The organism is Poseidonocella sp. HB161398 (assembly GCF_005870025.1).
GTDB lineage: Bacteria > Pseudomonadota > Alphaproteobacteria > Rhodobacterales > Rhodobacteraceae > Mangrovicoccus.
The window spans coordinates 1-57,143 of the sequence record NZ_VATA01000018.1; the positions used below are offsets into that span (position 1 = coordinate 1).

Consider the following 57,143-nt stretch of genomic DNA (forward strand, 5'->3'; position numbering starts at 1 on the left):
CGGCAAGATCGACGTGCTGGAGGTCGAGGCGGGCGACATCGTCACCTTCCGCACTCCGGGCGCCGGCGGCTGGGGCAATCCGCTCGACCGCGACGCCGAGGCCGTGCTGGCCGATGTCGAGGCGGGCTTCGTCACCGCCGATCATGCCCGCGCCGCCTATGGCGTCAGCCTGATCGACGGCCGGATCGACGCGGAGGCCACCGCGAAACTGCGCGCCCGCCAGACAGGCGCCGAGGGCACTGTCTTCGGCCCCGAGCGCGAGGCATGGGACGGCATCTTCGCGCCAGCGCTGATGGACCGGCTGAATGCCGCGCTGCTGAGGCTGCCGCTCTCCGGCCGCCAGAGCCGCCGCCGCGAGATCTTCGAGACCGTGCTGGCGGATCTGCCCTCCGCCTTCCCCCGCAGCCCCGCCAGCGAAGCGCAGCGCGAGACCGCCTCCCGGCGGCTCGAGACCTGCCTCGCCGCCCTGACCTGACACACACAGAGCGCGGACCCGCCGTGCCGCAACCAACGGAGAGACCCATGAAACTGAACAGACGGCATTTTCTCGGCGCCAGCGCCGCCACCGGCCTGGCCGGCCTCTCGGGCCTGCCGCTGCGCGCGCAGGAGAACGTCCTGAACGTCACCGCCTATGGCGGCGTCTGGGAACAGGCGATCCGCGACTGCTTCGTCGCGCCCTTCGAGGCGAAGACCGGCGCGACCGGCACCGTGTCGCTGGGCGGCCCGGCGCAGTGGCTGGCGCAGGTCGAGGCCAATCCCGAGAACCCGCCGCTCGACGTGCTGATCATGACGCCCGACCTGGCCGTGATCGCGGCCGAGGGCGACCTGATGGACGACTTCACCGTCGAGAAGCTGCCGAACCTCGCGGACATCCCGCAGGAATTCACCGATGCCTGCCTCGGCAAGGGCACCTATTTCGACTACGGCGTCGGCGGGATCACCTACAACAAGCAGTATGTCTCCGAGCCGCCGAAGAGCTTTGCCGCCTTCGTCGAGGGCGTGGCCGCGGGCGATTTCATCGCCTCGGTGCCGTCGATCTCCTACGGGCCGACCCCGGTCTTCTTCCTCTGGGCGCTGAACAACGCGCTTGGCGGCACGGTCGACAACGTGGACCCGTTCTTCGAGGCGATGGCAAAGATGAAGGACAACCTGGTCTTCTGGGCCGGGCCGAACGACTTCTTCAACCACCTCGCCTCGGGCGAGGCCGATCTGGGCATCTATTTCGACGGCCGCACCTGGAACCATGTCGACGAGGGCGTCGACTGGATCGACTTCATCAACCCCGAAGAGGGCGGCGCCATGACCACGGTCGCTGTGCAGAAGCCGAAACACGCCTCGCCGCTCGCGTGGGACTACATCAACGAGATGCTCGACCCGGTGAACCAGTCGAAATTCGCCGACATCCTGAATTACGGCGTGACCAACAAGAAGGTGCAGTATTCCGAGAAGCTCGCCGCCCGCGTGCCGTCGATGAGCGACGCGATCCTGCCCCCCTACGCCGAGATCGCCCGCGTCAGGAACGAGTGGGTCGATCGCTGGAACCGCGAGATCGGCATGTAAGCCGGTCTTGCGACCCTGCCCTTCCGGCGGCTGCCCCTCCCTACTCCTGAACCCGCCGGAAGGGCCCCTGATACCGCGAGCAAATCATGTCCGACACCGTTTCCTCCTTCGCCGCCAGGCACCGCCGCAGCTTGCTGCTGGCGCCGGCGCTGATCTTCCTCGCGGTGTTCTTCGTGATGCCGCTCTTCGACAATTCGCTGCGCTCCTTCGCCCCGGAGGAGGGCAGCGGGTTCACCCTGGCGCGCTATGCCGCCTTCCTGACCGACCGCTTCTATCTCGGCGTGATCGTCGAGACCGTCGTGCTCTCGGCCGCGGTCGCGGCGATCTCGGTCGTCATCGCCTATCCGGTCGCCTATGTCCTGGTGCGCAAGTCGGGGCGGTTCTCGGGCATGATCGTCTTCATGCTGATCGCGCCGCTCCTGACCTCGATCATCATGCGGACCTTCGGCTGGCAGGTGCTCTTCGCCCGGCGCGGGCTGGTCAACCAGTGGCTGGTGCAGGATCTGGGGATCCTCGACGCGCCGCTGCGCTGGCTGAACACGCCCGGGCTCGCCATCGCCGCGCTCGTGCATGTGCTGGTGCCCTTCGCCGTCCTCTCGATCGCCTCCGTCCTGCAGGGCGTCGACCGGCGGCTGGAGGAAGGCGCGCTGATGCTCGGCGCCTCGCGCTGGCGGGCCTTCCGCGAGGTGACGCTGCCTTTGACCATGGACGGGATCGGCACCGGCGCGATCCTGGTCTTCATGATCGCCAATGGCTCCTTCGTCACGCTCGTGCTGCTCGGCGGCGGCTTCCAGACCCTGCCGCTCTTGATCTACCAGCAGTTCAACACCACCCGCGACTTCGCGCTGGCCTCGACCATGAGCACGATCCTCCTCGTCATCGCGGTCGGCTGCCTCTGGCTGCAGCTGCGCCTCGTGCGCCGGCAGGGGGTGTGAGATGCGCCTGACCGACATCCTGCTCTGGCTCTTCACCGCGGCCTTCTTCGTCTTCATGCTGCTGCCGATCCTCGTCGTGGTGGTGATCTCGTTCACCTCGGCGGGCTATGCGGCCTTCCCGATCCCGGGCTGGTCGATGAAATGGTTCGCGCGGATCTTCGAGTACCAGCCCTTCATCGACTCGCTGATCGTGTCGCTGGAACTGGCCGTGGTCGCCACCGTGGCCAGCTGCCTTCTGGGCATTCCCGCCGCGCTCTACCTGGCGCGCAGCCGCTCGGGCTGGGCGACGGCGATCACGACCTTCCTGCTGTCGCCCCTGTCGATGCCGATGATCGTGATCGGCTTCGCCTCGCTCTTCTTCCTCTCGGCTCTCGGCTTCGGGGTGTCCTTCCTGGCGCTCTGCATCGTCCATACGGTGATCTGCCTGCCCTACGTGATCCGCACCGTGACGGCGGTCTACCGCGGCATCTCCCCGGCCTATGAAGAGGCCGCGATGATCCTCGGCGCCTCGCGCTTCACCACCTTCCGCGAGGTGACGCTGCCGCTCATCCGGCCGGGCATCGCCGCGGGCTGCCTCTTCTCCTTCCTGACCTCCTTCGACAACCTGCCGGTCAGCTACTTCTTCGGTTCGGCCCAGACCAACACCCTCCCCGTGGTGATGCTGGCCTATATGGAGCACCAGTTCGATCCCTCGATCGCCGCGCTCTCCACGCTCCAGCTCCTGCTGGCGGTGGTCGCGCTGATCGTGGCGGACAGGCTCTACGGGATCGAGAAGATGACCGTCGCCACCTGAGCCCCGGAGCTTCTGCGATGACTGCCCTCCTGCGTTTCCGGTCCGCGCTGGACCGCGCCGACATCCTCGACCACCTGCGCGACGGGCTGATCGGGCGCGACATGCCCTTCGAGACGCCCTACGGCACGCAGCGGCTGCTCTATGCCGACTACGTCGCCTCGGGCCGCGCGCTGCGCCAGGTCGAGGAGTTCGTCGCGACCGAGGTCCTGCCCTGGTACGCCAACAGCCATACCGAGGCGAGCCTCTGCGGCGAAACCATGACGCGGATGCGCGAGGAGGCCCGCGCCACCATCGCGCGGCTGGTCAGTGCCGGGACCGATGCGCATGTGATCTTCGCCGGGTCGGGCGCCACCGCCGGGCTGAACCGGATCGCCCGGCTCCTGCAGATCGAGGAGCGCGTCCGCGCGGGCGAGCGCGTCACCGTGATCCACGGCCCCTACGAGCACCATTCCAACATCCTGCCCTGGCGCGAGAGCGGCGCGGCGATCCGCACCGTGCGGCCGGGCCGCGAGGGCGGCATCGACCTCGGCCATCTGCAGCAGATCCTCGACGAAGTGCCGGGCGGGCTGGTCATCGGCAGCTTCTCGGCCGCCTCGAATGTCACCGGCATCCTCACCGATCCCGATCCGGTCACGCGGCTCCTGAAGGCCCGCGGCGCGCTGGCGATCTGGGACTATGCCGGCGGCGCGCCCTACCTGCCGATGGACATGGGCACCGGCGCCACGGCGAAGGACGCGATCGTCTTCTCGGCGCACAAGTTCCCCGGCGGGCCCGGCGCCTCGGGCGTGGCGGTGATCCGCGACAGCGTCGCCGGGCGCCTGACGCCCACCGCCCCGGGCGGCGGCACGGTGACCTTCGTCTCGCCCTGGCGGCACAACTACTCCGCCCGGGTCGAGGCGCGCGAGGAAGGCGGCACGCCGAATGTCGTCGGCGACATCCGCGCGGCACTGGCGATGCTGGTCAAGGACGCGGCCGGGACCGCGCGCATCCAGGAGATCGATGCCGCGCTGACCGCGCGCGCCCGCGCTGCCTGGGCGGATGTGCCCGAGATCGAGATGCTCGACCGTTCCGGCGGCGAGGCGCTGCCGATCCTCTCCTTCCGCATCCGCGGCGCGTCGGGCCATGTGCATCACCAGCTTTTCACCCGCATGCTCTCGGACATCCACGGCATCCAGGCCCGCGGCGGCTGCGCCTGCGCCGGGCCCTATGCGCACCAGCTCCTCGGCATCGACGAGGAAGGTTCGGACCGGCTCTTCGGGCGGCTGAGCGAGGGGCACGAGATGGAGAAGCCGGGCTGGGTCCGACTGAACCTCTCCTGGCTGCATTCCGAAGACGAGGTCGCCCGCATCCTCGGCGGCGTGGCCGCGCTGGCCCGCGAGGCCGAGACGCGCGCCGCCGACTATCTGTGCGATCCGGGCACGGCGCGGTTCCGCCATGGGGCCGAAGCGCGGGCGATCGCATGAGCCTCGCCGCGCTGGAGGCCCGGCTGGCCGAGGATCTGGCCTGTCTCGACCTGCCCGCGAACCCCTGGGTGCCGCCGCGCGAGGGCGTGACCGACGTGCTGGTCGTCGGCGCGGGGATGTGCGGGCTCGCGGCGCTGGCGCAGCTGCGGCTCTGGGGCATTGACCGCAGCCTCGCCGTCGACGCTTCGCCCGAGGGATACGAGGGCCCGTGGGAGACCTTCGCGCGGATGCGCACGCTGCGCTCTCCGAAGAGCCTGACCGGCCCGGCGCTCGACCTGCCCGCCCTCACCTTCCGCGCCTGGTTCACCGCGCAATGGGGCGCCGCGGCCTGGGAGGCGCTTGGCAAGATCCCGAAGGGCCAGTGGATGGACTACCTGCGCTGGTACCGGAAGGTGCTGGCCCTGCCCGTCCGCAACGGCACTCGGCTGACCGGGCTCTGCGGCGAGGGCGATCTGCTGCGGGTGGAGCTGGCGACGCCGGACGGGCCGGAGAGCCTGCTGGCGCGCCGCGTGGTGCTGGCCACCGGGCGCTCGGGGCTCGGCGGCGGCGCGGTGCCCGAAGTGCTGCAAGGGCTCGACCGCCGCTACTGGGCGCATAGCGCCGACGATATCGACTTCGCCGCGCTCGCGGGGCGCGACGTGGCGGTGATCGGCGCGGGCGCCTCGGCCATGGACAATGCCGCCACCGCGCTCGAGGCCGGGGCCGCACGGGTCGACCTGCTGATCCGGCGCGAGAGCATCCCGGCGGTGAACAAGCTGACCGGCATCGGCAGCCCCGGCACGGTCGAAGGGCTGGCCGTCGTCCCCGATGCCTGGAAGCTGAAGATCCACGACTACTGCGCCCGCGAGCAGGTGCCGCCGCCGCGCCATTCGGTGCTGCGGGTCTCGTCGCATCCGAACGCGCAGTTCCACATGGGCTGCGCCGTGACAGGCGCCGCCCCGGCCGGGGCGCGGCTGCGGGTCGACACCAGCCGGGGCAGCTTCGAGACGGATTTCCTCATCGCCGCCACGGGCTTCCGCAACGACTTCGCCGACCGCGCGGAGCTGGCGGATATCGCGCCGCATGTGCTGAGCTGGGCCGACCGGCCGGATTTCCCGGAGGGCCTGGCGAAGGACGGCGCCCTCGGCGCCTCGCCCTATCTGAGAGACGACTTCACCTTCCGCGAGAAGACCCAAGGCGCCTGCCCGGCGCTGGCGCGGATCCACTGCTTCAACGACGCGGCGATGCTGAGCCATGGCAAGGTCTCGGGGGACATCCCGGCGGTCAGCACCGGGGCCAAGCGGCTGGCCCGCGCCATCGCGGCGGCGTTCTTCGCAGAGGACGTGGAGGCGCAGTTCGCGCGGCTCGAGGCCTTCGACACGGCCGAGCTGCAGGGCGACGAATACGCGCCGGCCCCGGACCTGCCCGGGCACTGAGCTCCGGCACCGCTAGCCGGGAACGGAAAAGCCCCGCCTTCCGGATGGAAAGCGGGGCTTGATCCGTCGGGGCCGGAGGCTCACGCCTCGTCGCGGCCGCGGAATTCCTGGCGCAGGAAGAGGCCGTAGCCCCCCGCCACCAGCAGCGCGAGCGCGCCCCAGGTCAGCGCGTAGCTGAGATGGGCGTTGCGGAACTGGACCACCGTCATGCCGGCCCGCGGCCAGGCGTCGGGATCGACCAGATCGGCATCGACGAAGAACGGCGCCGCCGGGTCGTAGTCCAGCGTCCCGGTGATCGAGCCGATGTCGCGGCGGTACCACTTGCGGTTCGCCGGATCGTTGTCCTGCGAGAAGAGCCAGCCCTTGTCCTCGCTGATCCGCAGCAGGCCGGTCACGGTGACCTCGCCCGCGGGCGCCGGCGGCAGATCGGCAAGCTCGGTCTCGGGCGCCATGCCGCGGTTGACCATGACGATGGAGCCGTCGGCCTGCTTCAGCGGCGTCAGGATCCAGTAGGCCGGTCCCCAGTCCGAGGGAACGTAGATCGGGATGTCGGCATCGGGAAGGTATTCGCCCGTCACGGTGACATGGCGGTACTCGTCGCCCTCGCGGGTGATCCCCGGCCAGTCGGCCTGTCCCGGAACCGGGACCGGCGCGGCATGGACGCGGGCATCGACGCGTTCGATCAGGTCGAGCTTCCAGTGGAGCCGCTTGACCTGCCAGACGGCCAGGGCGGAGAACCCGCCCAGGCCGATGGCTGCCGCAAGCGTCACCGCCAGGATCCGGCCCCAGCGGCGGGGCCGGCGGCCGGAGGAGACGCCTGCGCCCATGGCCCTACTCGTGGCCGCCATGGCCGCTGCCTGCCGCCGGCAGGTCGGGCACGCCGCCCATGTTGCCGTCGGTCATCGGCATCATGTTGACGTTCATGTTGTGCATGACCCAGAGCGAGCCCGCCAGCACGATCACCAGGATGACGATCGCGAAGATGGTCGCGGACAGGGTCCAGCCTTCTTCGCTCGAGCTGTTGAGATGCAGGAAGTAGACCAGATGCACCAGCACCTGCAGGCCGCCGAGGCCCATGATCAGCCCGATCATGAGATTGCGCGACCAGCCGGGGTCGAACATCACCAGGCCGAAGGGGATCAGCGTCAGCACGCCGGCGAGCCCGAAGCCAGTCATCAGGCTCCCGAAGGTGCCGTGGCTTCCCGAGGAATGGGAGTGATCGGACATCAGATGAGCCTCACCAGGTAGACGAAGGAGAACACCCCGATCCAGATCAGGTCGAGGAAGTGCCAGAACATGCTGAGCGTGCCCAGGCGGCGGCTATTGGCCTCGTTGAGACCGCCCTTCCACTTCAGCTGGGCCGCGAGCGTGGCCATCCAGACGAGACCGAAGGTCACGTGCAGGCCGTGCGTGCCGACCAGCAGGAAGAAGGACGACAGGAAGGCCGAGCGGTCGGGACCGGCGCCGATATGGATCAGGTGGCGGAATTCGTAGAGTTCCATCCCGATGAAGAGCAGGCCGAACACGGCGGTGATGCCCAGCCATCTCAGCAGCCCGCTCACGTCGCCCTTGTCGGCGCGCAGCATGCCCATCCCGAAGGTGATCGACGAGAAGAGCAGGAAGGCCGTCTCGATGAAGACGAAGCCCGGCTCGAACAGGTCCTTCGGCCCCGGACCGCCGGCGAAGCCGTTGCCCAGGACGGCATAGGTCGCGAAGAGCGTGCCGAAGATGATGCAGTCGCTCATCAGGTAGATCCAGAACCCGATGGGGGTCGGGCTGGCGTGATGGGCGTGGTGTTCGTGGTGATCCGGATGATGCTCGGGGCCTTCCGGACCCTTGATGGGTCCGGTGATTGGCGTGTCGATCATGGTCATGCGAGCGCGTCCTTGGCTTCGTTTGCCTCGACATCCTTGGCAGGAATGTAGAAGTCGCGGTCATAGTTGAAGGTATGGGCGATCCCGTAGGCGACGCAGCCGATGAAGCTGATGATCGCCAGCCACCACATGTACCAGATCATCGCGAAGCCGAAGACCGTGGCCATGGCCGCCAGCACGATGCCGGAGGACGTGCCCTTGGGCATGTGGATGTCGTGGAAATGGCCCGACCACTTGAAGCCCTGCTCTTTCATCTTCCAGAACATGTCGCGGCCGGTGACCTGGACATCCTCGGGGAAGTTGTAGGGCGCCACCGGCGACTGGGTCGCCCAGTCGAGGGTCCGCGCGTTCCACGGATCCGGGCCGCAGGCCAGCTTCTTGCGGTTCACCACCGAGACGAAGCCGCCGATGAAGCCGCAGGCGATGCCGCCGAGGATCAGCACCGCGCCGAAGGCGGCGACGATGAAGTAGATCTGCCAGGCGGTGTCCATGTAGGCGTTCATCCGGCGGGTCACGCCCATCAGGCCGAGCGCGTAGAGCGGCATGAAGGCGAAGTAGAAGCCGACGAACCAGAGCCAGAAGCTGCGGCGCATCCAGGTGTCGTCGAGCTTGAAGCCGAAGGCCTTGGGCCACCAGTAGCTGACCGCGGCATAGACGCCGAAGACCACGCCGCCGATGATCACGTTATGGAAGTGCGCGATCAGGAAGAGCGTGTTGTGCAGCTGGAAGTCGACCGGGGGAACGGCCAGCAGGACGCCGGTCATGCCGCCGATGGTGAAGGTCACGATGAAGCCGATGGTCCAGAGCATCGGGGTCTCCATGCGGACCGAGCCCTTGTACATCGTGAAGATCCAGTTGAAGACCTTCACCCCTGTCGGCACCGCGATGATCATCGTGGTGATGCCGAAGAAGGCATTCACGCTGGCGCCGGAGCCCATGGTGAAGAAGTGGTGCAGCCACACGACGAAGCTGAGCACCATGATGCAGGCGGTCGCCCAGACCATGGTCTTGTAGCCGAAGATCGGCTTGCCCGAGAAGGTCGCGACGATTTCCGAGAACACGCCGAAGATCGGCAGGATCAGGATGTAGACCTCCGGGTGGCCCCAGATCCAGATGAGGTTGACGTACATCATCGCATTCCCGCCCATGTCATTGGTGAAGAAATGCGTGCCGATGTAGCGGTCGAGGGTCAGCATGGTGAGCGTGGCGGTCAGCACCGGGAAGGCGGCCACGATCAGGAAGTTGGTGCAGAGCGTCGTCCAGGCGAAGATCGGCATGTCGAAGAGGCGCATGCCGGGCGCGCGCATCTTCAGGATGGTCGCGACCATGTTGATCCCGGACAATGTCGTCCCGATCCCGGCGATCTGCAGCGACCACAGGTAGTAGTCCATCCCCGGCCCTGTCGAGAAGCTCGCCCCCGACAATGGCGGGAAGGCCAGCCAGCCGACCCGGGCGAATTCGCCGATGAAGAGCGAGAGGTTCACCAGGATCGCGCCTGCAACCGTCATCCAGAAGGAGAAGTTGTTCAGGAACGGGAAGGCCACGTCGCGCGCGCCGATCTGCAGCGGCATGACGTAGTTCATGATCCCGGTGATGAAGGCCATCGCCACGAAGAAGATCATGATGACGCCATGCGCCGTGAAGACCTGGTCGAAGTGGTGCGGCGGCAGGTAGCCCTCCGCGCCGCCGGCCGCCATGGCCTGCTGCGCCCGCATCATGATCGCGTCGGCGAAGCCGCGCACGAACATGATGAAGCCGAGCGCCATGTACATGATGCCGATCTTCTTGTGGTCGATCGTGGTGACCCAGTCATGCCAGAACGGGCCCCAGAGCCGGAACTTGGTCATCAGGATCAGCACGGCGAGGCCGCCGAGCGCGATGGCCGCGAAGGTGCCGACCAGGATCGGCTCGTGATAGGGGATCCAGTCCCAGGTCAGCCGCCCGAAGATCGGAGACCACGTCTCGGGAGGGGAGGTGTGGGCGAGTTCAGTAGCCATTGGTTTGCTCCGGGGTCGTGCGGCACAGCAGGTCCGGATCGGACTTCAGCATGGCCAGGAGGTAGGCATCGTCGATGTCGGAGAAGTTCTGCGCGCTCTCTTCCGAGGAGGGCAGCAGGTTGCCGAAGCCGTCGACGGCGCGCTTCTCGTCGTATTCGAAGAGCGGTTCCAGGGCGATGCCGTCGAGGCCGCCGCCGCCCTGCTCGTCGATCATCATCATCTGGTCCATGCAGATCTGCCCCTCTTCCACGCACATGCCGCGGATGCGGTCGAAGAGACCGTCGGTCACGGAGGCGTAGAAATGCACCGGCTCGGCGATGGTCGGCTTCTCGAGCTCCAGGTAGGAGGCACGGGTCAGCTCGGCGCCATCGGCGCGGGCCTTCTCGACCCAGGCGTCGAAATCGCCCTCTTCCATCGACAGCGTGTCGAAGGTCATCCAGGAGAAGCCCGGACCGGAATAGTGCGCGGAGCGCCCGGCGAAGGTGCCGGTCTCGTCGGCGATCAGGTGGAGCTTGGTCTCCATCCCGGCCATCGAGTAGATCATGCCGCCGAGCGCGGGCACCGAGAAGGTGTTCATCACGGTGGAGGAGGTCAGGCGGAAATTGACCGGACGGCCTTCGGGGATCGCCAGCTCGTTGACAGAGGCGATGCCGTATTGCGGATAGATGAAGAGCCATTTCCAGTCGAGCGAGACCGCTTCGACTTCGATCGGCTCAGCCGCCACGTCGAGCGGGCGGTAGGGGTCGAGTTTGTGGGTATAGACCCAGGTCAGCCAGCCCAGGACGAGGATGATGACGATCGGACCGCCCCAGACAATCGCCTCGAGCTTGTTCGAGTGCGCGAATTCGGGTTCGTAATCCGATTTGTCCTCGCGGTCGGCGCGGTACTTCAGCGGGAAGTAGACGGCCATGAAGAGGACGGGGATGATGACGATCAGCATGAGAAGCGTAGAGATCACAAGCAGATCGCGTTGCTGCGCCCCGACCCAACCGGCGGGATGCAGCACGTCGAACTGACACCCGGAAAGGGCGGCGGCCGCGACGGCCAGCAGGACGGTTTGCAGGAGAGTTTTCACACGTACCTCTCGGTTTTGGACGAGAGGACATCGTGTCGTTGATCCTCTCTCAAGGAAGCACAGGCGCACCCGTTTGGCACGCCAGGAACTGGGCGCGCGATACGCGTGACCCTGAGTTGGGCGTAGGTGTCACGCTGTCGCATTTTCTGCAACTGCAAAACACATTGCAGGCCATTGATACGATTTCACTTTCGCGAAAAGCGATGTCAAAGGCGCAGGATTTGCGCGACACGGGCGCAAACTTTCCAAGCTTAACAATGCCGAAGAAGCGCCAGAGGGAGCTTTGACGCAGGCCCCTTCCGGCAGATCACAATTTCCGTGAGCACAGCTTGAAAAGCCGCTCCGGCCGCTTAGCCTCCCGGCGGGCGCATGGCGGATTTCCGCTCAGTGCAGGGCTTTGCGACTCCCCCCGGTTGAACTCCTCCGCGCGGCTCGCCGCGGCCGCACGCGCCCCGGTTATGTTGTGTCCGACATTTGTTGATTGACAGAACAATCATGCGCGGGAATTGTTGAGGCAACAGGGAGGAGATTCGATGCAAATCGGAGGAGCTGTGGCGCTGGTGACAGGCGCCGGCAGCGGGCTCGGCGCGGCAACCGCGCAGAGGCTCGCCGGAGAGGGCGCGACCGTCGCCGTTCTGGACCGCAGCGAAGAGGCGGCGCGCGACGTTGCCGCCGGGATCGGCGGCATGGCCTATGCCGCGGACGTCACCGACAGCGCCGCGCTGGAGCGGGTCTTCGCCGATCTTGCCGAACGGAATGCCGTGCCGCGCATTGCGGTCTCCTGCGCCGGGATCGGCACGGCCCAGCGGATCCTGCCGCGCGACGGCAGCCTGACCATCGAGCTTTTCGAGCGCACCGTCCGCGTCAACCTGATCGGCACCTATGCCGTCATGAACCTGGCCGCCCGCGCGATGGCCGCGCTGGAGCCGCTCGACGGCGACGGCGCCCGCGGCGTGATCGTCAATACCGCCTCGGTCGCGATCGAGGACGGGCAGATCGGCCAGGCCGCCTATTCCGCCTCCAAGGGCGGGGTCGCCTCGATGACCCTGCCGGCCGCGCGCGAATTCGCCCGCTTCGGCATCCGCGTCATGGCGATCGCCCCGGGCATCTTCGAGACCGCGATGAGCGCGGGCCTGCCGGACGAGGTGCGCGCCGAGATCACGAAGAACGTCCCCTTCCCCTCGCGGATGGGGCAGCCCCGCGAATACGCCCAGCTGGTGCAGGCGATCGTCGAGAACCCGATGCTGAACGGCTCCGTCATCCGGCTGGACGGGGCAGCGAGGATGCCGCCGAAATGAAGAAGGACACCCCCATGGCCGATGACATGCTGAAGGTCGGAATCGACGGCGCGATCGCCACGCTGACCATGAACCGCCCCGCCAAGCGCAACGCGATGTGCGACGAGCTGATGGAGCTGATCGACGGCTTCTTCCGCGCCCCGCCCGAGGGCGTGCGCGTGGTGATCCTGACCGGGACCGAAGGCCATTACTGCTCGGGGCTCGACCTGTCCGAGCATGTCTCGCGCGATGCGGAGGGCACCATGCGCCACAGCCGCAACTGGCACCGGGTGATGGAGACGATCCGCTATTCCGGCCTGCCGGTGATCTCGGCGATGTTCGGCGCGGTGATCGGCGGCGGGCTCGAGATGGCCTGCGCCACGCATGTGCGCATCGCCGAGCCCTCCACCGTCTTCCAGCTGCCCGAGGGGATGCGCGGCATCTTCGTCGGCGGCGGCGCCACGGTCCATGTCGGCCGGATCATCGGCGCCGACCGGATGTGCGAGATGATGCTGACCGGGCGCAAGTTCGGCGCCGAGGAGGGCTTCATGCTGGGGCTAACCCACTACACCGTGGGCGAGGGCGAGGCGATGCCGCTGGCGCGGAAGCTGGCGGCGAAGATCGCGAAGAACGCCACGCTGTCGAATTACATGATGATCCAGGCGATCAGCCGGATCGACGACATGAGCCGGTCGGACGGCCTCTTCGCGGAGAGCCTCTGCGCCGCGGTCAGCCAGACCAGCCCGGATGCAGAGGAGGGGCTGAAGGCCTTCCTCGAGAAGCGCGCCCCGGTGTTCCGCTAGGGCCTGCCAGGCCTTTCCGCCGGAGGGAGAGCGGCGGGAGGGCGAAAGACGGAAATGACGGTCATTTTTCAGGGAGGAAACATGATGACCAGACTGACCCGCCGTGCCGCACTGACCGCGATGGGCGCCGCCCTTGCCACGCCGGCCTTCCTGCGCCGCGCGCAGGCGGCCGAGGTGACGCTCAGGCTGCACCATTTCCTGCCCGGCGTCGCGCCGATGCAGAGCCAGTTCTTCGAGCCCTGGGCCAAGGAGATCGCCGAGGCCTCCGACGGCGCGATCGAGATCCAGATGTTCCCCTCGATGCAGCTCGGCGGCAAGCCGCCCCAGCTGGCCGACCAGGTCCGCCAGGGCATCTGCGACATCGCCTGGACCCTGCCCGTCTACACCCCCGACCGCTTCCCCGTGGCCGAGACCATGTCCCTGCCCTTCATGGTCCGGAATGCCGAGAAGACCTCGATCGCCATGGACCAGCTGATGCGGGAATTCGGCGGGGACGAGTACCGGGGGATGAAGCCCCTGGCCTTCCACGCCCATGACGGCGGCAAGCTGCATACCCGCGGCAAGCCGATCACCAGCCAGGCCGACATGCAGGGCATGCGGCTGCGCGCGCCGAACCAGGCGACCGGCGACCTGCTGGCCGGGCTGGGCGCCGAGACCGTGTTCTTCCCGGTGACCGAGATGGTCGTCGGCCTCTCCAACGGGCTGATCGACGGCTGCTGCCTGCCCTTCGAGGTGGTCCCGGCCTTCAAGCTGCAGGAGCTGACCCAGTTCTCCGCCGTCCCGGCCGAGGGCGCGCGCGGACTATATACCAACACCTTCGCGCTCTTGATGAGCGAGCGGACCTATGACCGGCTGTCGCCCGACCTGCAGAAGGTGATGGACGACGCCTCGGGCCCGCAGCTGAGCCAGCGGATCGGCGCGCAGTTCGACACGTTCGAGGCCTTCGGCAAGTCCAAGGTGATCGAGCAGGGCAACGAGATCGTCGAGATCCCGGCGGAGGAGATCGCCAAGTGGCAGGCGCAGGCGCAGCCGATCTACGATGGCTGGGTCTCGAAGCTCGACGATGACGGACTCGACGGCGCCGCCGTGCTGAAGCGCGCCAACGAGCTTCTGGACGCGGCCTGATCCGATGGCCGAAAGCCTCCACTCCCCGCTGGAACAGGGGGGGCATTCCCCCCTGTTCCGCGGCCTCCACGCCCTGGCCACCGTCTCGGCCGGGCTCGGCGGCGCGGCGATCTTCGGGGCGGCGCTCTTCGTCACCGTCTCGGTGGTGCTGCGCAGCCTGGGGCTGGGCGGGATCCGCGGCGATTTCGAGCTGGTGGAGCTGGTCTGCGCCGCCTGCGCCTCGCTCTTCCTGCCGCTCTGCCAGATCACCCAGGGCCATGTGATGGTCGATCTCTTCACCGCCTGGCTGCCCGGGCGGCTTCAGCGGCGGATGGACGGGCTCTGGATGCTGCTCTTCGCCATCGGCTGGGGGCTGGTCTGCTGGCGCCTGTCCCACGGGCTCTTCGAGATGCTCGACTACGGCGACCGCACCATGCTGCTCAAGGCCCCGCTCTGGTGGGTCTATGTCCCCGGCGTCTTCGGCACGGCGCTGGCCGCGCTGATCGCCGTCCTGATGGCGCTGCCGCGCCTCTCTTCCGCCTTCCGTGTCCTGGAGTCCGGCTGATGGATCCCTTCACCATAGCCCTCGTCATGGTCGCCGTGCTGCTGGGGCTGATCTTCCTGAGGATGCCGATCGCGCTGGCGATGGGCGCGGTCGGCGCCGCGGGCTACATGATCCTGGCCTCGCCCTATGCGCTGATGGCCTACATGAACACCGCCTGGGTCGACAAGTTCATGTCCTACGAGCTGGCCATCGTGCCGCTCTTCATCCTGATGGGGCACCTGGCGACGCGCACCGGCATCTCGGGCGCGATCTTCTCGGCCTCGAATGCCTGGATCGGGCATCTCAAGGGCGGGCTCGCCATGGCCTCGGTCATGGGCTGCGCGATGTTCGGCTCGATCTCGGGCTCCTCGCTCGCGACCGCCTCGACCATGGCCAAGGTCGCGCTGCCCGAGATGAAGAAGCACGGCTATTCCGGCGCGCTCTCCTCCGGGTCGCTGGCCGCGGGCGGCACGCTCGGCATCCTGATCCCGCCCTCGGTCGTGCTCATCATCTATGCGCTGCTGACCGAGCAGAACATCGTCAAGCTCTTCCTCGCCGCCACCATCCCCGGCACGCTGGCCGTGATCGGCTTCTGCACCGCGATCGCGATCTATGTCCGGATCTTCCCCGAAGAGGGCCCGACCCACGGGAAGGCCGACATGGCCACGCGGATGCGCGCGCTGCGGGACATCTGGCATGTCGTCGCCATCTTCGTGATCGTGCTCGGCGGGATCTATGGCGGCGTCTTCACCCCTGCCGAGGGCGCCTCGGTCGGCGTGACGCTGACGCTGGCCTTCGGCTTCCTCAAGGGCGGGCTGACGCCGAAGATGGTGCTTGAATGCCTGATCGAGACCGCGGCCTCGACCGCGATGATCTTCGCCATCGTCTTCGGCGCGGACATCTTCAACGTGGCGCTGGCGCTCTCGCGCATGCCCTCGGAAGTAGCCGGCTACTTCTCGGCGGCCGATATCGCGCCGATGGCCGTGCTGATGGCGATGATCGCCTTCTACCTGGTGATGGGCTGCGTGATGGACAGCCTGTCGATGATCCTCTTGACCGTGCCGGTCTTCTTCCCGACGGTCATGGCGCTGGATTTCGGCCTCCTGCCGGAGCAGCAGGCCATGTGGTTCGGCATCATCACCCTCGTCGTGGTGGAGATCGGGCTGATCACCCCGCCGGTGGGGATGAACCTCTTCGTCATCTCCTCGATGGCGCGGGACATCCCGATGAAGGCGATCTTCGCCGGCACCACCCCTTTCATCCTGGCCGAAGCGGTCCGCATCGCGCTTCTCGTGGCGGTGCCGGGCTTCAGCTTCTGGCTGGTGGACCTCGTGACCGGATAGGAGCACAGACCCGATGGCAGACCCGACCCCCCTTCCCCGCAGCGCCGCCGTGCCCACGGACGAGAACCTGCGCCAGTACGCCGGCTACAACATGAAGCGCGCCTACATGGCGGTGCGCGAGGACATGGCCCGCACGCTGGAGCCCCTGGGGCTGAGGACGGCGACCTTCTCGGCGCTCGCCATCATCACGGAGAATCCCGACATCACCCAGACCCAGCTGTCGCAGGCCATGGCCATCGACCGCTCGGGGGTGGTGGTGATCGTCGACCAGCTCGAGGAGGCCGAGCTGATCTCGCGCGGGCGGGTGCCGGGGGACCGGCGCTCCTACGCGCTGCGCGCCACCATCCGGGGGCGCAGGACCTGGAAAGAGGCGGAGCAGGCGGTCCGGGCGCACGAGGCCCGGCTGTTCTCGGCACTGACCGCGGAGGAGCGGGCGCTGCTGGGGGATCTGCTGCGCAGGATCACCGACACGGGCCAGTAGACACGGGCCGAGGGAGGACATGATGAAGGATATGGTAACGGGGCTGAGCATGGTCCCGCATGACGTGGCCGTGGAGACCCGCGGCAGGGACATGGTCCTGACCACCCGGGTGCCGATGGACGAGGTGGTGGAGCATGCCGGCATCTGGCTGAACCGCTGGGCCAATTACACGCCCGGCCGGATCTTCCTGGCCGAGCGGTCCGGCGAGGGCTGGCGCGAGCACGGCTATGCCGAGGTGCTGGAGATGGTGCGCGGCCTGGCCGCCGGGCTGCTGGCCCGCGGGATGGGGCCGGAGACGCCGATCGTGATCATGTCCGGCAACGGCGTCGACCACGCGCTGCTGAGCTTCGCCGCGCAGTATGCCGGCATCCCGACCGTGCCGCTGGCCGAGCAGTACTCGCTGATCGAGGAGGCGCATGGCCGGCTGGTCTACGTGCTCGACAAGATCCGCCCCGCCATGGCCTTCGTCGACGATGCCGGGCGCTATGCCAGGGCGCTGGCGCTGCCGCAGCTCGAGGGCGTCGAGATCGTCGCCGCCCGGACGGAGGGCGCCCCCTGCAAGGTGACGCCGCTGGCCGAGCTGATGGCCGCGACGCCCGGTGCCGCGCTGGAGGAGGCCCATGCCCGCGTCGGCCCCTCGACCGTGGCCAAGGTGCTTTTCACCTCGGGGTCGAGCTCGGATCCGAAGGGCGTGCTGACCACCCAGAGGATGATGTGCGCCAACCAGGCGCAGATGTCCTCGGTCCTGCCCTTCCTGAAGGACCGCCCGCCCGCGATCACCTGCTGGCTGCCCTGGAACCATGTCTTCGGCGGCTCGCACAACGTCAACATGATGCTCGCCCATGGCGGCACGATGCGCATCGACCTGGGCAAGCCCACGGCGCGCGGCTTCGCCACGACGCTGGAGAACATCCGCGCCCATCCCGGCACGCTCAGCTTCAACGTCCCCGTCGGCTATTCGATGCTGGTGCAGGCGATGGAAGAGGACCGCGGCCTGCGAGAGGCCTTCTTCCGCGATCTCGACCTGATCTTCTATGCCGGCGCGTCGCTGCCGCAGCCGGTCTGGACCCGGCTCGAGGAGATGGCGATGGAGATCCGCGGGCGGCTGCCCCTGATGATCTCCTCCTGGGGGATGACCGAGACCGCGCCCGCGACGATCATGGTGCACGAGCCGATCGGCCGGTCCGGTATCATCGGCGTGCCGCTGCCCGGCACCGAGGTCAAGCTCAGCCCGGATGACGAGCTGCGCTGCGAGCTGCGCGTCAAGGGCCCGAACGTGATGCAGGGCTACTGGGGCGACCCGGAGAAGAGCGCCGCCGCCTTCGATGCCGACGGCTTCCTCGTCACCGGCGACGCGGTGCGCTTCGTCGATCCCGGCGACCCCGATCGCGGGCTGGTCTTCGACGGCCGCGTCTCGGAGGATTTCAAGCTGACCACCGGCACCTGGGTGCAGGCCGGGAAGCTGCGGCTCGACACGCTGGAGGCGATGCGCGGGCTTGTGCAGGACGTGGTGATCTGCGGCCATGACCGCGGCGAGATCGGGCTCTTCATCTTCCCCCGCCCCGACCGCGTGCAGGAGGGCAACAGCTCCGACGGCGCGGTGATCGACGGCCATCTGCAGGCGGAGATCGAGGCGGTGATGCGCGAGATGGAGCGCCGCGCCACCGGCAGCGCCAAGAAGATCACCCGCGCGCTCCTGCTGGCCGAGCCGCCCTCGCTGAAGGACGGCGAGATCACCGACAAGGGCTCGCTCAACATCCGCAAGATCATCACCCGCCGCGCCCGCCTGCTGGAACGGCTCTACGACAACGAGGATCCGGCGCTGATCCGGGTCTGAGCCCCGGTTTCCGCCCTGTCCCGCCCCGGGCTCGACCCGGGGCCTCCCCGACATCCCGAAGGAGGACCCATGGTCGATTTCTCCGCCATCCGCGCCATCGACTTCCACACCCATGCCGAAGAGCCCTGCGGCTGCCATGACGATGACGGCTACGACGATCTGCAGGCCTCGATGGCCGAGTATTTCGGCGCGCCCTGGTCGCATCCGCCGACCATCCCGCAGACCGCGCAGCACTACCGCGACAGCAATATCGCCGCGGTGATCTTCCCGGTCGATGCCGAGCGGGAAACCGGCTACCGCCGCTATTCGAACTACGAGGTCGCCGATCTGTGCGCCGAGCATTCCGACATCCTGATCCCCTTCGCCTCGATCGATCCCGCCAAGGGCAGGCTCGGCGCCCGAGAGGCGCGCGACCTCGTCGAGAACCACGGCGTGCAGGGCTTCAAGTTCCATCCTACAATGCAGGGCTTCTACCCCAATGACCGGATGGCCTACCCGCTCTACGAGGCGATCGCCGCGACCGGCAAGCCCGCGCTCTTCCATACCGGCCAGACCGGCGTCGGCTCGGGCATGCGCGGCGGCAACGGCATGCGGCTGAAATACTCGAACCCGATGCATATCGACGATCTGGCGGTGGATTTCCCTGACATGCCGATCATCCTGGCGCATCCGAGCTTCCCCTGGCAGGAGGAGGCCTTGAGCGTGGCGACCCACAAGCCCAATGTCTATATCGACCTCTCGGGCTGGTCGCCGAAGTACTTCCCGCCAATCCTGGTGCGCTACGCCAATACGCTCTTGAAGGAGAAGATGCTCTTCGGCTCCGACTGGCCGATGATCGCGCCGGAGAAATGGCTGGGCGCCTTCGAGAAGGCGGAGTTCCGTGACGAGGTGCGGCCGCTGATCCTGAAGGAGAACGCGATGCGCCTGCTCGGGCAGGCCGCCTGATCCCGGACGAGATCCCGGGAGGGGGCCGCTGCCCCCTCCCGCCCCCTCCCCCGCCGCGCAACCCGGACGGGAGGGAAGACGACGAGGGAGGAGACCTCATGAAATCGATCATTCTCGGCACCGCCGCCATGCTGGTGCCGCTGGCGACAGAGGCCATGGACTGCAGCGGGCTGACGGCGGAGGCCCTCGGGCTGACAGGCGCGACAGTGACGGCTGCGGAGGCCATCGCCCCAGGCGAGGAGAGCCCGGTCGCGATCTGCCGCATTCGCGGCCGGATGGCCGAGCGCACCGGCATCGACGGGCACGGCTATGCGCTCGGCTTCGAGCTGTCCCTGCCCGCGGACTGGAACGGCGGCTATGTCCACCAGTTCAACGGAGGCAATGACGGCGAGGTGAAGCCCGCCACCGGCGCGCTGAAATCCGGGTCCGGCGCAGAGAGCCCGCTGGCGCGCGGCTATGCGGTCGTCTCCTCGGATGCGGGCCATGACGGCAGGGCCTTCCCCGATGCCGGGCTGGCCGGCGGCGCCGCCTTCGGCTTCGATTTCGAAGCGCGGCAGATGTACGGCTACAAGGCCGTGGCGATGCTCGACCCGCTGGCCCGCCGCGCGGTCGAGGCCTTCTATGGCCGCCCCGTTGCCCGCGCCTATGGCATCGGCTGCTCGAATGGCGGGCGGCATGCGATGGTCGCGGCCGCGCGCATGCCCGGGGCCTTTGACGGGCTGCTGAGCGGCGCGCCGGGCTTCAACCTGCCGAAGGCCGCGCTGCAGCATGCCTGGGATGTGCAGCAGCTGCTGCCCGTGACCGGCACGCTGGCCACGGCGCTGACCCGCGAGGACCAGGCCGCGATCGGGACGGCGGTCCGCGCCGCCTGCGACGGGCTCGACGGGCTGGAGGACGGGCTCATCCAGGACCATGCCGCCTGCCAGGCCGCCTTCGATCCGGACACGCTCCTCTGCGGCGATGACGGCGCCGCCTGTTTGGCGCCGGAGAAGCTGCCCGCGCTGAAGGCCGTGCATGACGGGCCGCGCGCCGCAGATGGCGCGCCGCTCTATGCCGGCTGGGACTGGGATGCCGGGATCGAGGGGCGGAACTGGCGGATGTGGAAGCTCGAGAGCCCGATTGCCGCCTGGGGCCACCGGCCGATCATCGCGACGATGGGCGCCGCCTCGCTGGCCCAGGTCTTCACCGTGCCGCCGACGGAGGTCGAGGGCACGCCCGAGGCGCTGGAGGCCTTCCTGATGTCCTATGACCTCGGCGCGGCGGCGGAGCGCATCTACGCCACGTCCGGGGCCTTCCCGGAGAGCCCGATGGAGGTCATGGCGCCGCCGGGATCGGACGATCCGGAGCTGGCCGCCTTCCGCGATGCCGGGGCGAAGATGATCCTCTTCCATGGCGTGTCGGACCCGGTCTTCTCGGTGCAGGACACCGCCGCCTGGTACCGGGCGCTCGACGCCAATAACGGCGGGGGAGCGGAGGCGTTCGCGCGCTTCTACCCCGTGCCCGGCATGACCCATTGCACCGGCGGACCGGCCGCGGACGCGTTCGATCTTTTCGCCGCGCTGGAGGACTGGGTCGAGACCGGGACCGCGCCCGGGGCCGTCGAGGCGCTGGCCCGGGACGGCAATGACGAGCTGCCCGCGGGACTGCCCGCCGGAAGCGCCCGCCTTCTCTGCCCGGCCCCGCAGGTCGCCCGCTACCAGGGCGGCGATCCGGCGCTGGCGGCCAGCTTTGCCTGCGAACAGGAGTGAGCCGATGATCCCCTTTGCCGCGCCCCTCGACGACATCCTCTTCTGCCTGCGCCATGTCGCCCGCGCCCCCGGGCTGCCCGGCTGGGACGACGAGCTCTGCGAGGGCATCCTGACCCATTTCGCCAGCTTCGCCGAGGGGGTGATCGCGCCGCTCGACGCGCCGGGCGATGCCCAGGGCTGCCGCCTGGAAAACGGCCGCGTGAAGATGCCCGACGGGTTCCGCGACGCCTTCGCCCAGCTGGTCGAGGGTGGCTGGCAGGGGCTGACCGCCCCCGAAGCCCATGGCGGGATGGCGGCCGACCACCTGACCGCCGCCTGCGTCTCGGAGATCTTCTCGGGCGCCTGCCATTCGCTGCAGATGGTCTGCAACCTGGTGCCCGGTGCGGTCTCGACCCTGACGGCCTATGGCTCCGCCGAGCAGCAGGCAGCCTGGATCCCGCGGCTGGCGGCGGGCGAGCTGCTCTCGACCATGTGCCTGACCGAGCCCGGCGCCGGCTCGGACCTGTCGCGCATCCGCACCAGGGCCCTGCGCGACGGGGACCGCTGGCGGATCGAGGGCGAGAAGATCTTCATCTCGGGCGGCGACCAGGACCTGTCGGAGGGCATCCTGCATCTGGTGCTGGCGCGCAGCGGCGAGGCGGCGGACGGGCTGAAGGGGCTGTCGCTCTTCCTGTGTCCTTCCGAGGATGCGGAAGGCCGCAACCCGGTCAGCGTCACCCGGATCGAGGAGAAGCTCGGGCTGCATGCCTCGCCGACCTGCCAGATGGCCTTCGACGGCGCCCGTGCCGAGCTGATCGGCCAGGAGGGCGCGGGGCTGATGGCGATGTTCACCATGATGAACCATGCAAGGCTGGACGTCGCGCTGCAGGGGGTGGCCCATGCCGCCAGGGCGAGCCATGTGGCCGCCGCCTATGCCGCCGAGCGGGTGCAGGGACGCCGCGCCGATGGCAGCCCGGCCGTGCTGGCCGAGCACGCGGATGTGCGGCGCATGCTCGACGAGCAGCGGGCGCTGGCGCTCGGCGCGCGGGCCATGGCGCTGACCGCCTTCGTCGCGATGGAGCGCGGCGACAGCCCGGCGCTGGTCGATTTTCTGACGCCGGTCTGCAAGATGTTCTGCACCGAGGCCGGGATCCGCGCCGCCGATCTGGGGATCCAGGTGCTGGGCGGCTACGGCTACCTGAGCGAGTACCGGGTCAGCCAGACCTGGCGGGACGCGCGCATCACCTCGATCTACGAGGGCGCCAATGGGATCCATGCGCTGTCCCTGGCGACGCGCGGGTTGAAATCCCCGGCCGGGGCCGAGGCCTTCGCCGCGCTGGTCGCAGAGCTGGGCGGCGGCACGCCCGCGGTCACCGCGCTGCTGGAGCTCTGGCAGGCGCGGCGGGCGGAAGTGCTGGCCTCCCCTGCCCCGGCGGAGCTGGCCCATGATTTCGCGCAGATGACCGGGGATCTCTACTGGCGCGCGGTCTGGGCGCGGATCGCCGCGGCCGCCGATGCGGCCGGCGAGGACACCGAGGAGCTGCGCCGGATCGCAGGGACGGTGCTGCGCCGTCCGGTGCCGGTGCCGCTGGCTGCCTGAGCCTCAGGAGACGAAGCGCGCGCGGTAGGCGGTCGGGGTCTCGCCCGTCACCGCGCGGAAACGGCGCGAGAAATAGGGCGGGTCCTGGTAGCCGAGGCGGAAGCCGATCTCGGCGACCGGCAACTGGGTGAAGGCCAGGAGGCGGCAGGCCTCGGACATCACGGCCGCATCCAGATGCGCCCCCGCCCCGCGCCCGGCCACCTCGCGACAGAGCCGCCCCAGATGGCCCGGCGTGACCGAAAGGGCCGAGGCGTAGTCGGAGAGCTTCCAGCCCTCGGCCATATGCGCGGCGATCAGCGCGTCGAAGCGGGCAACCTGCCGCTCGGCCGCCGTCGCCCGCCGCCCCTCCCCTGCCCCGCCGCGCTCTGCCATGCCGACCAGAACCGCCTGGGCCAGCGCCACGAGCATGGGCGCGCGGTAGGTGCCAGCCTCGGCGAAGCGCGCCGCAAGGGCCGCGATCAGCCCGCTCAGCGCTGCCCCCGGTTCTGCCAGGAAGGGATGCGCAAGCTGGCGCGCCAGATCTCCCTGCCCTTGCGTCACCGCCTGCAGCAGCGGCAGAGGGAAGGACAGCACCAGCCCCGCGGTCCCGTCCTGGAACTCGAAGCCGTGCACCGCCTGCGCAGGCACGAAAAGTGCCTGCCCCTGGGTCATTTCCCGCTGCTCCCGGTCGACAAGGACACGCGCGCCGCCGGTCTCCACCACGAAGATCTGCGCCATGCCGTTATGCCGGTGCGGCGCGATCGACCAGCCATAGCGCGGCGCCCGGTCCCGGATCGCCTCGCAATGCACCACATCCGGAAACCCTCCGGTCTCGCCGAAGAGATCGAAATCGGGAATGGGGTTCTGCGCTGACATGCACGGATCGTACCAGCGATCCCCCTGCCCGTCCATTCCCGGCCGCGCCCGGCGGACGTATCCAGAAAGCCGAACAGGAGGAGTTCCCATGGATACCCAAGTTGCCATCATCGGCGGCGGCCCGTCCGGCCTGCTGCTGTCCCAGTTGCTGAACCGCGCCGGGATCGACACCGTCATGCTGGAGCGTGCGACCCGCTCGCATGTGCTGTCGCGCATCCGCGCGGGCATCCTGGAATGGGGCACCGTGGAGTTGCTGCGCCAGACCGGGGTCGACGCCCGGATGGAGGCCGAGGGCTTCCCGCATGACGGCTGCTACATGACCGACGAGGACCTGATGGTCCATATCGACTTCAAGGCGCTGACCGGCAAGCAGGTGATGGTCTACGGCCAGACCGAGGTCACCGCCGATCTCTACGCCGCGCAGGACGCGATGGGCACGACGATCATCCACGAGGTCGAGGACGTGCAGATCCTCGATCTCGACCAGGCCAAAGCCGCCGTCGAGTACACGGTGAAGGGCGAGCGCAGGCGGCTCACCTGTGCCTATGTGGCGGGCTGCGACGGCTTCCACGGGGTCAGCCGCAAGACCATCCCGGCGGAGAAGCGGCGGGAGTTCGAGCGGGTCTACCCCTTCGGATGGCTGGGCATCCTCAGCGAGACCCCGCCCTGCAATGACGAGCTGATCTACTGCAACTCGCCCCGCGGCTTCGCGCTGGCCTCGATGCGCAACGCCCATCTGTCGCGCTACTACCTGCAGGTGCCGCTGACCGACAAGGTCGAGGACTGGAGCGACGAGGCCTTCTGGAGCGAGCTGAAGCGCCGCCTGCCCTCCGCCACCGCCGCCGCGATGGAGACCGGGCCCTCGATCGAGAAATCCATCGCGCCGCTGCGCAGCTTCGTCTCCGAGCCGCTGCGCTGGGGCCGGCTGTTCCTCGTCGGCGACGCCGCGCATATCGTTCCGCCGACCGGCGCGAAGGGGCTGAACCTGGCCGCTTCGGATGTGCACTACCTGCACGAGGCGCTGGTCGCGGCGCTGAAGAGCGGGGACGAGAGCGGCATCGACGGCTATTCCGAGAAGGCGCTGGCCCGCATCTGGAAGGCAATGCGCTTCTCCTGGTCGATGACGACGATGATGCACCGCTTCGATGGCGAGGACGCCTTCGCCGAGGCGATGCGGCGGGCGACGCTGGAGCATCTGGCGGCCTCGGAGACCGCGCGCCGGGAGCTTGCCGAGAACTATATCGGCCTGCCCTACTGACCCCCTGCCCCGGCAGGATCAGCGGTCCCGTTCCGGCCGGAACGGGACCGTTTGCGTTTTCAGAGACGCTCGATGGCGCGGAGCAGCTTGGCCAGCCGGTCGTCGTCCAGATCGGCGCTTTCGAGCGTCAGGACCCGCATCCCGTCCGGCTTCTCCTTCAGCTTCACCTGGCCGATGCCGCAGTCCTTCCGGCGCCAGGGCAGTGTCCCCGCCGCCTTGGCCCGGCGCGCCCGCGAGCGGACGGCCTCCTTGGTCGTCGACGGGCCCTGGTCGCGGATCTGCTTCAGCGCGGCGTCGATCTGGTCGCGGCTGGCCTGGCCCAGGTCCAGCACCTCGCCGAGCGCCGCGTGGAACTCCACCGCCGCGAGACCGCGCGAGACCGTGGCGCGCGGGACGCCGATGATCTCGGCGATCTGCTGCTGGGTGACGCCGGTGGTCTCCTGCGCGATCAGGCCGATCGAATAGAGCCGCTCGAACATGGTCAGATCGCGGCGGATGGTGTTCTCGAAGAACCGTTCCTGCAGGTCGTCGAGCCGCGCGCCGGAGGCCTCCGGGAAGGTCAGGAAGCAGAGCGGCTCGATGCCCAGCTCGATGCAGGCGCGCAGGCGCCGCCGCCCGGATTGCAGCGCGAAGCGCTGGCCCGAGACGTCGCGCGGAAAGGCCGGGTTCGGCCGCCAGTCGGGATCGGCGGCACGCACGCGCAGCGGCATGCGCAGCCCGCGGCGGCGGATATTCTCCAGCAGTGCGCGGAAGCTGTCCTCGCTCTCGTCATCTTCGGGCGCGGGCGCGATCCGGTCGGAACCGACCTTGTCCTCGATGCTGGTCGCGGGAATGCGGATCGGCACGACGCCCTCGAGAATGCCCTCGTAGACCGCCTCGTTGGCAAGTGCCGCTTCCTTCTTGGCGCTTTCCAGCCGGTCCTGCATGCCGCGCATCGCCTGGCGCGACCAGTTCCCGGCGGTGGGCTGCTCTTCCGGCGTGACTTCGGGCAGGTCCCGCCCGGTCGCCATGCCGCCCAGGATCGCGCTCCCTGCCCGTCTGCGTCCCACGCTCATGCTGCATCCTCCTCGAGGCTCGGTTTCGCCTTCTGCGACCAGCCCTCGACCTCTCCGTCCGGAAACAGCCGTTCCAGGAAGGCCTGCGCATAGCCCCGCGTCGGCAGCGAGGGAATGGCGCGCATGACGATGGCGTCATTGACCGCATTGGCATTGTCGATGAAGGCCTGCAGCGAGGCCTTCCGCGTCTTCGGCGGCTCGTATTCATAGGCCGACTTGAACTCGCGGAAGGCATTCGCCGCGCCTTCGGAATACTGGTAGTAGATCGGCGAGATGATGTCCGGATTGCCCGCCATGATCTCGCCGATGGTGCGCAGGTCGGTGTCGGACGACCGGTTGACGATGGTCGGCAGGATCATCGGCTTGGCGTCCTTGAACTTCACCGGGTTGGTGTCGCCCTCGATAAAGCTGAAATAGTCGCGCAGGCTCGCCAGGTAGATATGCAGCGTCGAGAGGTCGAAGCCCTTCATCGTCTGCGGAATGATCAGCGTGTCGGCGGCGACGATGGTGTTCAGCGTGGCCAGCGTCAGCGAAGGCGGCGTGTCGATGATGACGACATCGAGCGTCTCCTTCAGCGCCGCTTCGTAGGCGTCATGGCGGAAGCGGCCCTCGCTGTCGGCAAGGTCCTTCGCGGTCGTGCGCGGCGGGTGCGCGTCGCGCCAGCGGTCGAGCGAGTCCCGCAGCATCCGGTAGATCTTCTTCTGCTCCGGGTCCTCGGTCTGGGTCAGGTAGTACATCGCGATATCGGCTTCCTGGATGCCCGCTCCGCCCGGAATGAGACGCAGGCCGGGCCAGGGGGTCGGCCGCCAGAAGACGTTGAGCCGGTCCGGCGCGTGATGGATCTTCTCGCGCTGGCCCGCCTCGGGGACGCCCATGAAATCGGTATAGACCTCGACGTCATAGCCCGCGATCGACGTGGTGTCGTCGACGAAATAGAGCGAGCAGGTGGCCTGCGGGTCGCCGTCGATCAGCCCGACGCGCAGCCCGTAATAAAGGCTCAGATACTGCGCCAGATGCGCCGAAGAGAGCGATTTCGCCACGCCGCCTTTCTGCGAGGAGAGCACGATCACCGGCAGGTCGTCGCCGGGCTTGCGCCAGAAGAGCGTCGTGCGCCGTGCCTCGGGGCGGCTGTCGGCAATGGCGCGCAGCTTCATGATGTCATGGACCGACAGCGTGCGCTCGCGGCCGCGGATTTCGCCTTCGGGCGCGTCGGGATGCTTCATCAGCGCGTTGACGAAGCTGCGGTCGCAACCGAAGAACTCGGTCACCTCGGCGATGGAATAGCGCCGCAGAACGCGCAGCGACTGGGTGCGGTGCATCCGGGCCGAAGAGGCCGCCCGCGACACGCAGTCGATCGCCGCCTCGACGAAGGACGGGATGTTGTGAAAGGATTTGGCCATGTCTGGACTTTCCTGCTCTGCCTCGGGGGCGTCTTTTGCGACGCTTTTGCCTGAATATCTCACTGCCGCCGTGCTTGGGCAACATGTATCCGCCGCGAGGGCGCCGGAAATGCGGGGCAGGGCGCAAACCGTTGCCGGAACGCCCGCTCCTCAGGCGGCGATAGACGCGGTTCCGGAACATTGCGGTCCCGTTCCGGCCGGAACGGGACCGGCCGGGGCAAGCTTCGCGAGTTGCTGGCGGGCGATCCAGGCGCGGTTCCGCAGCAGGCCGATCCGCTTGAGAATCTCCGGATCGGGCATGGCGGCCCGGACAGGATCACTGATGGTTGCCTGAAGCTGGCCGGGACGGGGCAGGTGCTTCCAATGCGGTTTCCAGACGGCATCGAGCGCGCGGATGGCTGAGTCGAGCGCATCGGGATGAAGCGCCGTTCCCGCAACCAGCGCTGCCGCTTCCTCGACATCCTTGGCACTGGCTGAAAGGCCATGGCGCAGGGCGAAGGCAGATACAGCCGACCGGGCCCCGCGCTTGGCCTCGTCATGGCTCCAGAGACCGGTCTTGGCTCCCTCGGCGCAGGCGATCACCTTGCCGAGGAAGTCCGCAGATGCCTGTCCATGCCACACACTCACCGGATCGGCATCGCTGGGCCGGTGCTCGCGCCATTGCGCTTCGAGCTGGGCGGTCCAGGCCGGAAGGGCAGGGGCCGGTGTTTTGTTTTGAGGGATCTGGTTTTTTGGACCCTTCGGGTCCTTGCGTTCGGCATCCTGAACACGGCGTTCAGCTTTCGGAACGGCGCGTTTCGCCGCTTCGCGGGACATTTCGGCCCAGCGGCCGCACATCTCGGCCCAGCCCAGCACCACGATGCGCAGTCGGTAGTTGTAGCCGTTGCCGTAGGTCTGGCGGATGCAGTCGATCAGCCCGTGCTCGCGCAGTTCGGCGACATAGGCGGAGATCGAGGATTTCGAGCGGTTCAGCAACCGGCCCAGCTCCTCGTAGGAATGCCAGCTCTCGCCCTTGGCATCGGCGAATCCGCAGAAGGCCAGAAGAAGGGTCTTCGCCTGGGGCGATATGGCAAGCGTGAGCCAGGTGCGCGGCATGCGCACGAACCCGCCATCGGCGGGGGACGCGGGGGCTGTCATCGGACAAAACCTCTCTGTTCGGCTCCAAGGCCGTTGCGCGTCGCCCGTGGCTGGGATAGGGTCAGGGTGCGAAACTGGACCGTCGACGCAGGTAACTGTCTAGGCGGTGTTCGAAGGCTCCGGGATGTTGGCGCATTCCGGAGCTTTTCCTTTGGCGCGCTACATGTCGTCCTCCATCAGGGCGTCGCGCGCTTCCGAAGCGGGCAGCAGGCGGTCGATCTCGGGCAGGGGCAGGGGGCCCTTGCGGACGCAGACATGGACCTTGTCGAGCCGGACCCGTTGGCGCGGGGCGATCTCGGCAAATCCGTCATCGGTGGCGGCCTCGAGGCTCAGGCTGATCGCACCCGACATCTGCGGGTTCTCGGCGATCGCGGCCATCGAGGATTTCAGGGTGCGCGCCTTGAAGACCTTCAGGTCCGAGGCGATGGGAATGCGGCGGCGCAGCTCGTCGAGCGGGATCCAGACCGGATCGCCGCCATTGCGGATCAGCCGCGCGAGGCAGATCTCGAAGACCCTCCATGAGGACGGCCGCGAGGCGGTGAGCGTGCGGAATTCGTCGCGCGGGATCTCGAAGCCTTCCATGCCGAGGATCCAGCGGAAGGCGTCCTCGCTGAGGGTGATCTTCAGCCGCAGCACCTTCTGGCCGGCGCCGATCGACTGGACGTCCTGCTCGAAGGCGTCGATCCAGCGGAACTGCCGCTTGCGGCTGACATCGTCGCCGATCGGCATTTCCGTGGTGATCCAGGTCGCGGCGAGCCGCTCCAGCCGTTCGGTGATGCGCGCGTATTCGCTGCCCCCGAGGGTGGGATCGTAGGAAATCGCCTCCATGATGTCGCGCACGCCGATCTCGACATGGCGGCTGGGGGGCGTGCCCGCGCGGATCGCGGTGCCGATCTGGGCGGCGAGCAGGTTCAGGACCTTGCGGTCGGTCGCCGTGGCGATCCGCGTGCCGGGCACCGAGGAGTGCATCCTGACCGTGTAGTCGCCGACCTGGGTGGTGAAATCTTCCTGCCCGTCCTCCGGGAAGAAGGGCAGCAGCATGGTCTCCAGGTCGCTGCGCATGGCAGGGACACTGGGGGATTGCCCGTCCAGGGTGTCGGGCAATATGCTATCGGTCAGCCGGGGGCTGTTCATGGTACTGCTGCCTCATCCGATGATCTTCTGTGGATCGTCTCGGTCGTTTCTTGTCTTCTATGCCAGAAAAGACCGCATTTCAGAACGGCTGGGCAATAGGTTTTTTTCCCTTGCGGTCCGAATATGCGGTCTAACCGGCGGGACAGGAGAGCGGATCCGGGTCAACTCTATCGCGTAAGATACCGGAATCCCACGATTGTCTCGCGAATCTCGCGGGCGGCGGCAAAAATTGCGGACGCCATGTCGGATGCAGAGTGCAGAAGTTGCAGCACACGGGCGCCGCGCAACTTGAAAATCGGCCGGGGTTGCAGTTCGCGGGCGCTCTGCAACTTCGGGCCCTGAACGGGATCCGGCTCCGACTCGGGCGCGGTGCAACCAAAGCCCGTGGAGCCAAGCCCTTGATGCAGAAAGGCTTCCCGCCAGGGACGGGAAGCCAGGTTGCAGAGCACGGGCGCCGCGTAACTTCAGGCGCGGGACGCTGGTCGCGTCCCGGCCGGAACACGGTCACTCTCCGGGGGGCGTGTCGGGATGCTCCCGGGCCAGCCGCGCATCTTCGCGCAGTTCCAGCCACATGGCGTTCATCACCGCGAAGAGCGCGGCCAGGGGAAGGCCCAGAAGCCAGGCGAAATACCACATGATCGTCTCTCCTCAGTAGCTGTTGGCGTTGTCGTGGAGCTCGCTCTCGGTCACCTTGCCCCAGAGCACCTTGTAGACCCAGGCGGTGTAGGCGAGGATGATCGGCATGAAGATCACCGTGGCGACCAGCATGACGAAGAGCGTGCGCTGCGAGGACGAGGCATCCCAGACTGTCAGCGAAGAGTTCGGATCCGCCGAAGAGGGCAGGATGAACGGGAACATGGTCAGTCCCACGCTGGCGATCATGCCGAAGATGCCGATCTTCGAAGCGAGGATGGTAAAGCTCCAGCCCCGCTGCAGGCCGAGCACCGACAGGCCCATCCCGGCAAAGCCGAGAAGCGGCGCGACGATGATCCAGGGACGCGCGACATAGGCAGAAAGCCAAGTGCCGCCCTTGGTCACTTCCGACAGGAGCGGGTTCGACGGCCCGTCGGGCACGACGGTGGCCAGCTGGTAGCCGTCGGTCAGCACCAGCAGCCACAGCCCGGCCAGCGCATAGCCGCCCATCGCCACCAGCCCCGCCATCGCGCCGATCTTCCGCGCCCGTTCGGTGATCGGGCCGGGTTCGGATTTCAGCACCAGCCAGCCCGCGCCATGGGCGAGCAGCATCGACACCGAGACAGCGCCGCAGACCAGCGCGAAGGGGTTCAGGAGCGCCAGCAGCTTCAGGAAGCCCAGGCCGTGGTAGATCGGCATCAGCGTCTCGGTCAGCGTGAAGGGCACGCCGCGCAGCACGTTGCCGACCGCCACGCCGAAGATCAGCGCGGGCACCGCCCCGCCGATGAAGAGCGCCCAGTCCCAGCGTTCCCGCCAGGCCTTGCCCTCGCGCTTGGAGCGGTACTTGAAGGCCACCGGACGCAGGATCAGCGCCGCCAGGATCAGCCACATCGCCAGGTAGAAGCCCGAGAAGCTCACCGCGTAGAGCGGCGGCCAGGCGGCGAAGATGGCGCCGCCGCCGAGGATGAACCACACCTGGTTGCCTTCCCAGACGGGGCCGACGGTGTTGATGACGAGCCGCCGCTCGGTATCGGTCTTCGCCACGAAGGGCAGGAGCGCGCCCACCCCCATGTCGAAGCCGTCGGTCAGCGCGAAGCCGATCAGCAGCACGCCGAGCAGCACCCACCAGATGACACGCAGCGTGCCGTAGTCGATCAGTTCAGACAGGATCATTGCTCGTCACTCCGCCGGGGCCGCTGCCGGTCCGCTCAGCCGCGCCCTGTGGCGCTGCATCCAGGTTTCGGTTTCCTCGACATCCTGCACCGGACCCTTGCGGATGTACTTCACCATCAGGGCCATCTCGATGACGAAGAGCGTCGAGTAGAAGATCACGAAGCCCGCGATGGTGAAGAGGAGCTCGCCGACGCCCAGGTGGCTGACAGACAGCGCCGTCGGCAGGATGCCGTCCACCGTCCAGGGCTGGCGCCCGTATTCGGCGACGATCCAGCCCATCTCGGCCGCAATCCAGGGGGCGGGGATCACCGCCACCGCGCCCCACAGCGCCCAGCGGGGATAGGTCATGCCCTTGAAGGAGCTGCGGATGAAGAAGAAGCCCAGGATGCCGATGAAGGCGAAGCCCAGGGCCACCATGATCCGGAAGGCCCAGAAGATCGGGAAGACATGCGGAATGGTGTCATTCGCCGCCTGCAGGATCTGCTCTTCGGTCGCCTGCCGCGGGTCCTCGGTGTAGCGCAGCAGCAGGAAGGCGTAGCCCAGATCGCCCGAATGCGCTTCGAAGCGGGTCATCATGTCGGGGGTGACGTCCTTGCCGGCGGCGCGGATCTCCATCAGCGCGTCATAGGCGAGAAGCCCGTTGCGGATGCGGTGCTCCGCCTCGTCGACCAGCTGGTCGATGCCGGGGATCTCCCTGGTCAGCGAGCGCGTGCCGATCAGCCCCATCACATAGGGGATGTGGACGGCGTAATGCGTCTCGCGGGCCTCCTGGTCGGGGATGCCGAAGAGCGTGAAGGAGGCAGGCGCGGGCTCGGTCTCCCACATCGCCTCGATGGCGGCGAGCTTCATCTGCTGGTTCAGCCCGGCGTCATAGCCGGACTCGTCGCCCAGCACGACGACCGAGAAGGCCGAGGCGAGGCCGAAGGAGGCCGCCACCGTGATCGAGCGCCGCGCGAGCTCGGTATGGCGCCCCTTGAGCAGGTACCAGGCCGAGACGCCGAGCACGAAGACCGAGGCCGTCACGTAGCCCGCCGAGACGGTATGGACGAATTTGGCCTGCGCCACCGGGTTGAACAGCACGTCGGCGAAACTGTCCATCTCCATCCGCATGGTCATCGGATTGAAGCTGGCGCCGACCGGATTCTGCATCCAGCCATTGGCGATCAGGATCCACAGGGCCGAGAAGTTCGACCCGATCGCCACCAGCCAGGCGACGATCAGGTGGGCCACCTTCGACAGCTTGCCCCAGCCGAAGAAGAAGAGCCCGACGAAGGTCGCCTCGAGGAAGAAGGCCATCAGCCCCTCGATGGCCAGGGGCGCGCCGAAGACGTCGCCGACATAGTGGCTGTAGTAGCTCCAGTTCATCCCGAACTGGAATTCCATGGTGATGCCCGTGGCGACGCCCAGCACGAAGTTGATGCCGAACAGCGTCCCCCAGAACTTGGTCATTTGCCGCCAGATCGGCCTGCCGGTCATCACGTAGACGGTCTCCATGATCGCCACGAGGATCGACAGCCCGAGCGTGAGCGGCACGAAGAGGAAGTGATAGAGTGCCGTCATTGCAAACTGCAATCGCGACAGCTCCACGATATCGAGGTCCATATTACCCTCCTAGGGCGCAAAACATGCGCGGAAAATATACGTTACTTCCTATGCGATGTGGGGAAAATTTCCTGTTTGATCTGTATCAACAGTCATCAGTTCGTGATGACGTCAGATCGAAAAAATCCGGTTCGCCCAGGCGCGTTCCTCCGCGCGGTGCGCGGCGCAGAGGATCGCGGCCTCCGGCAGGGTTGTCCGGAGGCCCGCCAGGACACGCTCCGCGGTCGCCGCGTCGAGTCCCTCGGTCGGTTCGTCGAGCAGCAGCACTGCCGGCCGCCGCAGGAGCGTCCGCGCCAGCACCAGCCGCCGCGCCTCGCCGCCCGAGAGCCCCGCGCCGCCTTCGCCCAGTACGGCCGAAAGCCCGCCGCGCGCCGCCAGCGCCGGGGCAAGGGCGACGGTTTCCAGCATCGCCTCGGCCTCCGCGGGATCGAGCCCGTCGCGGGCCAGCGCCAGGTTCTCGCCGACGGTGCCGGCCATCAGCCCCGAACGCTGCGGCAGGAGCGCGAGCTGCGCGCGCAGGAGCGGCTCGGGCCAGTCGCCAAGCGGAGCGCCGCAGAGCTGCACCGTGCCGGCATCCGGACGGATCAGCCCAGCCGCGATCTGCAGCAGCGTCGATTTCCCCCGGCCCGACGGCCCGGTCAGCGCGACGGTCTCGCCGGGGGCGACCGAAAGGGTGACATTCTCGAGGACCGGCGCAGCCGCGCCCGGCCTTGCATAGCCGATCGCGCGGAGCTCGAGCCCGGCGGGCTGCGCTTCGGGGGTGGCGCCGGGCAGGGCAGGGGAGGGCTCCGCTCCGGCAAAGACCCGTTCCGCCGCATCGGCCATCGCGCCCATGCCGGTCATGCCGGGCCGGATCATCGCCAGCGCCTCGTGCAGCCCCAAGGCGGCGAAGACCGGGATCGCCGCCGCGGCGGCGCCGAGCGTGCCGGCCGCCGAGAGATAGCCGCCGAGCGCGATCAGCAGCGCCACGGTCGCCGTCGTCACCATGCCGAGCGCCGCATCGCCGCGCTCGCCCAGCCGGTCGAGCCGGGCGCCCGCGCGGTCGAGCGCTTCGCCGCGGGCGAGCAGCAGGCTCAGCCGCGCGCCGAGCCCGCCATGGACCGCCAGATCGACCTGGCCGCGCAGGGTCGAGACCGTCCCGCGCAGGAGCGCCTGGCCGCGCCGCTCCGCCCTGACCGAGGCCGGGACCGAGCGGCGGCCGATCCGCGCCAGCACCAGCGCGCTGCCGCCGCCCTGCAGCAGCACGACCCCGAGCGCCAGGCTCCAATGGGTCAGCCACCAAAGCCCGAGCCCGGTCGCGATCACCGTCGCCGCGCCCGCAGCCACCGGCAGGGCAAGCCGCAGCACCGTGCCGTCGAGCGCATCGACATCCGCGGTCAGCCTCGTCAGTGCAGGGCCGGGGCGCAGCCGCTGCAGCGCCTCCCAGGACCCGGCCATCCGCTGCCGCAGGAGCGTGACCCGCAGCGTGGCGAGCGCGCGCAAAGTGGCGTCATGGGTCAGCAGCCGCTCGCCATAGCGCGAGGCGGCACGGCCGAGCGCCAGCAGCCGCACGCCCGCAGAGGGGCGGAAGACGTCGAAGGCGATGCCGATCCCCATCAGCCCTGCCACCCCGGTCGCGGTGATGAACCAGCCGGACAGGCCCAGCAGCGCCACACCCGCGAGCAGCGTGATCCCGGACAGCAGCGCGCCGCGCGCCATCGTGCCGGGCGCAGCCCTCCAGATCAGCCGCATGACCTTGGCGAGCGGGCTCACAGCGCCACCTCGCGATCCGCCGCGGCGATCAGCGCGGGATCATGGCTGGCGGCCAGGACAAGGCGGCCCTCAGCGGCCAGGCTCTTCAGCGTGGCGATGACGATCTCCGCGGTCGCCGCGTCGAGATCGGCGGTCGGCTCGTCGGCCAGCACAGCATCGGCCTCCATCGCCACGGCCCTCGCCAGCAGCAGCCGCCGCGCCTCGCCGCCCGAGAGCCCGGCGCCGGTCTCGCCCAGCCGCGCGGCCAGCCCGCCGGGCAGCCGCGCCACCACCTCGCCCGCCCCGGCGCGGGACAGCGCCGCCTGCAGGTCGCCGCCGCGGTGGCGGGGATCGAGGAAGGCCGCGAGGCTCTGGTCGGGGACATGGATCGCCTGCGGCAGCCAGGCCAGCCGCGCGCGCCAGCCCGGCGCAGTCGCGACGTCGAGCCCGAGCCCGGCGGCCTCGATCCGTCCCGAAGCGGCGGAGAGAAGTCCCATCGCCGCCATCAGCGCCGTCGACTTGCCGCGTCCCGAAGGCCCGGTCAGCACGACCAGCTCGCCCGGCGCGGCGTCGAAATCGGGCACCGCGATCTCGCGCCCGCCGCGGCTCAGCCGGACATCGCGGAACGACAGCGTCGCCGCGCCGGGCAGGGCAGGGGCCTCGGCCACTCCGCCGGGCAGCGGCGCGGCGGCACCGGCCAGAAGCGCGTCGATCTCGCCGCCCACGGCCTTGGCCTCGGCCTGGTCGTGCCAGGCGGCGGCGAGGTCGCGCAGGGGCTGGAAGAAGCTCGGTGCCAGCAGGAGGACGAAGATGCCCTCTTCCAGTGTCAGCGGTGTTGCCCAGGCGCCGAAGCCGAGCTCGCCCAGAAGCGAGAAGCCGACATAGACCGCGACCATCGCCACGCCGATCGCCGAAAAGAGCTCCAGCACCGTCGAGGAGAGGAAGGCGATGCGCAGCACCTCCATCGTCCGGGCGCGGAGCCGGTCGGCGCTCTGGCCGAAATCCCGCGCGGTGCGCTCGCCGGCATCGAGGAGCCGGATGTCGGGCAGCATCGCCAGGCGGTCGGTCAGGAGCGTGTTGAGGCTGCCGATCTCGCCCATCTGCCGCTCGCTCGCCTCCTTGGCGGCCATGCCGACCAGCGCCATGAAGACCGGGATCAGCGGGCCGGCGACCGCGAGGATCAGCGCCACCGCCCAGGAGCACCAGAGCGAGAGCAGGAGCAGCACCGGCGCCACGGCCGAAACGCGCATCCGCGCCGGGCGGTAGCGGGCGAGGTAGCGGCGCAGCGATGGCAGCTTCTGCACGAGGAGCGCGGCGAAGGCGCCGGAGGAGAGGCCGCGGTCGAGCCGGGCGGCCTCTTCGGCGAGCAGCTCGCGGCGGAGCGCGGCGACGGCCCGTTCGGCGGTTTCGGCGGCAAGCCGCGCGGCGCGGCGCTCGGCCAGGCTGCGCATCAGCCCCGCGGCGAGGAAGCCCAGGGCGAGGAGGGCCGAGCGTTCCGGCGGCGCCTCCGCCACCCAGCCGCCGATGGCAAGGGCGAGGCAGGCGGCCTGCACCGGCCAGAGCAGCTCCGCCCCCAGCCGCCACAGCCCCGCCCGGCGCAGCCCCTGCGCGCTGGCGCGGGTCAGGCGGGTCAGGATCGGGTCGGCAGGGCTCAAGGCGGGGTTCCGGCTATGGCGGGGCTCCCTTGCAGATGGGACGCTTCGCGGGACGAGTGCAACCCTGACGCGGGGGCCGGGTTGCCGCAGCCCATGGCCGCAGGCAGTCCCCGGAAGCGCAGCCGCTTGCATTGGCGAACCATCTTGCGCAGACTGCAGGACCACAATTCGACCAGGAGCCGAAATGCGCCCTCCCGACCGCAAGCTCGACGATGCCGCCCGCGCGGCATGGCTGGCCTATATCGGCGGCATGAAGCAGGACGAGATCGCGGCGGTGATGGGGATCTCGCGGCAATCGGCGCAGCGGCTGGTGAGCCAGGCGATGAGCGCGGGGCTGGTCAAGGTGCGCATCGACCATCCGGTGGCGCGCTGCCTGGAGCTGGCCGAGCAGCTGCGCGACCGCTACGCGCTGGGACTCTGCGAGGTGGTGCCGACGCTCGGGGCGGGCGAGAATGCCGGGCAGGGGGTCGCGCATGCGACGGCCGACATCCTCGAATCCTGGCTCCTGCGCGACGCGCCGGTGGTCGTCGGGCTCGGCACCGGGCGGACGCTGCGCGCCGCGATCGAACAGCTGCCGCATGTCGACTGCGCCCAGCACAAGATCGTGTCGCTGACCGGGAACATCTCGCCCTCGGGCTCGACCGCCTACTACAACGTGCTCTTCACCATCTCCGACAAGGTCAGCGCGCCGACCTATCCGCTGCCGCTGCCGGTGATTTCTGCCACCCGCGAGGAGCGCGACCTGCTTCTCGGCCAGGCGACGCTGCGCGCCAATCGCGAGCTGGTGGGCAAGACCGATATCCGCTTCGTCGGCATCGGCCAGATTCTCGACACGCCGCCCTTGGTGATCGACGGCTTCATCTCCGAGGCGGACCAGGCGCGGCTCGCCGCCAAGGGCGCGATCGGCGAGATCACTGGCTGGGTCTACGACCGCGAGGGCAGGCTGGTCGAGGACGACACCAACGAGCGCGTCAGCTCGGCGCCGCTGGTCTCGGGCAGCCGCCGGCCGATCATCGCCTGCGCTTACGGCCCGGGCAAGGTGGAGGCGATCCGCGGGGCGCTCGAGGGGCGCTTCGTCAACGGGCTCGTGACCGACGAAGCCACGGCGGCCGCGCTGCTCTGAGCCCCGGGAGCCTTCCGGGCAGTTCAGGCGAAATCGTTAGCCCGATCTTAACAATATGTTTCCAAAAGGTTTCCTGCGCCTAGGCGCAGGAATTGCCGCGCTGCGGAGACTTTTCCCGGTTGACCATTCGTCACTTTAAGTGAATAAATGCTCACAAGCACGGCAAAAGCTCATTCTTGGGAGGAGAGTAATGACTGCTTCGATTCGCACGCTGCTGGGGGCCACGGCGCTTTGCGCCACCGGCATGGCAGCCGCTGCCGAGACGACCCTGACCATCGCCACCGTCAACAATGGCGACATGATCCGCATGCAGGGGCTGGCCGGCGACTTCACGGCCAAGCATCCCGACATCAAGCTGGAATGGGTCACGCTGGAGGAGAACGTCCTGCGCCAGCGCGTCACCCAGGACATCGCCACCAAGGGCGGCCAGTTCGACGTGATGACGATCGGCACCTACGAGGTCCCGATCTGGGCCAAGCAGGACTGGCTGGAGCCGCTCGACGGTCTCAGCGACGACTACGACGCGGGCGACATCCTGCCGGCCATCGCGGGCGGGCTGAGCATCGACGGCACGCTCTATGCCGCCCCGTTCTACGGCGAGAGCTCCATGGTCATGTACCGCAAGGACCTGATGGAGAAGGCCGGGATGGAGATGCCCGAGGCGCCGACCTGGGACGACATCGCCAAGGCCGCCGAGGCGATGACCGACGTAAGCGCGGGCATCTACGGCATCTGCCTGCGCGGCAAGGCCGGCTGGGGCGAGAACATGGCCTTCCTGACCGCAGCGGCGAATTCCTTCGGCGCGCGCTGGTTCGACATGGACTGGAAGCCGCAATTCGACACCGAGCAGTGGAAGACCACGCTGACCACCTATCTCGACCTGATGGGCAAGTACGGGCCGCCGGGCGCGTCCTCGAACGGGTTCAACGAGAATCTCGCGCTCTTCCAGTCGGGCAAGTGCGGCATGTGGATCGACGCCACCGTGGCGGCCTCCTTCGTGACCAACCCCAATGACTCCACGGTCGCCGACCAGGTGGGCTTCGCCCTTGCCCCCGATGCGGGTCTCGGCAAGCGCGGCAACTGGCTCTGGGCCTGGACGCTGGGCATCCCGGCCGGGACCGACGCGCCGGAGGCCGCCAAGACCTTCATCGAATGGGCGACCTCGAAGGACTACCTTGCGCTGGTGGCCGAGAAGGAGGGCTGGGCCAACGTGCCGCCGGGCACCCGCACCTCGCTCTACGAGAACCCCGAATATCTCGAGGCCGCGCCCTTCGCCGAGATGACGCTGAAATCCATGGAGGCCGCCGACCCGACCAATCCGACGGTCGATCCGGTCCCCTATACCGGCGTGCAGTTCGTCGCGATCCCGGAATTCCAGGGGATCGGCACGGCGGTCGGCCAGCAGTTCTCCGCCGCGCTCGCAGGCCAGATCACGGCCGATCAGGCGCTGCAGAACGCCCAGACCCTGACCGAGCGCGAAATGAAGCGCGGCGGCTACATCAAGTAAGCGCAGTTCCGGCGCAGGGAGCCCTCGCGGCTCCGGCGGCGGCCGGGAACCTCCGGCGGGACCATCCCTCCCGCCTCTCCCGCAGAACCGGCCCGCCTTGCGGGCGGGCCGGTTCCCCGCGACACCGAAAGAGGCCAGTCCCATGTCCACCAAAGCGTCCCGCGCCGCTGCGCGGCTGATGATATCGCCCTCGGTCATCCTGCTCCTGGGATGGATGCTGATCCCGCTGGGGATGACCCTCTATTTCTCGGTGCTGCGGTTCAACCTGCTGATGCCCGGCGACAATCCCTTCGTCGGCTTCGAGAACTACCGCTACTTCCTGACCGATCCGGGCTTCACCGCGGCGATCTGGAACACGCTGGCGCTGGTGCTCGGGGTGCTCGTCATCACCATTTTCGGCGGCATCCTGCTGGCGCTGCTGCTCGACCAGCCGATGTTCGGACAGGGGATCGTGCGCATCCTCGTCATCGCGCCCTTCTTCGTCATGCCGACCGTCTCGGCGCTGGTGTGGAAGAACATGTTCCTCAATCCGGTCAACGGCCTCTTCGCGCATCTCTTCACCGCGCTCGGGCTGCAGCCCTACGATTTCCTCTCGCAGGCGCCGCTGGCCTCGATCATCGGCATCGTCGCCTGGCAGTGGCTGCCCTTCGCCACGCTGATCCTGCTGACCGCGCTGCAGTCGCTCGACAGCGAGCAGCTCGAGGCGGCCGAGATGGACGGGGCGACGCCGCTCTCGCGGTTCTGGTACATCATGCTGCCGCATCTGGCCCGCGCGATCACCGTCGTGATCCTGATCCAGACGATCTTCCTGCTGTCGGTCTTCGCTGAGATCCTCGTCACCACCAATGGCGGGCCGGGCTACGCCTCCACCAACCTGACCTACCTGATCTATGTCCAGTCGCTGCTGCAATACGACGTGGGCATGGGGTCCGCCGGCGGCGTTGTCGCCATCATCCTCGCCAATATCGTCGCGATCTTCCTGATGCGGATGATCGGCAAGAACCTGGAGGCCTGAGCCATGGCCCGTGCCGTCACGACGCAGCGCAAGGCGCTCAACACCGTCATCGCCTGGGGCGTCGGGATCCTGATCTTCTTCCCGATCCTCTGGACCATCCTGACCAGCTTCAAGACCGAGGCCGAGGCGATCGCCGATCCGCCCCTGTGGTTCAACTTCCACTGGACGCTGGAGAACTACGTCACCGTGCAGGAGCGCTCCAACTACTTCCGGCACTTCTGGAACTCGGTGGTGATCTCGGTGGGCTCGACGCTGATCGGGCTGGCCATCGCCGTCCCCGCCGCCTGGGCCATGGCCTTCGTGCCGGGCAAGCGCACCAAGGACGTGCTGATGTGGATGCTCTCCACCAAGATGCTGCCGCCCGTCGGCGTGCTGGTGCCGCTCTACCTGATCTTCCGCAATCTCGGGCTGCTCGACACCCGCACCGGCCTGGTCTTCGTGCTGACGATGATCAACCTGCCGATCATCATCTGGATGCTCTACACCTACTTCAAGGAGATCCCGAACGACATCCTGGAGGCCGCGCGGATGGACGGCGCGGGGCTGCGCGACGAAGTGGTGCATGTGCTCCTGCCGATGGCGGTGCCGGGCATGGCCTCGACCGTGCTCCTGAACATCATCCTGGCCTGGAACGAGGCCTTCTGGACGCTGAACCTGACCGCCGCCAAGGCGGCGCCGCTGACGGCCTTCATCGCCAGCTATTCCTCGCCCGAGGGGCTGTTCTACGCCAAGCTCTCGGCCGCCTCGACGATGGCCATCGCGCCGATCCTGATCATGGGCTGGTTCAGCCAGAAGCAACTGGTCCGGGGGCTCACCTTCGGCGCCGTGAAATAAGGGGGGAACAACCCATGGGACAAATCACGCTTTCCCAGGTCACCAAGAGCTTCGGCGACGTGCAGGTCATTCCGCCGCTCGACCTCGAGATCAATGACGGCGAATTCGTCGTCTTCGTCGGCCCCTCGGGCTGCGGGAAGTCGACGCTGCTGCGGCTGATCGCCGGACTGGAGGACGTCACCTCCGGCACGATCTCGATCGACGGGGCCGAGGCGACGGCGCTGCCCCCGGCCAAGCGCCGGCTCGCCATGGTCTTCCAGTCCTACGCGCTCTATCCGCACATGTCGGTCAGGAAGAACATCGCCTTCCCGATGAAGATGGCGGGCATCCCCGAGGACGAGCAGGCGCGGCGGATCGAGGGCGCGGCCAAGGCGCTGAACCTCAGCGACTATCTCGACCGCAAGCCCGGGCAGCTCTCGGGCGGGCAGCGCCAGCGCGTCGCCATCGGCCGCGCCATCGTGCGCGAGCCCGCGGCCTTCCTCTTCGACGAGCCGCTGTCGAATCTCGACGCGGCGCTGCGGGTCGGCATGCGGCTCGAGATATCCGAGCTGCACGAGCGGCTGGCCACCACGATGATCTACGTGACGCATGACCAGGTCGAGGCGATGACCATGGCCGACAAGATCGTCGTGCTGCGCGCGGGCAATATCGAGCAGGTGGGCTCGCCGCTGGAGCTCTACCGCAGCCCGCGCAACCTCTTCGTCGCGGGCTTCATCGGCTCGCCGAAGATGAACTTCATCACCGGACCCGAGGCCGATGCCCAGGGCGCCCATACGATCGGCATCCGTCCCGAGCACCTGGAGGTCTCGGCCACCGAAGGCCGCTGGCAGGGCAGGGTCGCCGTCTCCGAGCATCTGGGCAGCGACAGCTTCTTCCACGTCCATGACACCGGCCTGGCCGATGTCATCACCGTCCGCGCCTCCGGCGAGATCGGCTTCCGCCACGGCGACACCATCTGGATGACGCCGCGCGAGGACCAGATCCACCGCTTCGGCGCCGACGGGCTGCGGCTCTGAGCCTCCCCCGGCTTCCGGATCCGTCCCCGGGAGCCCTGGTCCGCGGGCACCTCCCGCCCGCGGACGGCAAAACAGGCGGCGCCGCGAGGGGCCGCGCGACCCAATAGGTGGACCATGCCGATGCATCTCTCCGACGCCGTCCTGTCCTCGCTGCCCGCCGCGGTGGCAGCGCCCGGCTATGACCGCAGCACGCTCAGCCCCGGCATCCTGCATTTCGGCGTCGGCAATTTCCACCGCGCGCACCAGGCCGAGTATCTCGACCGGCTCTTCGCCATGGGCGAGGGGCGCGACTGGGCGCTGGTCGGCGCCGGCGTCTTCGAGGGCGAGGCCCGCGCGCGCAGCATCCTGGCCGCGCAGGACTGGCTGACCACGCTGGTCGAGCAGGAGGCCGACTCGAGCCGCGCCAAGGTGCTGGGCTCTATGGTCGATTTCGTCGAGCCCGCCAATGCCCCGGCGATCATCGCGCGGATGGCCGCACCCGATATCCGCATCGTCTCGCTGACGATCACCGAGGGCGGCTACTTCCTCGACGAGAACGACCGCTTCGATCCGGCCCATCCGGCGATCCGCGCCGATGCCGCGCTGCCCGAGGCGCCGAAGACCGTCTTCGGCATGATCCTCGCCGGGCTGCGCGCGCGCCGCGCCGCGGGGCTGGCGCCCTTCACCATCATGTGCTGCGACAACATCCCCCATAACGGCCGGGTGACGAAGAACGCGCTGACCGGGCTGGCGGAGCTCTCCGATCCGGATTTCGCCGCCTGGGTCGCCGAGAACGTCGCCTTCCCGAATTCCATGGTCGACCGGATCACGCCGGCCACCACCGACCGCGAGCGCGCGATCCTGCGCGACGAGTTCGGGCTCGAGGACGGCTGGCCGGTCTTCTGCGAGGGTTTCACCCAATGGGTGATGGAGGACAACTTCCCCCTCGGCCGTCCGCCGCTGGAAAAGGCGGGCGTGCAGTTCGTCCCCGATGTCGCCCCCTACGAGCTGATGAAGCTGCGCATCCTCAATGGCGGCCACGCGGCGATCGCCTATCCCGCGGGGCTGATGGACATCCATTTCGTCCATGAAGGCATGGCCCATCCGCTGGTCCGCGGCTTCCTCAGGAAGCTGGAGGAGACCGAGATCATCCCCAATGTCCCGCCGGTGCCCGATACCAGCCTCGAGGATTATTTCGACCTGATCGAGCGGCGCTTCTCCAACCCCAAGATCGGCGACACCATCCGCCGCCTCTGCCTCGACGGCTCGAACCGGCAGCCGAAATTCATCCTGCCGACGCTGCGCGACGCGCTGGCGGCGGGGCGCGGGCACGAGGGGCTGGCGCTCGAATGCGCGCTCTGGGCCCGCTACTGCGCGGGCGTCACCGATAGCGGCGCCGAGATCGCGCCGAACGACCCGGCCTGGGACCGGCTGACCGCGGTGGCGCAGGCGGCGAAGGCGCGGCCGATGGCCTGGCTCGAGCAGAAGGCGGTCTATGGCGACCTGGCCGCGCATGAGGGTTTCGCCGGCGCCTTCTGCCGCCATCTGGACGCGCTCTGGTCCGAGGGCACCGAAAAGGTGCTGACCCGCTATCTCGGCGGCTGAGCCAATGGCGGCGGGGCTGGTCATCTTCGACTGCGACGGGGTGCTGGTCGACAGCGAGCCAATCTCGCTCGACGTGCTCACCGGATACCTGTCCGAGCAGGGCTGCGCGCTCGACCATGCCACCGGCTACCGCGCGCTTCTCGGCCGGTCGATGGCCTCGGTGGCCGACTGGCTGCGCCGCGAGCGGGGCTTCGGCCTGACGCAGGAGATGACCGAGGAGATGCGCGACCGGCTCTTCGCGCGCTTCGCCGCGGAATTGCGGCCGATCCCGGGCGTGGCGGCGGCGGTCGGCGCGCTCGGCCGCCCGGCCTGCGTCGCCTCCTCCTCCCAGCCCGAGCGGATCCGCCGCTCGCTCGGCCTGACCGGGCTCCTGCCGCTCTTCGAGCCGCATCTCTTCAGCGCCACCATGGTCGCGAACGGCAAGCCCGCCCCCGATCTCTTCCTGCATGCGGCTTCGGAAATGGGCGCCTGTCCAGGCGACTGCACCGTGATCGAGGACAGCCCCGCGGGGCTCGAAGCGGCGCGGCGCGCGGGCATGCGGGCCGTGGCCTTCACCGGCGGCAGCCATGCCGGACCCGCCGCCCTGCGCGAAACGGTTGCAAAATGCGCGCCGGACGCCATCATCGACCGCATGGAGGACCTGCCCGCGATCCTGCGGCAGCTCGGCTGACATCGGTGGGGAAAATGGCCGCTTACTTCTGCGCGGTAGACGTGGGCACCGGCTCCGCGCGCGCGGCGCTGTTCGATCCGGAGGGACAGATGCTCGGCCGCTGCGAGGCCGCGCTCGAGCTGCATCGCGGGTCCGGGGCCGAAGCCGAATACGCCTCCGCCCGGATCTGGGAGGCCGTCTGCCGGGCGGTCTCGCAGCTTGTCGCCGGAACTGCCACCGACCCTGCCGCGATCAAGGGCCTCGCCTTTGGCGCGACCTGCTCGCTGGTGCTGTCGGACCGCGAGGGCCGTCCCCTGCCGCTGGGCCCCGACGGCCGGGATACCTTCGCCTGGTTCGACCGCCGCGCCGCGGAGGAGGCGGCGGCCTGCACCGCCACCGGCCACCGGCTGATCGCGCTGCAGGGCGGGCGGATGTCGCCCGAGATGCAGGCGGCCAAGCTCCTCTGGCTGAAGCGCCGCCGCCCCGTGCTCTGGGAGCGGCTCGGCCGCGCCGAGGATCTGGCCGACCACCTCACGCGCCTTGCCACCGGCCGGGCCGCCGTCTCGCGCTGCGCGCTCGCGGTGAAATGGCCCTGGATCGAAGGCGCGGGCGGCTGGCAGGAGGATTTCCTCGCCGCCGCCGGGCTGGCGGGGCTGCGCGACCGGCTGGACCTTCCGCAGGCCGGGCTGCCCGCAGGCGCCGTGGCAGGGCGCCTGGACCAGGTCCGTGCGGACCAGCTCGGCCTCGCGCCGGGAACGCCGGTCGCCGCCGGGATGATCGACGCCTTCGCCGGCATTCTGGGCCTGCGCGCCCTGCAGCCTGCGGGCGGCGCGCAGCTCGCGCTGATCGCCGGAACCTCGGTCTGCGTGATGGGGCTTTCCGGCCACCCGCCCGAAGCGCCCTGCCTCTGGGGCCCCTTCGCCGATGCGGTTTTGCCGGGGCTCTGGATCAGCGAGGGCGGTCTCTCCTCGGGCGGCGCGCTGCTCGACCGGGTGCTGGCGGCCCATGGGAGGGGGCGGAGCCATGCCGAGGTGCTGGCGCGGATCGCGGTGCTGCGCGCCCGCGACGGCGCGGGCTTCGGCGGCTCGCGGCTGGTCCTGCCGGATTTCGAGGGCGGCCGCGCGCCCTTCCCGGAGGCGGGCGGCGGGCTCGGCCCCGGGACGGCGCCCGAGGGCGAGGGTCTCGACGCGCTCTGCGGACTCTACTGGCGGGCGATGACCGGGCTGGCACTGGCCGTGCGCCATGTCAGTGGGCACATGGCGCAGGCGGGAGTCGCACCGGGTCGGATCCACGCGACCGGCGGCCTGGCGGCGGCCGCGCCTTTCGCCCAGCTCGTCGCCGATGCCACCGGGCTGGAGCTCCTGCGCCCCGCCGGGCCCGATGCCGTGCTCCTTGGCGGCGCGATCGCCGCGGCCGCGGCGGCGGGCGGCGGGGCAGGGGCGCTGCCGGGGCTGCTGGCACAGATGGCGCCCGCAACCGACAGCTTCCGCCCGGATCCGGCAGCCGCGGCGCTTCTGGCGCGCAATTACGCCGCTTTCCGCCGTCGCCTGGAGCGCGCCGCCGTCACCGCCTGACCGGACGCTCACGCTATGCTGCAAGTGCAATGAAATTTGTGCTGCACCTGCGAAATCCTGCTGGCGGATCGGCGCGGGCTTCTGCTATGGCCCGTCACGACACTGCCAGGCAGTCCGGCACGGGCGCAGATCCGCCGCTTGCGCGCTGCCGGGACGCAATGTCAGCCGGTTTTCGCAGCCGGGCCATGAAATTTTCGGATTTCCGCCCTATCTGCCAATCTCGGCCTTCAAGTGAATTCGGGGTGAACAGATGAGTGCGACCGGCGACGAGAACGGTGAATCGACGAAATACAGGGCGCCGGCCCTGTCCAAGGGGCTTGATATCCTCGAGCTTCTGTCGACCGTGGCCGATGGGCTGACCCAGGCCGAGATCGCCAAGACGCTGGGCCGGACCTCCTCCGAGATCTTCCGCATGCTCATGGTGCTGCGCGAGCGCGGCTATGTCGAGATCGACAATGACCGCTATCACCTGACCACCAAGATGTTCGTCATGGCGCACCGCCACCCGCCGGTAAAGCGCATGGCCGCCTATGCCGGCGACCCGATGCAGCGCCTCGCGGACCGTCTGAACCAGTCGATGCATCTGGGCATCCTGCACCGCGGCGAGATGCTGGTCATCGCCCAGGTGGACTGCCCGGACAACAACCTGACCTCGGTGCGGCTCGGCGCGCATGTGCCGCTCTACGACACCGCCTCGGGGCGGGTGCTGGCCGCCTGGCTCGATCCGGAGGCGCTCGACCGGCTGATCGGCGAGGCCGGGCGCGACTCGCCCAAGCGCGCCGATTTCGAGGCCGATCTGCCGATGGTGCGCAGCCAGGGCTTCTGCGTCAGCCCCTCGCAGACCATCGCCGGGGTGCTGAACCTCTCGGTGCCGATCTTCGATTTCACCGGCCAGGCCGTGGCCGCGGTGACGATCCCCTTCATCCAGCGGCTCTCGGGCACCTCGATCTTCCCGCCGGAATACTGCCGCGACGCGCTGGTGGAGATGTGCGCCGACATCTCGCGGCGGCTCGGCGCCGACATGGAGCTGCCCTCGCCGCGCCTCGCGGAACTCGGCACGCTCTGACCGCGACGGGTCCCGGCAGGGCCGGGACCGCAGGGCGCGGGCTCAACCCGCGGCGACGGCGCTTTCCCGGCGCTGCCGGGTCGGAGTGACCTCTTCCAGCGCGTCGGCAAGGCGCTCCATGGCGCGGTCGAGCTTCCCGGGATCGTTCAGCGTGAAATTCAGCCGCAGCGCCGGGCCCGAGAGGCCCATCGGATCGAAGGCGCTGCCCGGCCCGACCAGCACGCCGCGCTTCATCCCGGCCTCGACCACCGCTTCGACATCGAGCGCGCGGTCCTTGGCGCGGGCCCAGATGAACATGCCGCCCACCGGGATCTCCCACTCGAACCAGTGCGAAATGTGCCGCTCCATCGCGTCGGCCAGTGCGCTGCGGCGTTCGCGGTAGAGCGCGAGGGAGCGCGGCAGCAGCTCCTCGATCATGCCTTCGCGGAAGGCGGCCAGGGTGATGAGCTGCGCCAGCGAGTTGGAGCACAGATCCGTGGCCTGCTTGGCCGAGCTCATCTTCGCGATCAGCTCGGGCGCGGCGATGACCCAGCCGACGCGCAGCCCGGGCACCAGCTGCTTCGACAGGCTGCCCATGTGGATTACCGGCCCGCGGTAGCAGTCGCCCTCGCCGCGCTCGGCCGAGAGCTGCAGCAGCCCCGGCAGGGCAGGGCCGTCATAGTAGAGCGCGCCATAGGGATCGTCCTCGATCATCCAGGTGTCGCTTTGATGCGCGGCCTCGACCAGGGCGTGGCGGGTCTCCAGGTCGACGAGCTTGCCGGTCGGGTTGGAGAAGTTCGGGATCATGTAGACCAGATCGGCGCGCTCCATCGCGGCGCCGAGCTTTTCGGGCGCGGAGAGGTCCAGATGCTGGTAGCGCGGCCCGCGCGGCCGGAAGGCGTCCATCGCCCCGGCATAGGTGGGGAAGTCGCAGGCGACGCGGCGGCCGGGCTCGATCAGCACCTTGCCGGCCAGATCCAGCGCCTGGGTGCCGCTGGCGGTCAGAAGCACGTTCGAGGCGTCGATGCGGATACCGCGGGCACGGTAGCGGGCGGCGATCTCCTCGCGCAGCTCCGGCATGCCGCCGGTCGGGCCATAGCCGAGCGCCAGCTCTGGCTGGTTGCGGATGGCGTCCGAGGCGATCATGGCAAGGCGTTCGACGGGGAATAGCGACGGTTCGGGCAGGCCGCCCGCGACATTGACGAGATCCGCAATGCCCGCGGAGCCCACGAAGCGGCTCGTCAGATCATTGGTACCCTCCAGCCAGGAGGCGAATTCGGCACGTCCAGTCATGTCTCTATCCTTGAGTCTCCGCGGTCCGGGCGTTCTCCCGGCTTCCGCACCGCAGCGTTCTAGCGCAGGAAGATGAAGATTGGACGCCAAATTCCGGGATATCCGCGCCAATTTTAGAGGTCATGCCCTATGATTCCGGAAAATCGTGGCGTAATGCACTAAAGGTCAGCGGAGGCGAGACGATGCAGCAATTCGACGAGATCGACCGGAAAATCCTGCGCGCGCTGCAGAAGAACAGCAAGCGCACCAGCAGCGAGATCGCCGAGGAGGTCGGCCTGTCCCAGACCCCCTATCTGCGCCGGGTGCGGCGGCTGGAGGAAAGCGGCGCCATCGACCGCTATGTCGCGATCCTCAACCCGGCGGCGCTGGGGCTGGGAATGACGATCTTCACCCGCATCTGGCTGACCGGGCAGGACGGGCGCAGCGTCGACGCCTTCGCCGAGGCCGTGCGCAAGATGCCCGAAGTGGTCGAATGCCACCTGATGGCCGGGGATTGCGACTTCCTCCTGCGCGTCGTGGTGCATGACATCCAGAGCTACCGGCAGTTCCAGGCGCATCACCTGACCCGGCTTCCGGGCGTGCAGAGCGTCAAGACCGAGATCCCGATGCAGCAGATCAAGGCCTCGACCGAGATCCCGGTCTGACCCCCTCTCCGCGCCCTTGGCGGCGCTGCAACGGAATCCACGGTAACGAAAGGGATTTCAATGGGTTGCGGGGGCCGGCAGCAGGACGGAAAAATTTATCCTGATTTGGATCAACTAAGGTCTTGCGACGAATCCCGCTTCTATGCATATGCGCAAAACAGACGCCAACGCACGCGCCTCTGGCCCAGAGGGACCTATCCCGGCAAGCGATGCAGCGACGGAAACGTCTCCCTTAATCTTCCGGCACGACCCGGGATCCTGATGGAGATGACCATGACCGCTGCAACCCCCGACGTCGTCGGCGCCTTCGACCTGTCCGCATCCCGCCTCGAGACCTTCATTGCCGGTGCGTCCTTCGACCGCCCGACGCTGGTGATCGACCGCTCCATCGTCGCCGGGAACTTCGCCGCGCTGAAGGCCGGTCTCGGCCATGCCGACATCCATTACGCCGTCAAAGCCAACCCGGCGCCGGAAATCATCGCCACGCTGGTCGGGCTCGGCTCGCATTTCGACGCCGCCTCGCGTGGCGAGATCGAGCTCTGCCTGTCGCTCGGCGCCCGCCCCGAGACGATCTCCTTCGGCAACACCGTCAAGCGTCCGGCCGACATCGCCTTTGCCCATGCCGCGGGCCTGACCCTCTTCGCTGCCGATAGCGAGGAAGAGCTGAAGAAGATCGCCGAGAACGCGCCCGGCGCCTCGGTCTATATCCGCATCCTGGTCGAGAACTGCGAAGCCGACTGGCCGCTCAGCCGCAAATTCGGCTGCGCGCCCTCGAAGACCGTCGAGCTGCTGCAGCTGGCGCAGGAGCTGGGGCTCGATCCGCGCGGCCTGAGCTTCCATGTCGGCTCCCAGACCCGGCGCGCCACCATGTGGACCGGCGTGCTCGACAACGTGGCCGGTGCCTGGGCCGCCGCGCGCGAGGCGGGCTTCGCGCTCACCCTGCTGAATATCGGCGGCGGCTTCCCGGCCTTCTACGGCGAGGAAGTCGACGGCAAGACCGAATACGCGTCGAAAGTCATGGAGCTGATCCACGAGCGCTTCGGCATCGTCCCGCAGATCATGGCGGAGCCGGGCCGCGGCCTGGTCGCCGATTGCGGCGCCATCGCTGCCGAGGTGCTGCTGGTGTCGCGCAAGTCGAATGACGACCTGCACCGCTGGGTCTACCTGGATATCGGCCGCTTCTCCGGCCTGGCCGAGACCGAGGGCGAGGCGATCCGCTACCAGCTGGCCACTGCGAAGGACGGCCAGGAGACCGGTCCCTGCATCCTGGCGGGCCCCTCCTGCGACAGCGCCGACGTGCTCTATGAAAAGCGCCCGGTCCAGCTGCCGCTTGGCCTCGAATGCGGCGACCGCGTGATCATCCGCAATTGCGGCGCCTATACCTCGAGCTACTCCTCGGTGGGCTTCAACGGCTTCCCGCCGCTGGCTGTCATCGTCATCTGACCGGCGCCCCGCGCGCGAAAAGGCCGGTCCCCGCGCGGGGCCGGCCTTTGGCGTTCCGGGGCTTGCCGCCTTGCTCTGCGCCCCCATATGTAGTAACGTTGCTACATTAGCCGGAGGGCCTGTCCATGACCATCACCACCCTGACCAGCCGCGAGCTGAACCAGGATGTCGGCCGCGCCAAGCGGGCGGCGCAGGACGGGCCGGTCTTCATCACCGATCGCGGCCGCCCGGCGCATGTGCTCCTGACCATCGAGGAATACCGCCGGCTCAGCGGGGCAGGGCGCAAGCTGTCCGAGGCGCTGGCCATGCCGGGCCTGTCGGAGATCGAGTTCGATCCGCCGAAGACCGGGCTGAAGAGCCGTCCCGCCGATTTCTCCTGATGTACCTTCTCGACACGAATGTCATCTCCGAGCTGCGGAAGCTCGGCGACGGCCGGGCGGATGCGAATGTCGCCGCCTGGGTCGGCGCGGTCGAGGCGGCGGAGTGCCATGTCTCGGCGCTGACCCTGATGGAGCTGGAGATCGGCATCCTGAGGATGGAGCGGCGCGATCCGCTGCAGGGCCGGCGGCTGCGCCAGTGGATGCAGGACCATGTCCTGCCGGAATTCGCGCCGCGCTGCCTCGCCGTCGATGCCGCCGTCGCGCTGCGCTGCGCGGGGCTGCACGTGCCCGACCCGAAATCCGAGCGCGACGCGCTGATCGCCGCCACCGCGCTGGTCCACGGGCTGACGGTCGTCACCCGCAATACCGGCGATTTCGCCGCGACCGGCGTGGCGCTTCTCGATCCCTGGCAGGGCTGAGACGGAAAAAGGCGCCCCGCAGGGCGCCTTTCCGGTTCCGCAGGCCGCGGCTCAGCCGATGACGTCGCCATCCTCGCGCCAGACCTGGATCACGGCCGAACGCGGCTTGCCCGCGCCGTCCGGCCAGGAGCCGCCCGGATGCTGGATGCCGACGAAAGCCACCTTGCCGTCGGGCGACCAGGTCAGGCCGGTGACCTCGGCGCCGTTCGGGGCGGTCAGGAAGCGGGCGATCTCGCCGGTTTCCGGGTCGCCGACCAGCATCTGGTTGTTGCCCATGCCGGCGAATTCGCCCTCGTTGCTGTCCTCGCCATCGGTCTGGATCCAGAGCATCCCGTCGGAGGAGAAGGCCATGCCGTCGGGCGAGTTGAACATGTTGCCCGCGGTGACGTTCGGCGAGCCCATGTAGGCGCCGTCGCCGACCTCGGGGTTCCCGGCCATCACGAAGAGATCCCAGGCGAAGCCGTCCGCGCCGTGATCGCCGCCCTCGGGCTGCCAGCGCACGATCTGGCCGTAATTGTTGGCCTCGCGCGGGTTCGGGCCGCCGACCGGGGTCGCGTCGCCGCCGGCATTCGGCTTCAGCCCGCGGTTCTTGTTGTTGGTCAGCGCGCAATAGGCCTCCGCCTTCAGCGGGTTGGCGGCGATCCACTCGGGACGGTCCATGGTGGTCGCGCCGACCTTCGAGCCGGCCATGCGCGAGAAGACCAGGATCTCCTCGATCGGCATGCCGGTGGTCTCGGGCGTCAGCGCCAGCCATTCGCCGGTCTGGTCGGCGTTGAACTTCGCGACATAGAGCGTGCCGTCCGACAGCAGCCCGTCGGTCGGCTGGCCCTCGGCCCAGGAGCCGTTCGAGACATAGCGGTACATGAACTCGCCGCGCTCGTCATCGCCCATGTAGACGACGATCCGGCCGTCGGCGGCCTGCACCATTTCCGCGTTCTCGTGCTTGAAGCGGCCGAGCGCGCTGTGCTTGACCGGGGTGCTTTGCGGGTCGGCGGGGTCGATCTCGGTGACGAAGCCGTGGCGGTGCGGCTCGTTCGGCTCCTTCGACAGGTCGTAGCGCGCGTCGTATTTCTCGTAGGCGTAGCGGCCTTCGCCGCCGATGCCGTAGCGGCTGTAGCCCTCGCCCTCGGGCATCGCGCCGGTGGTGCCGAAATAGCCGTTGAAGTTCTCTTCGCAGGTCAGGTACGTGCCCCAGAGCGTCTTGCCCGAGCCGCAGTTGTTCATCGTGCCCTTGGGGTTCACGCCCTCGGCATCGGCATTGGTCTTCACCAGATCCGACCCGGCCGCGGGGCCGTCCATGACCATCTGGGTCTCATGGGTGATGCGGCGGTTGAAGGGGCTGTCGACCACGACGTCCCAGGTTCCGCCCTGCGGCGCGATTTCCAGCACCGTGACGCCCTGCATGTTCTTCAGCATCAGGACTTCGTCGGCGGTCTTCGGCATGCCTTCGGACTCGGCGGGCAGGTTGATCTTCGGGTTCACGTATTCCGAGTTGATCGCCAGCAGGACATGGCCGTCCGCCTCGAAGGTCTCCATCCCGTCGGTATTCTCGCCGAAGACCTTGTCGGACATCGCGACGGGAACGCCGGTCTCGGGCGAATAGGCGCCCTCGGCCACGGAGAACAGCGCCTGGCCCCATTTGACCAGCGGCTTCCACTGGTAGCCTTCGGGGACGTGGATCTCGAAATCGGTGGCGATGCCGATCGGCTGGAACTTGAAGGCGGCGCCTTCCGCGCGGGCGGCGGTGGTGGAGCTCATCAGGCCCGAGCCGAAGACCGCGGCACCGGAGCCGAAGGCCAGGACGCTGCCGAGGAAGCCGCGGCGGGACAGCGCGCGCTCGACAACCTCGTCGAAGCCGTTCGCGGCCGGGCGCGGATCGCGCATCTCGTCGAATTCGTCCCAGGAGAGGTCGATTTGGGATTTCGGATCCATCACAATGCTTCCTAGCTTTCTTGGTCATGGCGAGGGACCGGGAGGCAGGGCCGCCCGGCGTCGTGCAGGTGACGTTATATCATTCCTAGTTTGTCAGGAGTGTGACAGCCGGAGAGAAAGAGCAGGAATTCTTCAGGAAAATGAAGGGGATCGCCGATGGCCGTCGCGGGTGGCGGCCCTGCGGCGGGGAAAATGGGGCCTCTCTCCCACAGGTTTTCTGCAGCCGGATGACAGGGCCATGACAGTTTCGCGACAATCCCAGCCCGGGGCGGGCCTGTTCCGGCCGGAACCGGGCCGCGCCCTGGGGCCTGCGCGGCCGGGGCCCGCAGGTTGTGCGCAGATGCACGCAATTTAGGCGGAATTGGGATTGCTTTCATCCGCGTCGAGTGAAATGTACGAGTTAGTACATTCCAGCCGCGAGCGGTCAGCCCGGTCTCCGGGCACGGACCGCCCGGGCCAGATGGCAGTTTTCTTCCCCCGAAGGACATGACATGACCGGACCATCCCCAAATATTCCGCGGCCAGTGACCTGGCTGCTGACCCTGCTCGGCGCCGTGCTGGCGCTCTGCGGGCTCGGACTCGCTGTCGGCGGCGTGATGCTGATCGCCCGCGGCGGCAGCTGGTACTACCTCATCATGGGCCTCGCCCTGATCGCCTCGGGCCTGCAGATCGCCCGCGGCAAGCCTTCGGGCGCGGCGATCTACGCGCTCGCCTTCCTTGCCACCGTGATCTGGGCCTTCTGGGAAGCGGGCCTCGACTTCTGGGCGCTGCATGCGCGGATCTTCACCTTCCTGGTGATCCTCGTCGCCGTGCTGGCGCTGCAGCCGCTGACGCTCCTGCGCGCGGGCCGCGCGCCGATGACCCGGGGCTTCCTCGGCCTGGCCGCCATTGCCGCGATCGCGGTCGCGGGCATGGGCTGGGGCATGTTCCAGCCGCACGGGCAGCGGAATTTCGAGCTCTCTGCCGATCGCAGCGCCGCCCCGGCGGGCGCCGCGCAGGACTGGGCGAATTACGGCGCCACCCCCGAGGCGACGCGCTTCGCCGCCTCCGGCGCGATCACGCCGCAGACTGTCGGCGATCTCGCGGTCGCCTGGACCTTCCGCACCGGCGACATCCCGGAAAGCCCTGGCGGCGGCGGGGCCGAGGACCAGAACACGCCGCTTATGGTCGGCAATGACCTCTTCGTCTGCACGCCCTCGAACACCGTGATCTCGGTCAATGCCACCACCGGCACCGAGAACTGGCGCCGCGAATTCCCGACCGAGACCCGCACCTGGGTGCGCTGCCGCGGCCTGGCCTATTTCGACGCCTCTGCGCCGGTCGTGCAGCCGAGCGTTCCGGACGCGACGCCGGTCACCCCGGTCTCGCTGCCTGCTGGCGCCGCCTGCGAGCGCCGCATCTTCATGAACACGATCGATGCCGTGCTGGTCGCGCTCGACGCGGATACTGGCGAGCTCTGCCAGGATTTCGGCAATGGCGGCATGATCGACCTGAAGGAAGGCCTGGGCGATGCGCAGGCGCCGCTCTATTCGCTGACCTCCCCGCCGCTGCTGGCCGGGACGACCGTCGTCGTCGGCGGCCGCGTGGCCGACAATGTCGCGCTCGACATGCCGGGCGGGGTGATGCGCGGCTTCGACGTCATCACCGGCGAGATGAAATGGGCCTTCGACCCGGGCAATCCGCGGGACCGCGACGCGCCGGCGCCGGGCTCGGTCTTCACCCGCTCGACCCCGAATGTCTGGGCGCCGATGACCTATGACGCGGAGTCGAACACCGTCTTCCTGCCGGTCGGCAACGCCGCCATCGACCTCTGGGGGGTGGAGCGCACGCCCGAGGACGAGAAATACGGTGCCTCGATCCTGGCGCTCGACGCCACCACCGGCGACGAGAAATGGGTCTACCAGACGGTCCATCACGACCTGTGGGACTTCGACGTGCCGATGCAGCCGACGCTGATCGACTTCCAGGGCACGCCCGCGCTGGTCTTCGGCACCAAGGCGGGGCAGATCTTCGTGCTCGACCGCGCCACCGGCCAGCCGCTGACCGAAGTGACGGATGTCGACGTCAAGCCCGCCGCCATTCCCGACGAGCGCTATGCGCTGAAGCAGCCGAAATCGACCGGCATGCCGCAGATCGGCGCGCCGCTGCTGACCGAGGCGGACATGTGGGGCATGACGCCCTTCGACCAGATGATGTGCCGCATCCTCTTCAAGGGCTACCGCTACGAGGGGCTCTTCACCGCGCCGGACACCGACTATTCGCTGAGCTTCCCCGGTTCGCTCGGCGGGATGAACTGGGGCGGTCTGTCCTATGACCCGCAGGCCGACACGATCTTCGTGAACGACATGCGGCTCGGCCTCTGGGTCCACATGGTCCCGCAGGCGCGCGATGCCGCGGCCTCGGACGGCTCCGAGGCGGTCAATGCCGGCATGGGTGCCGTGCCGCTGAAGGGCACGCCCTATTCGGTGATCAAGAACCGCTTCCTGTCGCCGCTGGGCATTCCCTGCCAGAAGCCGCCCTTCGGCACGCTGACCGCGATCGACATGAAGACCCAGTCGGTCGCCTGGGAGGCGCCTCTGGGCACCGTCGAGGACACCGTGCTCTTCGGCCAGAAGATGCGCCTGCCGATGCCCGTGGGCATGCCGACGATCGGCGGCTCGCTCTCGACGGGCGGCGGGCTGGTCTTCTTCGCCGCCACCCAGGACTACTACCTGCGCGCCTTCGACAGCGCGACGGGCCGGGAAGTCTGGAAGGCGCGGCTGCCGGTCGGCAGCCAGGGCACGCCGATCTCCTATGTCTCGCCCGAGGACGGGCGGCAGTACATCGTGATCTCGGCCGGCGGCGCGCGCCAGTCCGCCGACCGCGGCGACTACCTCGTCGCCTTCGCTCTGCCCGAGGGCTGAGCGTCCTCTCCGGGGGCAGCGCGCGCTGTCCCCGGAAACCCCGCCTTCCGCGGAAAGAGGCTGGATCGCCGGGCTTCTCCTGGGATAGGGGAGGGAGACGGCGCGCTGCCGCCCGCTGCCTAGAGGAAGGACAGGACACATGACCCAGGCGCTCTTCATCCAGATCCGCTGCCGTCCGGGCACCACCTACAAGGTGGCGGATGCGATCGCGCTGAAGGAACTGCATTCCGAACTCTACTCGACCAGCGGCGACTACGACCTGCTGATGAAGCTCTACCCGCCGGAAGGCGCCGATATCGGCCATTTCATCAACGAGGAGATCCTCGGGATCGACGGGATCGAGCGCACCCATACCATCGTGACCTTCCGGCCCTGGTAGGGCCCGCCGCCGGGCGATTGGCCCGGAGCGACCGGGCAGGGCGGTCCGCGCGGCCCTGCCGACCTCCCCGCATTTTCAAGGAAAGCATCCGAACATGCCTCGCGTCCTGGTTACCGGCTCGGCCGGCTTCATCGGCTTCCACCTCTCGCGGCTCCTGCTCGAGGAAGGCTGGGAGGTCTGGGGCTATGACGGCATGACCGACTACTACGATGTCTCGCTGAAGGAGGCGCGCCATGCCGCGCTGGCGCAGCACCCGGGCTTCACCGCGCGCGAGGGGCTGATCGAGGATGCCGCCGCGCTGGCCGCTTTCGCCGCCGAGGCGCGCCCCGAGGTGATCGTCCATCTCGCCGCCCAGGCCGGCGTGCGCTACTCGATCGAGAACCCGGCCGCCTATGTCGACGCCAATATCGTCGGCACCTTCAATGTCATGCAGGTCGCGCTGGAGCACCGCGCCGGCCATCTGCTGATGGCCTCGACCTCCTCGGTCTACGGCGCCAATACCAAGATGCCCTATGCCGAGACCGACAAATGCGACACGCAGATGTCCTTCTATGCGGCGACCAAGAAGGCGAATGAGGCGATGAGCCATGCCTGGGCGCATATCCACGGCCTGCCGACGACGATGTTCCGCTTCTTCACCGTCTACGGGCCCTGGGGGCGGCCGGACATGGCGCTCTTCAAGTTCACCAAGGCGATCCTGAACGGCGATCCGATCGACATCTACAACCACGGCGAGATGTACCGCGACTTCACCTATGTCGAGGATCTGGTCCGCGGCATCCGCTTGCTGGTCGACGCGGTGCCGCCGCTGCCGGGCACGGCCGGGCCGGTCGAGGGCGACAGCCTCAGCCCGGTGGCGCCCTGGCGGGTGGTCAATATCGGCAATTCGCAGAAGGAGCGGCTGCTCGATTTCGTCGAGGCGATCGAGGCCTCGACCGGGCGCGAGGCGGTGCGCAACTACATGCCGATCCAGCCGGGCGACGTTCCGGCGACCTGG

Annotated in this window: 50 protein-coding genes and 1 pseudogene (1 of these 51 running past the window's edge); 34 read left to right on the forward strand and 17 right to left on the reverse strand. The window is 68.5% G+C overall.

Annotated features, from left to right (window positions below; all coding sequences use genetic code 11):
* The 6 genes and pseudogenes from FGX59_RS37575 to FGX59_RS15355 all read left to right on the forward strand — a co-directional run.
* A pseudogene (locus FGX59_RS37575) lies at positions 1-475 on the forward strand (hypothetical protein); the annotation flags it as partial.
* Between the two features lie 47 nt (positions 476-522).
* A complete protein-coding gene (locus FGX59_RS15335; RefSeq protein WP_138467804.1) occupies positions 523-1,560 on the forward strand; it encodes a PotD/PotF family extracellular solute-binding protein in 1,038 nt (345 codons plus the stop codon).
* 86 nt (positions 1,561-1,646) lie between these two features.
* Complete coding sequence (locus tag FGX59_RS15340; RefSeq protein WP_138467806.1) at positions 1,647-2,495, forward strand: ABC transporter permease; 849 nt, start codon at positions 1,647-1,649, stop codon at positions 2,493-2,495.
* 1 nt (position 2,496) lies between these two features.
* Positions 2,497-3,288: an ABC transporter permease gene (locus tag FGX59_RS15345; RefSeq protein WP_138467808.1), complete on the forward strand. Its 792-nt coding sequence runs from the start codon at positions 2,497-2,499 to the stop codon at positions 3,286-3,288.
* A 17-nt stretch (positions 3,289-3,305) separates the two neighbouring features.
* Complete coding sequence (locus FGX59_RS15350) at positions 3,306-4,751, forward strand: aminotransferase class V-fold PLP-dependent enzyme (RefSeq protein WP_138467810.1); 1,446 nt, start codon at positions 3,306-3,308, stop codon at positions 4,749-4,751.
* Positions 4,748-6,166, forward strand: a complete 1,419-nt coding sequence (locus tag FGX59_RS15355) for an NAD(P)-binding domain-containing protein (protein ID WP_138467812.1) — start codon at positions 4,748-4,750, stop codon at positions 6,164-6,166. The genes FGX59_RS15350 and FGX59_RS15355 overlap by 4 nt, the downstream gene beginning before the upstream one ends.
* Before the next feature lie 80 nt (positions 6,167-6,246).
* Here the strand turns inward: FGX59_RS15355 and FGX59_RS15360 are convergent, their stop codons facing one another.
* Genes FGX59_RS15360 through cyoA form a run of 5 tightly spaced genes read right to left on the reverse strand, consistent with a single transcriptional unit; the run spans position 6,247 to position 11,181 of the window.
* Complete coding sequence (locus tag FGX59_RS15360; protein WP_138467814.1) at positions 6,247-6,993, reverse strand: SURF1 family protein; 747 nt, start codon at positions 6,991-6,993, stop codon at positions 6,247-6,249.
* A 4-nt stretch (positions 6,994-6,997) separates the two neighbouring features.
* Positions 6,998-7,393: a cytochrome o ubiquinol oxidase subunit IV gene (cyoD, locus tag FGX59_RS15365; protein ID WP_138467816.1), complete on the reverse strand. Its 396-nt coding sequence runs from the start codon at positions 7,391-7,393 to the stop codon at positions 6,998-7,000.
* Complete coding sequence (gene cyoC / locus FGX59_RS15370; RefSeq protein WP_206078370.1) at positions 7,393-8,040, reverse strand: cytochrome o ubiquinol oxidase subunit III; 648 nt, start codon at positions 8,038-8,040, stop codon at positions 7,393-7,395. Before cyoC ends, cyoD begins: the two co-directional genes overlap by 1 nt.
* The gene (cyoB, locus tag FGX59_RS15375) at positions 8,037-10,037 is read right to left on the reverse strand and encodes a cytochrome o ubiquinol oxidase subunit I (RefSeq protein WP_138467819.1); all 2,001 of its coding nucleotides are present in this window, start codon (positions 10,035-10,037) and stop codon (positions 8,037-8,039) included. The genes cyoC and cyoB overlap by 4 nt, the downstream gene beginning before the upstream one ends.
* Positions 10,027-11,181, reverse strand: coding sequence for a ubiquinol oxidase subunit II (gene cyoA / locus FGX59_RS15380; protein ID WP_370296040.1), 1,155 nt, complete (start codon positions 11,179-11,181; stop codon positions 10,027-10,029). Before cyoA ends, cyoB begins: the two co-directional genes overlap by 11 nt.
* On the opposite strand from cyoA, the gene FGX59_RS15385 reads away from it, so the two are divergent.
* From FGX59_RS15385 to FGX59_RS15435, 11 genes are all read left to right on the forward strand, one after another.
* Positions 11,145-11,399, forward strand: coding sequence for a hypothetical protein (locus tag FGX59_RS15385; protein WP_138467823.1), 255 nt, complete (start codon positions 11,145-11,147; stop codon positions 11,397-11,399). The genes cyoA and FGX59_RS15385 overlap by 37 nt on opposite strands.
* A 246-nt stretch (positions 11,400-11,645) precedes the next feature.
* A complete protein-coding gene (locus FGX59_RS15390) occupies positions 11,646-12,410 on the forward strand; it encodes an SDR family NAD(P)-dependent oxidoreductase (protein ID WP_138467825.1) in 765 nt (254 codons plus the stop codon).
* Between the two features lie 14 nt (positions 12,411-12,424).
* Entirely contained in the window at positions 12,425-13,192 is a 768-nt protein-coding gene (locus FGX59_RS15395) for a crotonase/enoyl-CoA hydratase family protein (RefSeq protein ID WP_138468035.1), read from the forward strand.
* A gap of 84 nt (positions 13,193-13,276) precedes the next feature.
* Complete coding sequence (locus FGX59_RS15400) at positions 13,277-14,317, forward strand: TRAP transporter substrate-binding protein (protein WP_240722487.1); 1,041 nt, start codon at positions 13,277-13,279, stop codon at positions 14,315-14,317.
* A 4-nt stretch (positions 14,318-14,321) separates the two neighbouring features.
* Entirely contained in the window at positions 14,322-14,861 is a 540-nt protein-coding gene (locus tag FGX59_RS15405; RefSeq protein ID WP_138467828.1) for a TRAP transporter small permease, read from the forward strand.
* Positions 14,861-16,183: a TRAP transporter large permease gene (locus FGX59_RS15410; RefSeq protein WP_138467830.1), complete on the forward strand. Its 1,323-nt coding sequence runs from the start codon at positions 14,861-14,863 to the stop codon at positions 16,181-16,183. The genes FGX59_RS15405 and FGX59_RS15410 overlap by 1 nt, the downstream gene beginning before the upstream one ends.
* Positions 16,184-16,196: 13 nt before the next feature.
* Positions 16,197-16,664 carry a MarR family winged helix-turn-helix transcriptional regulator gene (locus FGX59_RS15415; RefSeq protein WP_138467832.1) on the forward strand — a complete coding sequence of 156 codons (468 nt, stop codon included), beginning with the start codon at positions 16,197-16,199 and terminating at the stop codon, positions 16,662-16,664.
* 22 nt (positions 16,665-16,686) lie between these two features.
* Complete coding sequence (locus FGX59_RS15420; protein WP_138467834.1) at positions 16,687-18,501, forward strand: feruloyl-CoA synthase; 1,815 nt, start codon at positions 16,687-16,689, stop codon at positions 18,499-18,501.
* 69 nt (positions 18,502-18,570) lie between these two features.
* Positions 18,571-19,446, forward strand: a complete 876-nt coding sequence (locus FGX59_RS15425) for an amidohydrolase family protein (protein ID WP_138467836.1) — start codon at positions 18,571-18,573, stop codon at positions 19,444-19,446.
* A 98-nt stretch (positions 19,447-19,544) separates the two neighbouring features.
* On the forward strand, positions 19,545-21,194 hold the full coding sequence (locus FGX59_RS15430) for a tannase/feruloyl esterase family alpha/beta hydrolase (protein WP_138467838.1): 1,650 nt from the start codon (positions 19,545-19,547) through the stop codon (positions 21,192-21,194).
* Positions 21,195-21,198: 4 nt separating this feature from the next.
* Positions 21,199-22,773, forward strand: coding sequence for an acyl-CoA dehydrogenase family protein (locus FGX59_RS15435; RefSeq protein ID WP_138467840.1), 1,575 nt, complete (start codon positions 21,199-21,201; stop codon positions 22,771-22,773).
* A 3-nt stretch (positions 22,774-22,776) separates the two neighbouring features.
* On the opposite strand, the gene FGX59_RS15440 is transcribed toward FGX59_RS15435, so the two are convergent.
* Positions 22,777-23,628, reverse strand: coding sequence for a helix-turn-helix domain-containing protein (locus tag FGX59_RS15440; protein ID WP_138467842.1), 852 nt, complete (start codon positions 23,626-23,628; stop codon positions 22,777-22,779).
* An 88-nt stretch (positions 23,629-23,716) separates the two neighbouring features.
* On the opposite strand from FGX59_RS15440, the gene pobA reads away from it, so the two are divergent.
* Positions 23,717-24,886 carry a 4-hydroxybenzoate 3-monooxygenase gene (gene pobA / locus FGX59_RS15445; protein WP_138467844.1) on the forward strand — a complete coding sequence of 390 codons (1,170 nt, stop codon included), beginning with the start codon at positions 23,717-23,719 and terminating at the stop codon, positions 24,884-24,886.
* Between the two features lie 59 nt (positions 24,887-24,945).
* Here pobA and FGX59_RS15450 read toward each other — a convergent pair whose 3' ends face one another.
* The 9 genes from FGX59_RS15450 to FGX59_RS15490 form a co-directional block, all read right to left on the reverse strand.
* Positions 24,946-25,941 (reverse strand): ParB N-terminal domain-containing protein, encoded by a 996-nt coding sequence (locus tag FGX59_RS15450; protein WP_138467846.1) that lies wholly within the window; start codon positions 25,939-25,941, stop codon positions 24,946-24,948.
* Positions 25,938-27,341: a ParA family protein gene (locus FGX59_RS15455; protein ID WP_138467847.1), complete on the reverse strand. Its 1,404-nt coding sequence runs from the start codon at positions 27,339-27,341 to the stop codon at positions 25,938-25,940. The genes FGX59_RS15450 and FGX59_RS15455 overlap by 4 nt, the downstream gene beginning before the upstream one ends.
* 150 nt (positions 27,342-27,491) lie before the next feature.
* A complete protein-coding gene (locus tag FGX59_RS15460) occupies positions 27,492-28,478 on the reverse strand; it encodes a helix-turn-helix domain-containing protein (protein ID WP_138467849.1) in 987 nt (328 codons plus the stop codon).
* 159 nt (positions 28,479-28,637) lie between these two features.
* Positions 28,638-29,540, reverse strand: coding sequence for a replication initiator protein A (locus tag FGX59_RS15465; protein ID WP_171060661.1), 903 nt, complete (start codon positions 29,538-29,540; stop codon positions 28,638-28,640).
* 576 nt (positions 29,541-30,116) lie between these two features.
* Positions 30,117-30,248 (reverse strand): cytochrome bd-I oxidase subunit CydX, encoded by a 132-nt coding sequence (gene cydX, locus FGX59_RS15470; protein ID WP_138467853.1) that lies wholly within the window; start codon positions 30,246-30,248, stop codon positions 30,117-30,119.
* Between the two features lie 12 nt (positions 30,249-30,260).
* Complete coding sequence (cydB, locus tag FGX59_RS15475; RefSeq protein WP_138467855.1) at positions 30,261-31,418, reverse strand: cytochrome d ubiquinol oxidase subunit II; 1,158 nt, start codon at positions 31,416-31,418, stop codon at positions 30,261-30,263.
* Between the two features lie 6 nt (positions 31,419-31,424).
* Entirely contained in the window at positions 31,425-33,020 is a 1,596-nt protein-coding gene (locus FGX59_RS15480) for a cytochrome ubiquinol oxidase subunit I (RefSeq protein ID WP_138467857.1), read from the reverse strand.
* Between the two features lie 111 nt (positions 33,021-33,131).
* Positions 33,132-34,772, reverse strand: a complete 1,641-nt coding sequence (locus FGX59_RS15485; RefSeq protein ID WP_138467859.1) for an amino acid ABC transporter ATP-binding/permease protein — start codon at positions 34,770-34,772, stop codon at positions 33,132-33,134.
* Entirely contained in the window at positions 34,769-36,406 is a 1,638-nt protein-coding gene (locus FGX59_RS15490) for an ABC transporter ATP-binding protein/permease (protein ID WP_240722489.1), read from the reverse strand. Before FGX59_RS15490 ends, FGX59_RS15485 begins: the two co-directional genes overlap by 4 nt.
* A 184-nt stretch (positions 36,407-36,590) precedes the next feature.
* On the opposite strand from FGX59_RS15490, the gene FGX59_RS15495 reads away from it, so the two are divergent.
* The 9 genes from FGX59_RS15495 to FGX59_RS15535 all read left to right on the forward strand — a co-directional run bounded on the left by FGX59_RS15495 (position 36,591) and on the right by FGX59_RS15535 (position 46,774).
* Positions 36,591-37,529, forward strand: coding sequence for a sugar-binding transcriptional regulator (locus FGX59_RS15495; protein WP_138467862.1), 939 nt, complete (start codon positions 36,591-36,593; stop codon positions 37,527-37,529).
* Between the two features lie 190 nt (positions 37,530-37,719).
* A complete protein-coding gene (locus FGX59_RS15500) occupies positions 37,720-39,036 on the forward strand; it encodes a sugar ABC transporter substrate-binding protein (protein WP_138467864.1) in 1,317 nt (438 codons plus the stop codon).
* 142 nt (positions 39,037-39,178) lie between these two features.
* On the forward strand, positions 39,179-40,051 hold the full coding sequence (locus tag FGX59_RS15505; RefSeq protein WP_138467866.1) for a carbohydrate ABC transporter permease: 873 nt from the start codon (positions 39,179-39,181) through the stop codon (positions 40,049-40,051).
* Positions 40,052-40,054: 3 nt separating this feature from the next.
* On the forward strand, positions 40,055-40,885 hold the full coding sequence (locus FGX59_RS15510) for a carbohydrate ABC transporter permease (protein WP_138467868.1): 831 nt from the start codon (positions 40,055-40,057) through the stop codon (positions 40,883-40,885).
* A 14-nt stretch (positions 40,886-40,899) separates the two neighbouring features.
* A complete protein-coding gene (locus FGX59_RS15515) occupies positions 40,900-41,901 on the forward strand; it encodes an ABC transporter ATP-binding protein (RefSeq protein ID WP_138467870.1) in 1,002 nt (333 codons plus the stop codon).
* Between the two features lie 114 nt (positions 41,902-42,015).
* Complete coding sequence (locus FGX59_RS15520) at positions 42,016-43,485, forward strand: mannitol dehydrogenase family protein (protein WP_138467872.1); 1,470 nt, start codon at positions 42,016-42,018, stop codon at positions 43,483-43,485.
* Positions 43,486-43,489: 4 nt separating this feature from the next.
* Positions 43,490-44,155 (forward strand): HAD family phosphatase, encoded by a 666-nt coding sequence (locus FGX59_RS15525; protein ID WP_138467874.1) that lies wholly within the window; start codon positions 43,490-43,492, stop codon positions 44,153-44,155.
* 14 nt (positions 44,156-44,169) lie between these two features.
* Entirely contained in the window at positions 44,170-45,708 is a 1,539-nt protein-coding gene (locus FGX59_RS15530) for an FGGY-family carbohydrate kinase (RefSeq protein WP_171060662.1), read from the forward strand.
* Positions 45,709-45,958: 250 nt separating this feature from the next.
* Positions 45,959-46,774 carry an IclR family transcriptional regulator gene (locus tag FGX59_RS15535; RefSeq protein WP_138467878.1) on the forward strand — a complete coding sequence of 272 codons (816 nt, stop codon included), beginning with the start codon at positions 45,959-45,961 and terminating at the stop codon, positions 46,772-46,774.
* Positions 46,775-46,816: 42 nt separating this feature from the next.
* Here FGX59_RS15535 and FGX59_RS15540 read toward each other — a convergent pair whose 3' ends face one another.
* A complete protein-coding gene (locus tag FGX59_RS15540; protein WP_138467880.1) occupies positions 46,817-48,046 on the reverse strand; it encodes a PLP-dependent aminotransferase family protein in 1,230 nt (409 codons plus the stop codon).
* A 182-nt stretch (positions 48,047-48,228) separates the two neighbouring features.
* Here FGX59_RS15540 and FGX59_RS15545 point away from each other — a divergent pair, with 182 nt between their 5' ends.
* The 4 genes from FGX59_RS15545 (at position 48,229) to FGX59_RS15560 (ending at position 50,932) form a co-directional block, all read left to right on the forward strand.
* Complete coding sequence (locus FGX59_RS15545; RefSeq protein WP_138467882.1) at positions 48,229-48,690, forward strand: Lrp/AsnC family transcriptional regulator; 462 nt, start codon at positions 48,229-48,231, stop codon at positions 48,688-48,690.
* Between the two features lie 267 nt (positions 48,691-48,957).
* Entirely contained in the window at positions 48,958-50,133 is a 1,176-nt protein-coding gene (locus FGX59_RS15550; protein WP_138467884.1) for a type III PLP-dependent enzyme, read from the forward strand.
* 125 nt (positions 50,134-50,258) lie between these two features.
* Complete coding sequence (locus tag FGX59_RS15555; RefSeq protein WP_138467886.1) at positions 50,259-50,513, forward strand: type II toxin-antitoxin system prevent-host-death family antitoxin; 255 nt, start codon at positions 50,259-50,261, stop codon at positions 50,511-50,513.
* Positions 50,513-50,932, forward strand: a complete 420-nt coding sequence (locus FGX59_RS15560; protein WP_138467888.1) for a type II toxin-antitoxin system VapC family toxin — start codon at positions 50,513-50,515, stop codon at positions 50,930-50,932. Before FGX59_RS15555 ends, FGX59_RS15560 begins: the two co-directional genes overlap by 1 nt.
* Before the next feature lie 51 nt (positions 50,933-50,983).
* On the opposite strand, the gene FGX59_RS15565 is transcribed toward FGX59_RS15560, so the two are convergent.
* The gene (locus FGX59_RS15565; protein ID WP_138467890.1) at positions 50,984-52,864 is read right to left on the reverse strand and encodes a PhoX family phosphatase; all 1,881 of its coding nucleotides are present in this window, start codon (positions 52,862-52,864) and stop codon (positions 50,984-50,986) included.
* Positions 52,865-53,355: 491 nt separating this feature from the next.
* Between FGX59_RS15565 and FGX59_RS15570 the strand changes: the two genes are divergently transcribed.
* The 3 genes from FGX59_RS15570 to FGX59_RS15580 all read left to right on the forward strand — a co-directional run.
* A complete protein-coding gene (locus tag FGX59_RS15570; RefSeq protein WP_138467892.1) occupies positions 53,356-55,767 on the forward strand; it encodes a membrane-bound PQQ-dependent dehydrogenase, glucose/quinate/shikimate family in 2,412 nt (803 codons plus the stop codon).
* A gap of 139 nt (positions 55,768-55,906) precedes the next feature.
* A complete protein-coding gene (locus FGX59_RS15575; RefSeq protein ID WP_138467894.1) occupies positions 55,907-56,146 on the forward strand; it encodes an Lrp/AsnC ligand binding domain-containing protein in 240 nt (79 codons plus the stop codon).
* Between the two features lie 94 nt (positions 56,147-56,240).
* Positions 56,241-57,143, forward strand: partial view of an SDR family NAD(P)-dependent oxidoreductase gene (locus tag FGX59_RS15580; protein ID WP_138467896.1) — the 5' portion only. It continues 108 nt past the right edge of the window; only the first 903 of its 1,011 coding nucleotides appear in the window; its start codon is at positions 56,241-56,243; its stop codon lies beyond the right edge, outside the window.

Coding starts and splice junctions, on each gene's coding strand:
- FGX59_RS15335 (WP_138467804.1), top strand. CDS start 523: ATGAAACTGAACAGACGGCATTTTCTCGGCGCCAGCGCCGCCACCGGC.
- FGX59_RS15340 (WP_138467806.1), top strand. CDS start 1,647: ATGTCCGACACCGTTTCCTCCTTCGCCGCCAGGCACCGCCGCAGCTTG.
- FGX59_RS15345 (WP_138467808.1), top strand. CDS start 2,497: ATGCGCCTGACCGACATCCTGCTCTGGCTCTTCACCGCGGCCTTCTTC.
- FGX59_RS15350 (WP_138467810.1), top strand. CDS start 3,306: ATGACTGCCCTCCTGCGTTTCCGGTCCGCGCTGGACCGCGCCGACATC.
- FGX59_RS15355 (WP_138467812.1), top strand. CDS start 4,748: ATGAGCCTCGCCGCGCTGGAGGCCCGGCTGGCCGAGGATCTGGCCTGT.
- FGX59_RS15360 (WP_138467814.1), bottom strand. CDS start 6,993: ATGGGCGCAGGCGTCTCCTCCGGCCGCCGGCCCCGCCGCTGGGGCCGG.
- cyoD (WP_138467816.1), bottom strand. CDS start 7,393: ATGTCCGATCACTCCCATTCCTCGGGAAGCCACGGCACCTTCGGGAGC.
- cyoC (WP_206078370.1), bottom strand. CDS start 8,040: ATGACCATGATCGACACGCCAATCACCGGACCCATCAAGGGTCCGGAA.
- cyoB (WP_138467819.1), bottom strand. CDS start 10,037: ATGGCTACTGAACTCGCCCACACCTCCCCTCCCGAGACGTGGTCTCCG.
- FGX59_RS15390 (WP_138467825.1), top strand. CDS start 11,646: ATGCAAATCGGAGGAGCTGTGGCGCTGGTGACAGGCGCCGGCAGCGGG.
- FGX59_RS15395 (WP_138468035.1), top strand. CDS start 12,425: ATGGCCGATGACATGCTGAAGGTCGGAATCGACGGCGCGATCGCCACG.
- FGX59_RS15400 (WP_240722487.1), top strand. CDS start 13,277: ATGACCAGACTGACCCGCCGTGCCGCACTGACCGCGATGGGCGCCGCC.
- FGX59_RS15405 (WP_138467828.1), top strand. CDS start 14,322: ATGGCCGAAAGCCTCCACTCCCCGCTGGAACAGGGGGGGCATTCCCCC.
- FGX59_RS15410 (WP_138467830.1), top strand. CDS start 14,861: ATGGATCCCTTCACCATAGCCCTCGTCATGGTCGCCGTGCTGCTGGGG.
- FGX59_RS15415 (WP_138467832.1), top strand. CDS start 16,197: ATGGCAGACCCGACCCCCCTTCCCCGCAGCGCCGCCGTGCCCACGGAC.
- FGX59_RS15420 (WP_138467834.1), top strand. CDS start 16,687: ATGAAGGATATGGTAACGGGGCTGAGCATGGTCCCGCATGACGTGGCC.
- FGX59_RS15425 (WP_138467836.1), top strand. CDS start 18,571: ATGGTCGATTTCTCCGCCATCCGCGCCATCGACTTCCACACCCATGCC.
- FGX59_RS15430 (WP_138467838.1), top strand. CDS start 19,545: ATGAAATCGATCATTCTCGGCACCGCCGCCATGCTGGTGCCGCTGGCG.
- FGX59_RS15435 (WP_138467840.1), top strand. CDS start 21,199: ATGATCCCCTTTGCCGCGCCCCTCGACGACATCCTCTTCTGCCTGCGC.
- FGX59_RS15440 (WP_138467842.1), bottom strand. CDS start 23,628: ATGTCAGCGCAGAACCCCATTCCCGATTTCGATCTCTTCGGCGAGACC.
- pobA (WP_138467844.1), top strand. CDS start 23,717: ATGGATACCCAAGTTGCCATCATCGGCGGCGGCCCGTCCGGCCTGCTG.
- FGX59_RS15450 (WP_138467846.1), bottom strand. CDS start 25,941: ATGAGCGTGGGACGCAGACGGGCAGGGAGCGCGATCCTGGGCGGCATG.
- FGX59_RS15455 (WP_138467847.1), bottom strand. CDS start 27,341: ATGGCCAAATCCTTTCACAACATCCCGTCCTTCGTCGAGGCGGCGATC.
- FGX59_RS15460 (WP_138467849.1), bottom strand. CDS start 28,478: ATGACAGCCCCCGCGTCCCCCGCCGATGGCGGGTTCGTGCGCATGCCG.
- FGX59_RS15465 (WP_171060661.1), bottom strand. CDS start 29,540: ATGCGCAGCGACCTGGAGACCATGCTGCTGCCCTTCTTCCCGGAGGAC.
- cydX (WP_138467853.1), bottom strand. CDS start 30,248: ATGTGGTATTTCGCCTGGCTTCTGGGCCTTCCCCTGGCCGCGCTCTTC.
- cydB (WP_138467855.1), bottom strand. CDS start 31,418: ATGATCCTGTCTGAACTGATCGACTACGGCACGCTGCGTGTCATCTGG.
- FGX59_RS15480 (WP_138467857.1), bottom strand. CDS start 33,020: ATGGACCTCGATATCGTGGAGCTGTCGCGATTGCAGTTTGCAATGACG.
- FGX59_RS15495 (WP_138467862.1), top strand. CDS start 36,591: ATGCGCCCTCCCGACCGCAAGCTCGACGATGCCGCCCGCGCGGCATGG.
- FGX59_RS15500 (WP_138467864.1), top strand. CDS start 37,720: ATGACTGCTTCGATTCGCACGCTGCTGGGGGCCACGGCGCTTTGCGCC.
- FGX59_RS15505 (WP_138467866.1), top strand. CDS start 39,179: ATGTCCACCAAAGCGTCCCGCGCCGCTGCGCGGCTGATGATATCGCCC.
- FGX59_RS15510 (WP_138467868.1), top strand. CDS start 40,055: ATGGCCCGTGCCGTCACGACGCAGCGCAAGGCGCTCAACACCGTCATC.
- FGX59_RS15515 (WP_138467870.1), top strand. CDS start 40,900: ATGGGACAAATCACGCTTTCCCAGGTCACCAAGAGCTTCGGCGACGTG.
- FGX59_RS15520 (WP_138467872.1), top strand. CDS start 42,016: ATGCCGATGCATCTCTCCGACGCCGTCCTGTCCTCGCTGCCCGCCGCG.
- FGX59_RS15525 (WP_138467874.1), top strand. CDS start 43,490: ATGGCGGCGGGGCTGGTCATCTTCGACTGCGACGGGGTGCTGGTCGAC.
- FGX59_RS15530 (WP_171060662.1), top strand. CDS start 44,170: ATGGCCGCTTACTTCTGCGCGGTAGACGTGGGCACCGGCTCCGCGCGC.
- FGX59_RS15535 (WP_138467878.1), top strand. CDS start 45,959: ATGAGTGCGACCGGCGACGAGAACGGTGAATCGACGAAATACAGGGCG.
- FGX59_RS15540 (WP_138467880.1), bottom strand. CDS start 48,046: ATGACTGGACGTGCCGAATTCGCCTCCTGGCTGGAGGGTACCAATGAT.
- FGX59_RS15545 (WP_138467882.1), top strand. CDS start 48,229: ATGCAGCAATTCGACGAGATCGACCGGAAAATCCTGCGCGCGCTGCAG.
- FGX59_RS15550 (WP_138467884.1), top strand. CDS start 48,958: ATGACCATGACCGCTGCAACCCCCGACGTCGTCGGCGCCTTCGACCTG.
- FGX59_RS15555 (WP_138467886.1), top strand. CDS start 50,259: ATGACCATCACCACCCTGACCAGCCGCGAGCTGAACCAGGATGTCGGC.
- FGX59_RS15560 (WP_138467888.1), top strand. CDS start 50,513: ATGTACCTTCTCGACACGAATGTCATCTCCGAGCTGCGGAAGCTCGGC.
- FGX59_RS15565 (WP_138467890.1), bottom strand. CDS start 52,864: ATGGATCCGAAATCCCAAATCGACCTCTCCTGGGACGAATTCGACGAG.
- FGX59_RS15570 (WP_138467892.1), top strand. CDS start 53,356: ATGACCGGACCATCCCCAAATATTCCGCGGCCAGTGACCTGGCTGCTG.
- FGX59_RS15575 (WP_138467894.1), top strand. CDS start 55,907: ATGACCCAGGCGCTCTTCATCCAGATCCGCTGCCGTCCGGGCACCACC.